At 70.3% G+C, this 57,671-nt stretch carries 52 protein-coding genes (1 of these 52 running past the window's edge); 21 read left to right on the forward strand and 31 right to left on the reverse strand.

The annotated features are described in order from the left end of the window. The 3 genes in view from ligA to VF106_RS15270 are tightly spaced (at most 30 nt apart) and all read right to left on the reverse strand, a layout consistent with a single transcriptional unit that may run on beyond the window. Positions 1–66: the start of an NAD-dependent DNA ligase LigA gene (gene ligA, locus VF106_RS15260; protein ID WP_330840462.1), read on the reverse strand. Its footprint begins 2,046 nt before the window's first position; only the first 66 of its 2,112 coding nucleotides appear in the window; it begins with the start codon at positions 64–66; the stop codon falls past the left edge of the window. A 30-nt stretch (positions 67–96) separates the two neighbouring features. Then, positions 97–753: a hypothetical protein gene (locus tag VF106_RS15265; RefSeq protein ID WP_330840351.1), complete on the reverse strand. Its 657-nt coding sequence runs from the start codon at positions 751–753 to the stop codon at positions 97–99. Then, complete coding sequence (locus VF106_RS15270) at positions 750–1,289, reverse strand: TetR/AcrR family transcriptional regulator (protein ID WP_330840352.1); 540 nt, start codon at positions 1,287–1,289, stop codon at positions 750–752. The genes VF106_RS15265 and VF106_RS15270 overlap by 4 nt, the downstream gene beginning before the upstream one ends. Positions 1,290–1,402: 113 nt before the next feature. On the opposite strand from VF106_RS15270, the gene VF106_RS15275 reads away from it, so the two are divergent. After that, the gene (locus tag VF106_RS15275; RefSeq protein ID WP_330840353.1) at positions 1,403–2,803 is read left to right on the forward strand and encodes an MFS transporter; all 1,401 of its coding nucleotides are present in this window, start codon (positions 1,403–1,405) and stop codon (positions 2,801–2,803) included. 161 nt (positions 2,804–2,964) lie between these two features. Then, a complete protein-coding gene (locus VF106_RS15280) occupies positions 2,965–4,227 on the forward strand; it encodes an ATP-binding protein (protein ID WP_330840354.1) in 1,263 nt (420 codons plus the stop codon). A gap of 1 nt (position 4,228) precedes the next feature. Here the strand turns inward: VF106_RS15280 and VF106_RS15285 are convergent, their stop codons facing one another. The 3 genes from VF106_RS15285 to VF106_RS15295 all read right to left on the reverse strand — a co-directional run bounded on the left by VF106_RS15285 (position 4,229) and on the right by VF106_RS15295 (position 7,111). Then, entirely contained in the window at positions 4,229–5,257 is a 1,029-nt protein-coding gene (locus tag VF106_RS15285) for a methionine synthase (protein ID WP_330840355.1), read from the reverse strand. Positions 5,258–5,267: 10 nt separating this feature from the next. Beyond that, positions 5,268–5,648, reverse strand: a complete 381-nt coding sequence (locus tag VF106_RS15290; protein ID WP_330840356.1) for a hypothetical protein — start codon at positions 5,646–5,648, stop codon at positions 5,268–5,270. 212 nt (positions 5,649–5,860) lie between these two features. Then, entirely contained in the window at positions 5,861–7,111 is a 1,251-nt protein-coding gene (locus VF106_RS15295) for a hypothetical protein (protein ID WP_330840357.1), read from the reverse strand. 32 nt (positions 7,112–7,143) lie between these two features. Here VF106_RS15295 and VF106_RS15300 point away from each other — a divergent pair, with 32 nt between their 5' ends. Then, positions 7,144–8,022, forward strand: coding sequence for a serine/threonine dehydratase (locus VF106_RS15300; protein ID WP_330840358.1), 879 nt, complete (start codon positions 7,144–7,146; stop codon positions 8,020–8,022). 12 nt (positions 8,023–8,034) lie between these two features. On the opposite strand, the gene VF106_RS15305 is transcribed toward VF106_RS15300, so the two are convergent. Further along, positions 8,035–8,940 carry a LysR family transcriptional regulator gene (locus tag VF106_RS15305; protein WP_330840359.1) on the reverse strand — a complete coding sequence of 302 codons (906 nt, stop codon included), beginning with the start codon at positions 8,938–8,940 and terminating at the stop codon, positions 8,035–8,037. 72 nt (positions 8,941–9,012) lie between these two features. Between VF106_RS15305 and VF106_RS15310 the strand changes: the two genes are divergently transcribed. Then, positions 9,013–9,945 carry an EamA family transporter gene (locus VF106_RS15310; protein WP_330840360.1) on the forward strand — a complete coding sequence of 311 codons (933 nt, stop codon included), beginning with the start codon at positions 9,013–9,015 and terminating at the stop codon, positions 9,943–9,945. Here the strand turns inward: VF106_RS15310 and VF106_RS15315 are convergent. From VF106_RS15315 to VF106_RS15325, 3 genes are all read right to left on the reverse strand, one after another. Beyond that, entirely contained in the window at positions 9,854–11,434 is a 1,581-nt protein-coding gene (locus VF106_RS15315; RefSeq protein ID WP_330840361.1) for a BamB-related PQQ repeat family beta-propellar protein, read from the reverse strand. The genes VF106_RS15310 and VF106_RS15315 overlap by 92 nt on opposite strands. Positions 11,435–11,521: 87 nt before the next feature. Then, complete coding sequence (locus VF106_RS15320) at positions 11,522–12,133, reverse strand: response regulator (RefSeq protein ID WP_330840362.1); 612 nt, start codon at positions 12,131–12,133, stop codon at positions 11,522–11,524. Positions 12,134–12,248: 115 nt separating this feature from the next. Beyond that, entirely contained in the window at positions 12,249–13,370 is a 1,122-nt protein-coding gene (locus VF106_RS15325; protein WP_330840363.1) for a GAF domain-containing sensor histidine kinase, read from the reverse strand. A 116-nt stretch (positions 13,371–13,486) separates the two neighbouring features. Here VF106_RS15325 and VF106_RS15330 point away from each other — a divergent pair, with 116 nt between their 5' ends. The 4 genes from VF106_RS15330 (at position 13,487) to VF106_RS15345 (ending at position 16,865) form a co-directional block, all read left to right on the forward strand. Beyond that, a complete protein-coding gene (locus tag VF106_RS15330; RefSeq protein ID WP_330840364.1) occupies positions 13,487–14,167 on the forward strand; it encodes an SDR family NAD(P)-dependent oxidoreductase in 681 nt (226 codons plus the stop codon). Then, a complete protein-coding gene (locus VF106_RS15335) occupies positions 14,164–14,496 on the forward strand; it encodes a VOC family protein (RefSeq protein ID WP_330840365.1) in 333 nt (110 codons plus the stop codon). Before VF106_RS15330 ends, VF106_RS15335 begins: the two co-directional genes overlap by 4 nt. Further along, the gene (locus VF106_RS15340; protein WP_330840366.1) at positions 14,496–15,482 is read left to right on the forward strand and encodes an S-adenosylmethionine:tRNA ribosyltransferase-isomerase; all 987 of its coding nucleotides are present in this window, start codon (positions 14,496–14,498) and stop codon (positions 15,480–15,482) included. Before VF106_RS15335 ends, VF106_RS15340 begins: the two co-directional genes overlap by 1 nt. Positions 15,483–15,743: 261 nt before the next feature. Continuing rightward, positions 15,744–16,865 (forward strand): Cmx/CmrA family chloramphenicol efflux MFS transporter, encoded by a 1,122-nt coding sequence (locus VF106_RS15345; RefSeq protein WP_330840367.1) that lies wholly within the window; start codon positions 15,744–15,746, stop codon positions 16,863–16,865. Here the strand turns inward: VF106_RS15345 and VF106_RS15350 are convergent. The 15 genes from VF106_RS15350 to VF106_RS15420 all read right to left on the reverse strand — a co-directional run bounded on the left by VF106_RS15350 (position 16,800) and on the right by VF106_RS15420 (position 33,391). Further along, complete coding sequence (locus VF106_RS15350; RefSeq protein WP_330840368.1) at positions 16,800–18,332, reverse strand: polyamine aminopropyltransferase; 1,533 nt, start codon at positions 18,330–18,332, stop codon at positions 16,800–16,802. The genes VF106_RS15345 and VF106_RS15350 overlap by 66 nt on opposite strands. Further along, complete coding sequence (locus VF106_RS15355) at positions 18,333–18,758, reverse strand: DUF350 domain-containing protein (protein WP_330840369.1); 426 nt, start codon at positions 18,756–18,758, stop codon at positions 18,333–18,335. A 7-nt stretch (positions 18,759–18,765) separates the two neighbouring features. Continuing rightward, complete coding sequence (locus VF106_RS15360) at positions 18,766–19,686, reverse strand: hypothetical protein (RefSeq protein ID WP_330840370.1); 921 nt, start codon at positions 19,684–19,686, stop codon at positions 18,766–18,768. Next, positions 19,683–20,102 (reverse strand): DUF4247 domain-containing protein, encoded by a 420-nt coding sequence (locus tag VF106_RS15365; protein WP_330840371.1) that lies wholly within the window; start codon positions 20,100–20,102, stop codon positions 19,683–19,685. Before VF106_RS15365 ends, VF106_RS15360 begins: the two co-directional genes overlap by 4 nt. Continuing rightward, entirely contained in the window at positions 20,099–20,584 is a 486-nt protein-coding gene (locus VF106_RS15370; RefSeq protein WP_330840372.1) for a DUF2617 family protein, read from the reverse strand. Before VF106_RS15370 ends, VF106_RS15365 begins: the two co-directional genes overlap by 4 nt. Next, positions 20,581–21,186: a DUF4178 domain-containing protein gene (locus tag VF106_RS15375; RefSeq protein ID WP_330840373.1), complete on the reverse strand. Its 606-nt coding sequence runs from the start codon at positions 21,184–21,186 to the stop codon at positions 20,581–20,583. Before VF106_RS15375 ends, VF106_RS15370 begins: the two co-directional genes overlap by 4 nt. A 439-nt stretch (positions 21,187–21,625) precedes the next feature. After that, complete coding sequence (locus tag VF106_RS15380) at positions 21,626–24,220, reverse strand: CHAT domain-containing protein (protein ID WP_330840374.1); 2,595 nt, start codon at positions 24,218–24,220, stop codon at positions 21,626–21,628. Between the two features lie 45 nt (positions 24,221–24,265). After that, positions 24,266–25,900: a S8 family peptidase gene (locus tag VF106_RS15385; RefSeq protein ID WP_330840375.1), complete on the reverse strand. Its 1,635-nt coding sequence runs from the start codon at positions 25,898–25,900 to the stop codon at positions 24,266–24,268. 91 nt (positions 25,901–25,991) lie between these two features. After that, positions 25,992–27,083 (reverse strand): tRNA 2-thiouridine(34) synthase MnmA, encoded by a 1,092-nt coding sequence (gene mnmA / locus VF106_RS15390; protein WP_330840376.1) that lies wholly within the window; start codon positions 27,081–27,083, stop codon positions 25,992–25,994. A gap of 124 nt (positions 27,084–27,207) precedes the next feature. Further along, complete coding sequence (locus tag VF106_RS15395) at positions 27,208–28,440, reverse strand: cysteine desulfurase family protein (protein ID WP_330840377.1); 1,233 nt, start codon at positions 28,438–28,440, stop codon at positions 27,208–27,210. 36 nt (positions 28,441–28,476) lie between these two features. Further along, positions 28,477–29,841 (reverse strand): MFS transporter, encoded by a 1,365-nt coding sequence (locus tag VF106_RS15400; protein ID WP_330840378.1) that lies wholly within the window; start codon positions 29,839–29,841, stop codon positions 28,477–28,479. A 4-nt stretch (positions 29,842–29,845) separates the two neighbouring features. Further along, positions 29,846–30,694, reverse strand: a complete 849-nt coding sequence (locus tag VF106_RS15405) for a lysophospholipid acyltransferase family protein (protein WP_330840380.1) — start codon at positions 30,692–30,694, stop codon at positions 29,846–29,848. After that, positions 30,691–31,458, reverse strand: coding sequence for a GNAT family N-acetyltransferase (locus VF106_RS15410; RefSeq protein WP_330840381.1), 768 nt, complete (start codon positions 31,456–31,458; stop codon positions 30,691–30,693). Before VF106_RS15410 ends, VF106_RS15405 begins: the two co-directional genes overlap by 4 nt. Positions 31,459–31,641: 183 nt before the next feature. Continuing rightward, on the reverse strand, positions 31,642–32,598 hold the full coding sequence (locus VF106_RS15415) for an electron transfer flavoprotein subunit alpha/FixB family protein (RefSeq protein ID WP_330840382.1): 957 nt from the start codon (positions 32,596–32,598) through the stop codon (positions 31,642–31,644). A gap of 13 nt (positions 32,599–32,611) precedes the next feature. Then, on the reverse strand, positions 32,612–33,391 hold the full coding sequence (locus VF106_RS15420) for an electron transfer flavoprotein subunit beta/FixA family protein (protein WP_330840383.1): 780 nt from the start codon (positions 33,389–33,391) through the stop codon (positions 32,612–32,614). A gap of 251 nt (positions 33,392–33,642) precedes the next feature. Here VF106_RS15420 and VF106_RS15425 point away from each other — a divergent pair, with 251 nt between their 5' ends. The 4 genes from VF106_RS15425 to VF106_RS15440 are packed head-to-tail and all read left to right on the forward strand — an operon-like array spanning position 33,643 to position 37,982. After that, entirely contained in the window at positions 33,643–34,431 is a 789-nt protein-coding gene (locus tag VF106_RS15425; RefSeq protein WP_414638972.1) for a DegV family protein, read from the forward strand. Positions 34,432–34,462: 31 nt separating this feature from the next. After that, positions 34,463–35,221 (forward strand): class I SAM-dependent methyltransferase, encoded by a 759-nt coding sequence (locus tag VF106_RS15430; protein WP_330840385.1) that lies wholly within the window; start codon positions 34,463–34,465, stop codon positions 35,219–35,221. Continuing rightward, positions 35,218–36,735 carry a 1,4-alpha-glucan branching protein domain-containing protein gene (locus tag VF106_RS15435; RefSeq protein ID WP_330840386.1) on the forward strand — a complete coding sequence of 506 codons (1,518 nt, stop codon included), beginning with the start codon at positions 35,218–35,220 and terminating at the stop codon, positions 36,733–36,735. Before VF106_RS15430 ends, VF106_RS15435 begins: the two co-directional genes overlap by 4 nt. Next, positions 36,735–37,982, forward strand: a complete 1,248-nt coding sequence (locus tag VF106_RS15440; RefSeq protein ID WP_330840387.1) for a glycosyltransferase family 4 protein — start codon at positions 36,735–36,737, stop codon at positions 37,980–37,982. Before VF106_RS15435 ends, VF106_RS15440 begins: the two co-directional genes overlap by 1 nt. Positions 37,983–38,202: 220 nt before the next feature. Here VF106_RS15440 and VF106_RS15445 read toward each other — a convergent pair whose 3' ends face one another. After that, positions 38,203–39,147: a nucleoside hydrolase gene (locus tag VF106_RS15445; RefSeq protein WP_330840388.1), complete on the reverse strand. Its 945-nt coding sequence runs from the start codon at positions 39,145–39,147 to the stop codon at positions 38,203–38,205. Between the two features lie 103 nt (positions 39,148–39,250). Between VF106_RS15445 and VF106_RS15450 the strand changes: the two genes are divergently transcribed. Continuing rightward, positions 39,251–40,009: an acyltransferase gene (locus VF106_RS15450; RefSeq protein ID WP_330840389.1), complete on the forward strand. Its 759-nt coding sequence runs from the start codon at positions 39,251–39,253 to the stop codon at positions 40,007–40,009. 27 nt (positions 40,010–40,036) lie between these two features. On the opposite strand, the gene VF106_RS15455 is transcribed toward VF106_RS15450, so the two are convergent. The 4 genes from VF106_RS15455 to VF106_RS15470 are packed head-to-tail and all read right to left on the reverse strand — an operon-like array spanning position 40,037 to position 43,714. Then, a complete protein-coding gene (locus VF106_RS15455) occupies positions 40,037–41,185 on the reverse strand; it encodes a THUMP-like domain-containing protein (protein ID WP_330840463.1) in 1,149 nt (382 codons plus the stop codon). Beyond that, a complete protein-coding gene (locus VF106_RS15460) occupies positions 41,182–42,138 on the reverse strand; it encodes a class I SAM-dependent methyltransferase (RefSeq protein ID WP_330840390.1) in 957 nt (318 codons plus the stop codon). Before VF106_RS15460 ends, VF106_RS15455 begins: the two co-directional genes overlap by 4 nt. Beyond that, entirely contained in the window at positions 42,128–42,907 is a 780-nt protein-coding gene (locus VF106_RS15465) for an enoyl-CoA hydratase/isomerase family protein (RefSeq protein WP_330840391.1), read from the reverse strand. The genes VF106_RS15460 and VF106_RS15465 overlap by 11 nt, the downstream gene beginning before the upstream one ends. A gap of 33 nt (positions 42,908–42,940) precedes the next feature. Continuing rightward, positions 42,941–43,714 (reverse strand): ABC transporter ATP-binding protein, encoded by a 774-nt coding sequence (locus VF106_RS15470; protein ID WP_330840464.1) that lies wholly within the window; start codon positions 43,712–43,714, stop codon positions 42,941–42,943. 124 nt (positions 43,715–43,838) lie between these two features. Between VF106_RS15470 and glgX the strand changes: the two genes are divergently transcribed. From glgX to VF106_RS15490, 4 genes are all read left to right on the forward strand, one after another. After that, positions 43,839–45,953, forward strand: coding sequence for a glycogen debranching protein GlgX (glgX, locus tag VF106_RS15475; RefSeq protein WP_330840392.1), 2,115 nt, complete (start codon positions 43,839–43,841; stop codon positions 45,951–45,953). A gap of 166 nt (positions 45,954–46,119) precedes the next feature. Further along, positions 46,120–46,662: a cysteine dioxygenase gene (locus tag VF106_RS15480; RefSeq protein WP_330840393.1), complete on the forward strand. Its 543-nt coding sequence runs from the start codon at positions 46,120–46,122 to the stop codon at positions 46,660–46,662. Between the two features lie 73 nt (positions 46,663–46,735). After that, a complete protein-coding gene (locus VF106_RS15485) occupies positions 46,736–47,128 on the forward strand; it encodes a rhodanese-like domain-containing protein (protein ID WP_330840394.1) in 393 nt (130 codons plus the stop codon). A gap of 149 nt (positions 47,129–47,277) precedes the next feature. After that, a complete protein-coding gene (locus VF106_RS15490; RefSeq protein WP_330840395.1) occupies positions 47,278–48,381 on the forward strand; it encodes a tetratricopeptide repeat protein in 1,104 nt (367 codons plus the stop codon). Positions 48,382–48,529: 148 nt separating this feature from the next. Here the strand turns inward: VF106_RS15490 and glgP are convergent, their stop codons facing one another. After that, positions 48,530–51,028 carry an alpha-glucan family phosphorylase gene (gene glgP, locus VF106_RS15495; RefSeq protein ID WP_330840396.1) on the reverse strand — a complete coding sequence of 833 codons (2,499 nt, stop codon included), beginning with the start codon at positions 51,026–51,028 and terminating at the stop codon, positions 48,530–48,532. Between the two features lie 123 nt (positions 51,029–51,151). Here glgP and VF106_RS15500 point away from each other — a divergent pair, with 123 nt between their 5' ends. The 4 genes from VF106_RS15500 (at position 51,152) to VF106_RS15515 (ending at position 57,553) form a co-directional block, all read left to right on the forward strand. Continuing rightward, positions 51,152–53,119 (forward strand): alpha-1,4-glucan--maltose-1-phosphate maltosyltransferase, encoded by a 1,968-nt coding sequence (locus VF106_RS15500; RefSeq protein WP_330840397.1) that lies wholly within the window; start codon positions 51,152–51,154, stop codon positions 53,117–53,119. Positions 53,120–53,257: 138 nt separating this feature from the next. Continuing rightward, complete coding sequence (locus tag VF106_RS15505; protein WP_330840398.1) at positions 53,258–54,217, forward strand: zinc metalloprotease; 960 nt, start codon at positions 53,258–53,260, stop codon at positions 54,215–54,217. 181 nt (positions 54,218–54,398) lie between these two features. After that, positions 54,399–56,219 carry a maltose alpha-D-glucosyltransferase gene (gene treS, locus VF106_RS15510; protein ID WP_330840465.1) on the forward strand — a complete coding sequence of 607 codons (1,821 nt, stop codon included), beginning with the start codon at positions 54,399–54,401 and terminating at the stop codon, positions 56,217–56,219. Further along, entirely contained in the window at positions 56,216–57,553 is a 1,338-nt protein-coding gene (locus VF106_RS15515) for a maltokinase N-terminal cap-like domain-containing protein (protein WP_330840399.1), read from the forward strand. The genes treS and VF106_RS15515 overlap by 4 nt, the downstream gene beginning before the upstream one ends. Positions 57,554–57,671 lie beyond the last annotated feature (118 nt).

Below are 57,671 nucleotides of genomic sequence, written 5' to 3' on the forward strand. Positions count from 1 at the left end.
CTCGGACAGCTTCCCGTGCCGCTCCCGCACGCCGGCCGGCACGTCCTCGACACCTTCTACCGCCATGTCACGGTCTGCACTGGTCACGGGCCCAGGCTAGTCGCTACCACCGACATTTCCGGGCTTCGCGAGGCCCTCGACGAGGGCTCGCAGCTCCAGCAACCCGATGGTGCCCTCCGGCTCGGAGTCGGCGGTCTCCACGCGCCGCAGGTGCTCGGCCGCGAGCCGCTCCCCCAGTGCCGCGTCGAGCGGCAGGTAGGTCATCGCGTCGCGGGCCGCGGGGTCCAGTTCGGACATCTTCGGGTGGTAGACGGCGACGTCGACGGCGTCCCCGTCGACCTGCGCCACGACCCGGACGTCCTCGAGCGGGATCCGGTGCGCGCCGAGGTTGACGGTCACGAGCGTCGGGTCGGGCACCGGCGGCACGGAGTCGTGGTACTCCCAGATCGCGTCGTCGGCCGGCGCCGCGGCCCGCCACGCGTCGGTGTACGGGCGCAGCTTCGGGTCCTCCTGGCCGGTGACCACCAGCGCGTAGACGGCCCGCTGGCCCCGCTCGAGCGAGAAGTGCAGCTCGGGGTGCAGGGTGGCGACGAGGTCGCACAGCTGGTTCTCCACCCGTTGCGGTTCGCGGTCGCCGAGCGCGGCGGCCACCTCGGGCAGCAGGTCGTACCAGCCCCGCCAGAAAAGCTCGGCCCGTGTGGCGTGATCGGGCCGTGCCGGAGCCGGCTTGTCCTTGCGGCGAAAGAACCTCATGGCTTCAACCCCTCCAGCACCACCGACAGCATCCGCTGCTGGCCGGCCTCGTCGGCGAACTTGGCGCTGGCCCCGATGCCGTGCGAGAGCCGCATCAGGTCGACCGCCTCCAGGTCCGCCCGGACCACGCCGACGGCCTGCGCCGGCTCGAGCAGCGACCCGGCCGCCTCCCGCAGCTTCTCCTTGCAGTACTGGAAGGTCTCCGACTCCTCGTCGATCGCCGCCTTCAACGCCCTTGCCAGGTCGGACCGTTCGATGTGGAACCGGATCAGCTCACGGAACCACTCGCGGATAGCGTCCTCCGGCGCCGACACCTTGGCGATCTCGTAGGCGAGCTCCGCGATTTCCAGGATCTCCTGGCGGTAGACCGCCTCGATCAGCACGTCGCGGGTCGGGAAGTGCCGGTAGAGCGTGCCCGCTCCGACACCGGCGCGCTTGACGACGTCGTCGAGCGGGGCGTCGATCCCGTCTGTGAAGAACACGTCGCGGGCGGTGGCCACGATCCGCTCGTAGTTGCGGCGGGCGTCCGCGCGCATCGATGCACCCCTTCCAACCGGAGAGTTTCTCCGGATAGGCTTGCGTAGCCGGAGATACTCTCCATATGCTAACCCGGTCCAAACGGAGAGTATCTCCACTTAGGGGTGTTAGCTTGTCGACTCAAACACTGGCCAGGCCCGTCGCGGCCCGGCCCGGTTTCGCGCTGGCGTTGATCCTGACGTGCCAGCTCATGTTGATGCTCGACGCGACCGTGATGAACGTGGCGCTCCCCCGCATCCGCACCGACCTTGGCTTCACCCCCGCAGGCCTGTCATGGGTGATGAACGCGTACACGCTGGTGTTCGGCGGGTTGCTGCTACTCGGCGGCCGCATGGGTGACCTGTTCGGCCGGCGGCGGATGTTCCTGATCGGCATCGCGGTGTTCACCGTCGCGTCGCTGGCCGGCGGGCTGGCCGACTCGGCCGGCCTGCTCATCGGGGCACGGATCCTCCAGGGGATCGGGGCCGCGGCCGCGGGCCCGAGCACGCTCGCGCTGATCACCAGCACGATCACCGACCAGCAGGCCAGGATGCGGGCGCTGGCGCTGTTCTCCGCGATGGCCAGCTCCGGGTTCGCCATCGGGCTGATCCTCGGCGGGTTTCTGACGGAGTGGCTGACCTGGCGGTCGGTGATGTTCATCAACGTGCCGCTCGGCCTGGTGGTCCTGGCGTGCGGTTCCCGGTACATCAGCGAGCCGGCCCGCAACCGCGCGCCACTCGACCTGGTGGGCGCGGCCCTGGCGACGACCGGCGTTGCCTCGCTCGTGTTCGGGTTCATCAGAGCGGCGGAAGCGGGCTGGGGGACGGCGACCGCCATGTGGCCGCTCGCCTCAGGCGCGGTGCTGGTGGTCGCGTTCGTGGTGTCCCAGACCCGGATCGCGAACCCCATGCTGCCGCTGCGCCTGTTCGCGGACCGCAACCGGGCGGCCGGTTACGCGAACTTCTTCCTCGGCCCGCTGTCGATGATGGCGGCGTTCTTCTTCATGACCCAGTTCCTGCAGGAGGTCAGCGGCTACGGAGCGCTGACCACGGGCTTCGCGTTCCTGCCGATGGCCGTTGGCATCTTCGCGCTGTCCCGCCTCGTGCCGCGACTGTTGCCCCGCACCGGCCCGAAACCGCTGGCGGTGACGGGAACACTGATGATGGCGGTCGGGCTGTGGTGGCTGTCGTCGCTGTCGGCCGACTCCGGGTACGTCCCCGCGATCCTCGGCCCGATGGTCCTGCTCGGCGTCGGCGCCGGGCTGGGGTTCTCACCGCTGAACGTACTGATCATGAGCACGGTGCCGCCCTCGGACGCCGGCGCCGCGGGCGGCGTGCTGCAGACGATGCAACAGATCGGCTCCACGCTGGGCCTCGCCCTCCTGGTGACGGTGGCGGGCTCGGGATCACGGGGCCTCACGGGCACGGACGCGGTGGTCGCGGGCGCGACGTCCGCGTTCGCCTTCGCGGCCGGCATCGTGCTGCTGACCTTCCTGGTGGCACTCACGTTCCGAAAGCCGGCCACGACGCAGTGATCATGTGCGGCCTCACGCCCGGCTGGCGGGCGTGAGGCCACAGGAATGTCGATGCAAACCTCTGCCAAATGTCGGTCGGAGGGCCTGTGGAATGTCGGTCCAGAGTGCTGCGAGATGTACACTCTGCAGGTCCACCAGCCTCGATGACCTGCGGAGGTGTCGTGTTCGAGTCCGATCTGACACGCGCGTGCTGCGAACTCGTCGATGAGTATCTCTCCACCTTCCGTGTCGTGATACTCAACGGCCCTCGACAAGCCGGCAAGACGACGCTGCTCAGGCACGTACAGGCTCGACATGGCGGGACGCTGTTCAACCTCGACGACGAGCAACTGCTGCAGGCAGCGATCAGCGACCCGCTCGGGTTCGTCGCGAGCGGCACCGAGCCAAGGCTCATCGACGAGGTCCAAAGAGCCGGCAATCCCCTGGTCAGGGCGATCAAGGCCGAGGTCGACGCGGTCCGGAAACCGGGCCAGTACGTCCTCGCCGGTTCGACCCGCTTTCTGTCCACCCCCAGCTTGTCCGAGTCACTTGCCGGTCGCGGCGCCGTGGTCGATGTCTGGCCGTTCTCGCAAGGCGAGTTCGAGGGCAGGTTCGAAAAGTTCGTCGACATGGCGTTCGACGAACCAGACGCATTGCGTGCGTTCACACCGTCGCAGTTAGACCGCACCGACTACTTCGCCCGTATCTGCCGAGGCGGGTTCCCCGAGCCGGCCCTCATGCACAGTGCTCGATCTCGCCGTACCTGGTTCCGCAGCTACGTGCGGGCGATCGCGGAACGGGACATCCGCGAGATGACAAAGATCAACGAACCGAGTGCGATCACCACGCTCTTGTCCTACCTCGCTTCCATCACCGCACAGGAGCACAACAGCGTCCAGACCTCGAACAAGACCGGCCTGCACCGCGCGACCGTGAACCGCTATCTCGAACTGCTGGAGGCGGTGTTCCTGGTACACCGGCTTTCGGCCTGGTCCCGGAACCCGACCGCCAGGGTGGTGAAGCACGCCAAGGTGCATCTCACCGACACGGGCCTCGCGGCCTCACTGCTGGGTATCTCCCCTGACTCACTGGCAAATCCCGTGGCCCCCCTGCGTGGGGCGCTTGTCGAGACGTTCATCGTCAACGAACTCGCGAAGCAGGTCACCTGGAGCGAGTCCGAGGTCCGCCTCCATCACTGGCGAATCAGCGGGGGCCCGGAGGTGGACGTCGTCCTCGAACGAGATGACGGCCGGATCGTCGGCATCGAGTCCAAGGCGAGAGACACGGTCACCGCCGAGGACTTTCGCGGCCTGACCGCGCTGCGTGACCATGTCGGCGATCAGTTCAGCCAGGGCATCGTGTTCCACACGGGCAAACGAGGGAGCGTCAACTTCGGCGAACGACTCTTGTCGCTGCCCATCGCGGCCCTGTGGGAGGCCACCTGACCTACCAGGACTCCGGAGGTTCCACGAAGGCCTTGCCCAGGTCCCTGGTCAGCTCCAGCGCGCGCCTGGCCCACGACGTGGTCGCGCCGGCCAGGCCGCACGTCGGGGTCGGGAGTGCGCGTTCGGCCAGGATCGAGCGGGGGAAGCCCAGCCGGTCCACCAGTTCCAGTGCGGGGCGGGCCACGTCGTGCAGGGTCGGTGGGCGGCTCGGGTCGGTGCTCGGGACCAGACCGAGCAGCAGCACACACCCGTCGTCCCATGCCTCGCCCAGCTGGTCGGCGAACGCCGCGGGCGTCCCCTCCAGCAGGGTCGCGTCCAGGGCCACCGCGTCGGCGCCCGCGGCGCGCAACAGCGCGACCGGTGGGCGCGGCGTGCAGCAGTGCACGATCACCGGCTGGCCCGTCGCCGCGCGGGCCGCGTCGATCACGCCGGCCAGCAGGTCCCGGGCCTCCGGCTCCGCGACCGCCGGGACCGTGCTCAGCCCGGACGGTGTCGACAGGGCACCGGCCAGGACGGCCGGCAGTGACGGCTCGTCCAGCTGCACCACCACGTCGGCGCCCGTGCGCTTGTGGATCTCCGCGACGTGGCTGGTCAGGCCCTCCGCGAGCGACTCGGCGAAGTCCCGCAGCGCGCCGGGGTCGGTCATGACGCGATGACCACGATGCAGCTCGATCTCGGACGTCAGCGTCCACGGACCGGCCAGCTGCACCTTGACCAGGCCAGGAGCCGCGCTCTCGACGGCCTGCTCGAAGGCGTCCAGGTCGCGGCGCAGGTGGTCGACCGCCGTGCGGTGGTCCGCCCCCGGCCGTGCGGCGACCCGGTAGGCCGACGGCACCACCTCCACCGCCAGGTCGACCAGCAACGCGGCGGTGCGGCCGACAAGGTCCGCGCCCAGCCCGCGTTTCGGCAGCTCCGGCAGGTGTGGCAGGTCGGGCAGCTCGCCCACGACGACGGCCGCCGCCTCGACCGGATCGGTTCCAGGCATGGAACCGATGGCGGTCGCGGCGGCGGTCGGAAACTGTTGCGGCACGTGGCCCAATCTATCGGCGTACCGCGAACAGCTGCAGCGCGCCGATCCCCGCGACCGCGACCGACAGGGCCAGCAGCGCGACCGTGCCGAGCGTCGTCAGGCCGGCGAACTCGGCGACGAGCACGCCGTCCACCGCGCACACCACGTTCACAACCCCGACGGCGGTCGCCGCGCGACGGTTGATCGCGGGCCGGGTGCCCAGGTACAGCACGCCGGCGCCCCACACGATGAAGAACAGGCCGGCGCCGACCAGCACCCCCGTCGGGATGCCGAGCGGCTCGGCCAGTACGCCGGCCAGCGCGGCCACGAGCACCCCGCTCGGCAGCGTCGCGAACCCGTCGAACCTGAGCGCTTCACGCAGCAGGGCGGGGGTGCGGGCAATGGTGGTCATTTCGAACTCCTTCCGTGGTTCTGACGCCACCGAAGGTCGCCCAACTCGCACTGCCAGTACCACGCCAAAGGCTGCCAAACAGTGCCAATTGGCTCGCTCCGCTCGCTGGTGAGCGGCCCCGAGGAGGCGGCGTCTTCCCACCCTGCGCTGCTCGGCGGGTCGCTTCGCTCCCGGCCTCCGCTGCTCGCTCAGTCCAGACGCCGCCGGGCCGCTCACGGCCAAGCGCTGGTCAGACGCAGTTCAGTCGCCACGATCTTCGCCGCGGCGGCCTGCCAGTTGTGCAGTGTCCGCTCCGGCACGTGGTCGGCGAACCACGCCAGCGCGCGGCGGGCGACCGGGTCCAGCTCGGTCACCTTCGTCCGCACGCTGTACGGGCGGACACCGACCACGTAGTAGAAGAACAGCGCGTTGTAGTGCCGCCACTCCTCGGACGTACCGAACTCGCCATCGGCCGGTTTGAGCCGGGTGATCGTCTCCAGGAGCAGTGCCTTCAGCTCCGTCGCGCGGGCCAGGGGCGCGTCCGGCACGCCACGTTCCGCGAGCCGCGCGGCGATCACCGGCAGCGAGGTCAGCGGGCTGGACGCCAGCTTGCCGAGATCGCCGTAGTGGGACAGCGCCCGACGGGTGAGCCGGACGAACTCGGTCTCGTCGAACTCGGACAGTGGGACCTCCGCGCGACGCGGCAGCGCGGCGGCCACCTCACGCAGCTCATCGCGCTCCCGCCGTAGGTCCGGCGCGTCACGGAAAGCGAACCGGTCGGCCAGCGCGTTGATGGGCCTGGCCAGCACCTGCATCGCGATCGCGGCGCCGACCACCCCGTACGCCAACAGGTCGAGCGGCCGGTCCACCAGCCACGCGGCGAGCGCCACCTGGCTACCGAACAGCACCGCGGTGCCGCCCGCGACGAGCAGCGACCACAGCATGTCCCGGCGGATCGCCTCCCCCTCGTCGAACGCGTCGAGCACCGCCACGCTCCCGCCCAGCAGCACCAGGTCGACGCCGATGCCGGCAAGCAGTAACGTCCGCGCCTCCCCGGACAGGAAGCTCAGCAGTACGAGCGACACGGCGAGACCGAACATGAGCAATGCGACGAGCCGCGGCCGTCCACCGTGCCGGAGGAACAGGCCGAGCGCCCAGAACAGCGGCAGCACCACGACCACCGTGCTCCAGGCACCGACGAACGGGCTGGCGGCGGCGAGCACGAGGCTGCCCGGCAGCACACCCCACCGCCAGGCCGCCTCGGCGCGGCCCGCGATGAGCACCCCGGTCCAGAACACCGACGGCAACGACAGGAAGACCGCGTGGACGGCGGCGAGCAGCGGGTGGTCCGTTGTCCCGGCCGTCGCGAGTGCCATGGCATAGCCGAGGAGGCCGATGCCGGCGCGCCGGAGCGCCGGTTTGGTCACGTCGCGGGCGAGCAGATAGAGGCCCAGCCACCAGGCGAACCCGAACACCGCGACCACGTGCTGACCCCTCGCTCCATTACCGTGGTCTCATGCTGTCAGACGTGGCCGCCGCGGCCGAACGCATCGGACCGTACGTGCGCCGCACACCGATCATGCGCGTCGAGGTCGACGGGAAGCCGTTGGTGCTGAAGCTGGAGCAGCTCCAGCTGACGGGTTCGTTCAAGGTGCGGGGCGCGTTGAACGCGTTGCTGGGTGTCGACTCGCGACCGTCGCGAGTGGTCACGGCATCGGGCGGCAACCACGGACTCGCGGTGGCGACGGCCGCGTCGCTGTTGGGCATCCCAGCGACGGTGTACACACCGGAGTCCGTGCCGGAGGCGAAGGCCCGCCGCATCGAGGCAGCCGGCGCGAAACTGATCCGCCACGGCACCCGCTACGCCGAGGCGGCGGCCGCGGCCATGGAGGTGCCGGACGCGCTGTACGTGCCGGCCTACGACCACCCGCTGGTAGTGGCGGGTCAGGGCACGTGCGCGGCGGAGGCGGTGGCCGACGCGCCGTCGGTGGACACCCTGGTGGTCGCCGTCGGCGGCGGCGGGCTCGCGGCGGGCACCATGCTGGGCGCCGGCGGCCGACACGTTGTCGCGGTCGAACCACACGGCTGCCAGGCCCTCCACGACGCACTGGCAGCAGGCCGCCCGGTCGACTCCGAGGTGAGCGGGATAACCGCATCCGCCCTGGGCGCGACCCGCGTCGGTGAGGTCCCGTTCGCAATCCTCCGCGCGGCGACGTCGGTCCTGGTATCCGACCAGGAAATCCTCGCGGCACGGGACCGTCTGTGGGAGGACTTCCGCCTGGCAGTGGAACCCGCGGGTGCGGTGCCGTTCGCGGCATGGCTGGCAGGCCTGGTACCAGGAGACCTGCCGTGCCTCGTCCTGTGCGGCGCGAACACCGAATTCCACTTCGGATGATGTCCGCCTCGGTTATCCCCGAGGCTGCGCAAACGTTTCCGTCAGTGCCACCACGACAGCGCGGATGGCGGGGCGGCGAGAGGCCTCTTCGCGCCACACCGCGAAAACCCGGCGCTCCAGCGCGGGCCGGACGGGCACCAGACGGACACCCGCCGGCACCGAGTCCGCGGCAAGACGGGGGATCACCGCCACCCCCAACCCCGCCGCCACCAGCGCCAGTTGCGTAGGGAACTCGGCGGCCTGGTGCACGATCAGCGGCTCGTGACCGTCGCGGCGGAAGGTGTTCGTCAGCCAGTCGTGGCAGATCGTGCCCACAGTGGACGTGATCCACGGGTCGGTGGCCAGTTCGAACAGGGCCAGGCTTTCCCGGTCAGCCAAGGGATGTCCCGGCGGGAGCGCCACGTCCGCGGGGTCCAGGCCAAGGTCCGCGCTGGCCATTCGGGTCGGCAGCGCCACGGGCAGGTTCATCCAGTCCTGGGACACCGCCATGTCCAGGACGCCGGCGGTCAGTAGGCCCATTGCCTGGTACGGCTCCACCTCGCGCACGCCGATCCGCAGGTCCGGGTGTTGGGCCGCGCAGGCTCGCAGCACCGCGGGCATCAGGCCACGGGCCGCTGTGGGAAAGGCGCCAACAGTGACGGTGCCCAGTACGCGGCCCCGGCGTTCGTCCAGGTCAGCGGAGGCCTCCTCCACCGCGGCCAGGATGCGTTCAGCGTGGGTGGCGAGTGCTTTGCCCTCGTCCGTCAGTCGGAGGTGGCGGCCCCTTCGTTCGGCCAGTACACAGCCTGCCTCGCGTTCCAGTTTGGCCATCTGCTGCGAGACGGCGGACGGGGTCAGGTGCAGTGCCCGCGCAGCCGCGGCGAGGCTGCCGTGACCAGCGACGGCGTGCAGCACGCGCAGCCGCGTCAGATCGAACATGCAGCAACTCTAACGTCTCGGGCCAAGAACTATTAACTTGTGCTTCATCAAGCACGCCAAGAGGCTACTGGCATGTCTCCCCGTCACCTGCTGCTCGCTCTGGGACTCACGGCCGTGTGGGGCGTGAACTTCGTCGTCATCGACGTCGGGCTCGCGCATTTTCCGCCGCTGCTGTTCTCGGCCCTGCGGTTCCTCGTCGCGGCCGTGCCGGCGATCTTCTTCCTTCGCTCCCCCGGCGTGCCGTGGCGATGGGTGGCGCTGGTGACGCTCACGCTCGCCATCCTCCAGTTCGGACTGCTGTTCATCGGCATGACCGCAGGAATGCCGCCCGGGCTCTCCTCGCTCGTGATGCAGGCACAGGCGCCGTTCACGTTGCTGTTCGCCGTGCTGCTGCTCAAGGAACGGCTGACGAGGCAACAGATACTCGGCATGGTCATGGCACTGGGCGGGATCGCGTTGATCGCGCTCGATCTCGGGGCCACCAGTCCGATCGGCGCGTTCCTGCTGCTCATTGGCGCCGCGGCGGCCTGGGGCATCAGCAACGTGGTGACGAGGCACGCCGCGCCGCCGGACACGCTGCGGTTCATGGTCTGGGTCAGCGCCCTCGCCGCGCCGCCGTTGTTCGTGTTGTCCGCGATTTTCGAAGGTCCGCAGCGCGGCTGGGACGCGCTGCGGACCGTCACGTGGCCGGCGGCCGGCGCCGTCTTCTTCGTCGGGCTGGTGGCCACCGTCGCCGGTTTCGGGGTGTGGGGCTATCTCATCCGGACGTACTCCGCGTCCGTGATCGCCCCGTTCTCGTTGCTGGTACCGGTTTTCGGGATGGCCGCCGCCGCGCTGTTCACCGGCGAGCGGCTCACCCCGCTCGTGCTGCTGGCCGCCGTGCTGGTCATCGCCGGCGTCCTCTGTGGATTGATCAGAGGCCGAACGCCAGCAGTACGTGCCCCTTCTCCGTCGAGTACTCCGGCCAGTACCCCGACTGCACGTACACCATCCCGTCTGAGATGACCACGCCGCCGCCGGTGCCGGTGATCGCGCTGCCCATGCCCTCGATGCCGTTGACGCCGGTGAACGTGCGCACCGTGTCGTAGGTCCACAGGATCCGGCCGTCCGCGGCGTCGTAGGCCCGCAGCTTGCCGTCGACGCCACCAACCCACGCGAGGCCGGGGCTGCTCGTCGCGGGCGCCCCGTGTGCCGGCGCGCACAACGGGTTCGGGAACTGACCCGCGCCACCGGTTGTGCAGCCGTCCGCCGGGGCCTCGGTCTGCCACTTCACGTCGCCGTTGGCCGGGTCCACCGCGAACAGCGTGCCGGGATCGGCGTAGTACGTGGGGATGTAGAGCCACCGGCCGTCGTAGCTGGCACCCCACTGGATGCCGCCGATGCCGCCGGACGGCCACGGCTCGCCGAGCTGGCGACGCCACACGACCTCGCCGGTCCGCGCGTCGAACACGTGGTAGACGCCAACCTTCTGGCCGACGCCGACGAGCGTGCGGTCGCCGACCCGGAAGATGTTCGGTGTGGCGCCGATGTCGTAGTCGAGCGCGGTGCCGTCCGCGAGCCCCGGGCAGTAGCCGGTGGGATCCGGGTCGTTGCACAGCACCCGCCACGTGTCGGCCTCGGTGACCTGGTTCTTCCACCGCACGCCGCCGGTCCGCGCGTCCAGCGCCAGCAGGGTGTCGAAGTCGCCGGCGCTGCCGGTGTAGTTCTGGCCGGTGCCGACGAAGACGGTGCCGGTACGCGGGTCGATCACCGGCGAGCTCCACACGCCGGCACCGGACGGCTCGAACCTGGCCGCGCCACTGGGCCACGTACCGACCTGCTGAGGCTCGGGCACCGTGTAGTGACGCCACTTCAGCTCGCCGGTGTTCGCGTCGAGCGAGTCGAGGTGCCCCCGGAACGTGCAGCACGGGTAGTTCCTGTCGCCGCCGTTCTCGTCGCTGGACACGCCGACGTACACACGTCCTTTGTAGACGATTGGCGAGCTCGTGACGGTGGCGGACGGATGCGCGTCGACGCGGGTCGACCACCTCAGCGCCCCACTGCGGGCATCGAGCGCGTACAGGTAGCCACGCGCGTCGCCGAAGAAGACCTTACCGCCGGACACCGCCGGGCCGTCGTGGACGAGCGCGCGGCCATCCGGGTCGACCGACGTCAGGTCGAACTCCCATTTCGCGGCACCGTTCCGTGCGTCGCGGGCGTAGAACTTCCCGTCGGAGCCGCCGAAGTAGATCGTGTTCCCGACCACGGCCGGTGCGCTGCGCACGGTCGTGCTCGCGGTCTTCGGGTAGGCGAACGCCCACTTCAGCTTCAGGTTCTTGACGTTGCGCGCGTTGACGCGGTGCTCGGCCACGGCGTACCGGGACCCCACGAGGTCCTTCTGCCACGAACCCCAGTCACTGTCTCTTGTGGACCGGTCGGCGGATCCACTGCCGACCAGGCTCGCGGACAGGACCACCGCCGCGCCAACCGTGAACAGCTTTCTTCCCCAGGACAAGATGTCTCACCCCCATGTTGAGAGAACGGGACCCACCTTGCCACCGTGAAGGAGTTCTCGGATCAACCAAGTGGTTGATATGTGGCTCTACCGTTCGACCAGGCCGGCGCGGACCGCGTGCAGTGCCGCCTGGGTCCGGTCCTGGACGCCCAGCTTGCCGAGAATGGCGCTGACGTGGGTTTTCACCGTCTTCTCCGACAGCGTCAGCGCACGGGCGATCTCCCGGTTGGAACGGCCGTTGGCGAGTTCGGCGAGCACGTCCCGCTCGCGGGCGGTCAGCTCGGCCGGGCGGGTGTCCTCTGCCGCGAGCAGGCGCACGACGTCCGGGTGAAGTAGCACGTGACCGGCGTGCACGGAGCGGATCGCCGCGGCGAGCGCGGGCGGGTCGATGTCCTTGTACACATAGCCGGCCGCGCCGGCCCGGACCGCCGGGAGCACCGCGCTCGGCTCGGTGTAGCTGGTGACCACCAGTACGCGCGCCGGGTTGTCACGCAGGCCGTGCAAGGCGGCCACGCCGTCCCCGCCCGGCATGCGGAGGTCGAGCAGGATCACGTCCGGTCGCAGGCGTTCGGCGTCCGTCACGCACGACTCGCCGTCGGCGGACTCCCCCACGACCGTGATGTCGTCCTGCAGGTCGAGAAAGGTCCGCAACCCCTGCCGCACAACGGGATGGTCGTCCACGACCAGCACCTTGATCATGACGCCGCCGTTCCCGCTCCGTGGCGCCGGAACGCTCCGCAGGCTCCGCTACACCGGCGCCCTCCGCGGGCTCGGCGGCGTCCTGGTTGTTGATGATTCGCTCCGCAAGCTCCGCTCATGCCGGCACCGCCAAGCACACGGTCGTTCCACCGCCCGGTTCGGACGTCACCGTGAGCGTGCCGCCGGCCTGGCTCGCGCGTTCCCGCATCGAGGCCAGCCCGAGACGGCGGCCGGCGACCGTGCTCGCCGGGGCGAAGCCGACGCCGTCGTCGGTCACCCGCAGGACCGTGCCCTCGTCGTCGACCGACAGGACCACCTCGATCCGGGTCGCGTCGGCGTGCCGCAACGCGTTGTGCATGGCCTCCTGGGCGATCCGGTACACCGCCTGCTGCCCCAGCTCGGAAAGCCTTGGCACACAGCCGCTTCCGGTGAAGTGCATGGCCGGCTCGTGCACGCGGTCCAGCAGTTCCACCTGCTTGCGCAGCGCCCGGTCGAGCCCGTCGCCGGCCAGGTCCGCCGGCCGGTGCCCGACGACGATCTCCCGCAGCTCACTGCTCGCCTCGGCCGCGAGCCGGCGGACGGTCGCCAACTCTGCCCGTGCCCGTTCCGGGTCGCGGTCCAGCAGCGCGGACGCCGCGTCCGCGGTGAGCCGCAGGCTGAACAGCTTCTGCGACACGGCGTCGTGCAGCTCGCGGGCGATCCGGTTCCGTTCCTCCACAATGGACAGCTCGCGGCTGTGCTCGTACAGGCGCGCGTTCACCAGTGCGATGGCCGCGTGCGCGGCGAGGAGGCGGACCAGTTCCTCGTCCTCCGCGGTGAAGCCGCCCGGTTTGCGGCTGTTGGCGAGGAACACCTCGCCGATGATCTCTTCGCCGTCGCTGATCGGCATGCCGAGGAAGTCGGTGAGCGCCGGGTGCGCCCTCGGCCACCAGCCGAAATGCGGGTGGTCCCTGATGTTGGCGAGCCGCACCGGGTTGGGGTCGCAGAGCATGAGCCCCAGCACGCCGTGCTGCTGGGGCAGCGGACCGATGGCGGCCCACTCCTCGTCGGTCAGGCCGTCGGCGAGGAACTCCGCGAAGCCGCCGTGCGAGTCCGGGACGCCGAGCGCGGCGTATCGGGCGCCCACGAGCTTGCGTGCGGACGAGAGGATCGTGGTGAGCACGTCGCGGACCGAGAGGTGCGCGGTCACGGCCAGCACCGCCGCGCTGACGTCCCGCAGTTCGTTCCGGACGTTCACGCCGTCAACGGTACCCATCCGGGGCGGCCTCCGAGCCGGACCTAGGTCCAAAGACCGAGGTCCCGGCGGTCCGGCGACCGATGGCACGGCCAGTTTTCGTTCGTAGCTTCGAGTACATGAAACGAGTCGCGATCGTCACCGGAGCGTCCCGCGGGCTGGGGCTCGCACTGGCCACCGGGCTGTCGGAGGCTGGCTGGCGGCTGGTCGTGGACGCCCGCACACAGTCCGACCTGGCGGACGCCGCGGAGTGGATCGGCGGTGACGTCGTCGCGGTGGCGGGTGACATCCGCGACCCCGCCCACCGGGAGGCGCTGATCGACGCCGCCGGCACGGCGGATCTGCTGGTCAACAACGCCGGCATCCTCGGCCCGAGCCCGCAGCCGCCCCTGGCGTCCTACCCGCTGGAGGCGCTGCGGGAGGTGTTCGAGGTGAACGTGCTGGCGCCGCTCGCGCTGACGCAGCGGGTACTGCCGGCGCTGCGTGCCCGGGAGGGCGCGCTGGTGAACATCACCTCGGACGCGGCGGTCGAGGCGTACGAGGGGTGGGGCGGCTACGCGTCGGCGAAGGCCGCGATCGAGCAGGCCAGCGCCGTGCTGGCGGCCGAGGAGCCGGCGCTGCGGGTGTGGTGGGTGGACCCCGGCGACCTGCGGACGCGGATGCACCAGGAGGCGTTCCCCGGCGAGGACATCAGCGACCGGCCACTGCCCGAGACCGTGGTCCCGGCGTTCGTGCGCCTGGTGACCACCCGACCACCCTCGGGTCGCGTCCGCCTCGCGGACGTCACGGTGCCGGCGTGACCAGGCTGTGGCTGCCCTTCACGGTGACGGACCTGCCGGCGGCGGTGAGGTTCTACCGGGACCGCCTCGGGCTGCCGGTGGTGGACGGTTGGCGCCGTGACGGGGAGGAGGGGGTGGTGCTGGGCGCGGAAACGGCGTTCATAGAACTTGTCACGCCGGAGGACCCGCGGCCAGCGCCCCTCGCCTTCGAGGTGCCTGACGTGGATGCCGTCTTCGCGCGGATGTCGGGCGACGAGCTTGTCGCGGCCCCGCACCGGTATCCGCGCGGTCACCACGGCTTCGAGGTCCGCGGCCCCGCCGGCGCCACCGTGATGGTGTGGAGCGAGTGATGACGATCGAGTTCTCGTTGCCCGCCACGCTGGAGGCACACGAACCGCCCGAGGCCAGGGGGCTTGGGCGGGACGGCGTGCGGTTGCTGGTCGGCGAGCGTGGTGCCGGGCGGGTCGGCCACCACCGGTTCACGGACCTGCCGTCGTTGCTGCGGCCGGGAGACGTGCTGGTTGTCAACACGTCGGCGACCATGCCGGCGGCGGTGCCCGTGCCGGACAGCGCGCTCGTCGTGCACTTCTCCACCGAGCAGCTGGACGGCACGTGGCTGGTCGAGCTGCGGCAGGCACGCGAGCCTTTCCGTGATGGCCGCGCCGGCACGCGGTACCCGCTGTTCGGCGGCGGCTCGGTGACACTGCGGCGCCCCTTCTCCACCGGCCGGCTCTGGGAGTCCGATGTAGACACCGGGGGTCGGGGTGTGCCCGGGTACCTGGCGGCGTTCGGGGCGCCGATCCGGTACTCCTACGTCGGCCGGCGGTGGCCGCTGTCCTACTACCAGACGGTGTTCGGGGTGACGCCGGGCAGCGCGGAGATGCCGAGCGCGTCCCGGCCGTTCACGTCGGATCTCGTGGCTCAGCTGGTCGCACGGGGCGTGCAGTTCGCGCCGGTGCTCCTGCACACCGGGGTCGCGTCCCTGGAGGCACACGAACGCCCGTACCCGGAACGGTTCCTCGTCCCCCGCCCGAGCCGAGCCCTCGTCGCGCACGCCCGCGCGGAAGGCCGCCGGGTGATCGCCGTCGGTACCACCGCCGTGCGTGCCATCGAGAGCGACGGTGACGACGGCTGGACCGACGTGATCGTGACCCCGTCCCGCGGGGTCCGCCACGTCGACGGCCTGCTGACGGGACTCCACGAACCGCGAGCATCCCATCTGGACATGTTGGCCGCCATCGCCGGGCCGGAGTTGCTGTGCGAGATCTACCGGGAGGCCCTCGCCGAGCAGTACCTGTGGCACGAGTTCGGCGACCTCAACCTGATACTTCCCTGACGTCGGGGAACACCGGCGCGTACGGGGCCAGGTCGCGAAGCTCCGGGCCGCCTGCCGGCCGTCGTGGACGTCGAACCGCGCCCGTACGAAGACCCTCATGCCCTCCATATTGGCTTGGTGCGCCACCCGCCTGCCGGTAGTGTGCCGCCCGTGACGAGTCCCGAGTCGGACAGAGCCGAGCCGCCAGTCGTCTGGCGGCGCTGAGTCACGCCCCCAGCGACTGGACATCACTCGTGTCCTCTTCCGACGCTGGGAGTTCTCTTGCCCTTGTTCGTCTATGTCCTCAGCCTTGCCGTTTTCGCGCAGGGCACGTCCGAGTTCATGTTGTCCGGTCTCGTTCCGGGCATCGCGGACGACCTGTCCGTCAGCGTGGCCGCCGCCGCGAGCCTCACCTCCGCGTACGCGATCGGGATGGTCGCCGGAGCGCCCGTGATGGCCGGGCTCAGCGCACGGTGGCCACGCCGGCGGGCGCTGGCCGTGTTCCTCACCGCGTTCGTCGTCGCGCACGTGGTTGGCGCGGTGACCCATGACTTCGCCGTGCTGTTCGGCACGCGGGTCGTCGCCGCGGTCGCCAACGCCGGGTTCCTGGCCGTCGCGATGTCGGCGGCGGCCACGGTGGCCGGCCCTGGCAGGCAGGCCAGGGCCACGGCCGTTCTGATCGCCGGGGTGACACTGTCCTGTGTGGCCGGTGTGCCCGCTGGAGCCTTGCTGGGCCAGCTGTCCGGCTGGCGGTCCGCGTTCTGGGCGGTGGCCGGGCTGTCGTTGCCGGCGCTGTTCCTGGTGTTCCGGTCCGCGCCGGTCGAGCCGGCTGGCCATGTGTTGGTGCGCAAGGAGTTCCGCGTTCTGCTGCGCTGGCCGGTGTGGCATGCGCTCGTACTGGCGGCGCTCGTCAACGGCGCCACGTTCGCGACGTTCGCCTACCTCGCGGTCGTAGCGACGGCGATCCCGTCGGGTGCGGTGCCGGCCCTGCTTGCCGCGTTCGGCGCAGGCGCGTTCGTCGGGGTCACGGTGATCGGTCCCAGCCGACACCTGGTACCCGTGTTGTTCGCGTTGCCGGTCGGCTGGCTCCTCCTGGCCGTGGCCAGCCCGCACCCGGTCACGCTGTTCGCGATGACCGTCGTGCAGGGAGCGCTGTCGTTCGGCGCGGGCTCCGCGCTCGTCAACCGGGTGCTCTCCGCCGCGCCGGAGGCGCCGACGCTCGGCGGGTCGTTCGCGACGGTCGCGTTGAACATCGGCGCCGTCCTCGGGCCGTTGCTCACGGGTGCCATCGACCACCGGCACGCGATGTGGCTCTCCTCGGCCCTGAGCGCGGTGGCGTTAGTACTGCTGCCACTCCGCGGTCGTGAGCCGGACGATCTTCGGATTGTCCAGAGTGGACGGTGACTCGGCGCCGGTGGGTCTCCGGTCGACCGGGAAGACGGCCGCGGCGGCCAGGTTCGCCTCGTCGAGGAAACGCAGTGGCACCGGCGGGTCCAACGTCAGGGCTGGTTTTTGGCTCTGTTCGGCCAGGATGAAGCCCCAGTCGCCGAAGCTCGGGACGTTCACGTGGTACGGCGTGGTTTTCAGGCCGGCCGCGCGCACGGTCGCGTCGATGCAGTCGAACGTGCGGGGCGCGAAGTACGGCGAGCCGGCCTGCACGACCAGCCGCGCGCCGGGGGCCATCACCCGCCGGGCCAGCGAGTAGAACTCCACCGAGTACAGCTTGGCGGTGGCCGTCGAGTCTGGGTCCGGCATGTCGATGATCACCGCGTCGAAGCGTTCACCGGCGTCACGCAGCCAGGTGAACGCGTCGGCGGTGACGACCCGCACGCGTGGGTCGGCCAGCGAGTGGTCGTTGAGCGCGGTGAGGTCCGGGTTGTCCCTGGCGAGGTTCAGCACGGCCGGGTCCAACTCGACCTCGACGGCCTCGCGCACGTCCGGGTACTTCAGTACCTCACGCAGCGCGAGGCCGTCGCCGCCGCCGAGGATCAGCACCCGGTCCCGCTTGCCGGCGAGGGCCGGGTGTACGAGCGACTCGTGGTAGCGGTACTCGTCGACCGACGAGAACTGCAGGTCACCGTTGAGGAACAGGCGCACGTCCGATGGGCCGGGCACCACCGGCGACGACTCGGTGAGCACGATGTCCTGGTACTGCGTGGTTTCCGCGTAGACGACCGGGTCGTCGTACAGCTCGTCGCGGGCGTAGCGGAGGAACGCGTCGCTCTGGGCGAACGCGAACACCAGCAGCGCCAGCACGGCGGCCGTCCCGCCGGCGAGCGCGGTCTTGCGGGTCGCGTTGGTACGAAAGAGGAACAGCGCGACCGCGGCGCCGGCGACCGCGTTGACCATGCCGACCAGCAGTGCGCCTCTGGTCTGCCCGAGCAGCGGCAGCAGTAGGAACGGGAACGCGAGCCCGCCGACGAGCGCGCCGATGTAGTCGGCGGCGAACAGGTCGGCCGTGGCGGAACCCGCGTCCTGGCGGCGGATCCGCTGGAGGAGCGTCATCAGCAGCGGGATCTCGGCGCCGATCAACGCACCGACCACGAGCGCGATGCCGATCAGCGCCGGCCAGTACAGGTCGAGCCAGGTGAAGGCGGCGTGCAGCCCGAGCACGGACAGCCCGCCGGTGACCGCCAGCAACGCCTCGACGACCACGAAGCTCACCAAGGGCCTGCGCTGCAACGGTTTCGCCGTGAGCGACCCGATCCCCATGGCGAACACCATGGTCGCGAGCACCACGGACGCCTGCGTGATCGAATCGCCGAGCAGGTAGGAACCCTGCGCCACCAGTGCGAGCTCGTACACGAGCCCGCACGCCGCGCAGACGAACGTGGCGAATAACAGCCCTGCGCGGGCAACCCTGGTGGACACTCAGAAAATGGCGACGGCCACGATCGCGGAGACCGAGATGTGGGACGCGGCGCTGACGTAGACGGCGGGGTGCGACTCCTCCTCCATGAGGATCTCGCCAAGCTTGCCCGGCGTGAAGAGATCGATCACGATGAACGAGACACCCATCAGGACGAGCCCGAGCAACCCGTAGGCAGCGGTGGAGAGCAGGCCCTCAGCCCAGTTGCCCTGGCTGGCGGCGATGGCCGTGGCCACGATGATGCCGACGCCGAGCAGGTTGCTGGCAAGCAGAATCGCCGCGTTCCGGTGGCGCTGCACCCAGACCTGATCGCGGAGGTTGCCGGGCGTGAGCACGTCGACCAGCGCGAAGCCGACGGCCATCAACACCAGGCCGACGAGCCCATAGGTGGCGGCGATGCCGACCTCACCAAAGACGTCGGAAACCATGCTGGGGTTACTCCTTATCCTTCTGGACAGATGGCTTGGTGTCCTCTTCGGACGGTGACGCGGCCGGCTCTTCCTCCGCGGTGGGCTCCTCGCCGGCTTGTTCCTCGGGCACGGCGGGCTCGCCCGTCGACAGTGGACTGGTCTGCGCCGGGACCGGCTGTGTCGGCGGGGTCAGGTCCGGCGGGGCGGACTCTCGCGCTGCCGGACGACCGCGTCGTCCCCGCTGGCGCCGCTTCTGTTCGGCCTCCCGCTCCGCCCGCTCGAGCGCGGCCTGCTCGGCCGCCACGCGCCTGCGGTTGATCATCACGATCCACCAGGCGAACAAGGCACCCGCCACCATCAGGGCGAGGCCCCACAGCACCATCCCGCCGCTCTGGCGCCACCAGTCCGAGCCGGGGTCGTCGGTCAACTGCGCGTCGGCCGGCGCGGTGCCGGTTTCCGGGCTCGCCGCGATCGGCTGGGCCAGGCCCGTGTCGGCGGCGAGCAGCGGCAGGGCGGTCACCGCGTTGCCGATCACCACGTCGGGGTCCTCGCCGGTGAGGCCGTCCATGTCGATGCCGAGTGCGTCGAAGTCGGTGCGGTCGGGGCCGCCCGGCGAACTGATCACGTCGTAGGTCGCCGAGTCCTCCGACTCCGACGACTCGCTCGTGTAGATGATGGACGCGGTGAACTCGACCGTCTCCGCGCAGTCGTTGCTGATCGGCCTGCCGGCGCCGACGTTCGAGCCGATGCTCTCGCTGGGGCCGGCCACCGGGTCGCTCACGGTGACGTTCCAGCCGTAGCAGACGCCCTGCGCCTCGGTCGCCTCCGCGAGCGTGGCGGCCAGGTCGTCGGCGTCGGCCTGGTCGAAGATCACGTCCGCGGACGCCGCCGCGGGCGCCGCGAACAGCAGCGCGGTGGCCAGCGCGAGCGGCACGAATGCTCTCACTTGCCGCCTCCCGGGCCTCCGCCGCGGAAGTTCTCGCCAGAGCCGCCGGAACCCCACACGCCGCCGACGAACGGCAGCCAGTGGACGTAGCCGCGGCGCTCGTCGTCCACGTAGATCCGGGAGCCGCTGCCGTCGGCCGTGATCGCGACGATGTCGTCGGAGTAGCGCAGGAAGTAGCCGCTCGGGTCGAACCTCGTGTCGGCTGGTGGGCGGGCGGAGCGGATCTGCTCGTACACCGCCTTCGGCTTCGCCGACGACGTGTAGACGATCGAGTCACCGCTCGCGGACTGCCGGCGGTAGTTGTCGTCCAGATAGGACCGGACGCCACCGCCGCCGAAGATCGCGAACAGCAGCACGATCAGGCCGACGCCGCCGATCGCACCGGCGACGAGAAGCTTGGTGCGTAAGCGCATCATCGCGGACTCACCACGCTGGAGGTCCAGACCAACTCGCCGACCTGCGGGTAGGCGTGCCACGTCTGCCAGGACACGCCGCCCTCTGCCTCCCACGCGGACAACGCGGTCACCGCCAGCGGCGAACCGGGGAACTCGGCCACCAGCGCGTGCGGGTCGGCCTCGCACTCGGCGACGATGCGGGCCACTGTTGACGCGAAGTCGGCGGGACGGTCACACGACGCCGCGAACCGCACGACGTGGTCGCCCACGGTCCGCTCCTCCCGCGCCGGCAGGTCACCGGGCCGGTCGGGCAGGCACGCCACCGTCTCCGACCAGTCCCCCAACAGGACCTGGTGTGACGCGCCGAGCACGCGAAGCTCCAATGTCATTCCCCCAAGCGTCACCCGATGGGTGCCAAGCGCGGGTAACGGTCGCAGCCCGTAGGCCAGACTGAGGTCCGCGGCACGAGAGTCGGCGAACCGGGTGTCGATACGAGCCCTCACGTGCGATCACTACCGGCCGGGTACACCCGCAACGCGGGCAGCGCGACGGACTCCCCGAGCCCGGCCTCCCACTTGCCGCCGTCGAAACGCTCGAAACTGAGTGCCTTGCCTTCGGGGCCCTCGTAGTCCACGTACTCGACGCGCCCGCGCTCGGCGAGGGTGGTCGTGCCCTCGGACGTGTAGCTGGCGGTGCCGTCCTCTTCCCTGCGGTAGGTGACGCCGCCGAGCTCCATGGTCTTGCCGCCGGGCTCGGTGACCTCGTCGGTCTCCCGCCACAACACCACTTCCAGATCCGGGTCCTCCTCGACGGACACCCAGACCCGGCTGCCGCGCGCGTCGTCGAGGAAGTGCTCCGACCAGGAGTAGCCACCCTCGGTGAGCCGAAGCGAACCACGCACGAAGTACAGCTGGTCGCCATAGTCGATCATGTCGCCGGCCCGGACCGTCCGGATGTCGGTGACACCCTGGTGGTCGGCCAACGGGTCGACCGGCTTCCCCGGCCCCGCGTCGACCGGCGTCCTACGCTGGCGCGAGCGAAGGTACAGCACCACCCCGACCGCGACCACGGCGAGCAGGATCAGCACCAACAACAGCTCGGTCATGCGGGGAGCATAGTGGCTGGCCAGCCCGCGTTAAGGCCAGATAGGCAAAGATCAGGGTACGTTTTGCCCGCCTCCACCGATGATCTTGCTGCGAGGTTTTCGCCCGCGCGATCGGCGCGCCTTACGGTGCGGCTCGGGTGGCCCCGCCGCGCGGGCCGGGCCCGTTCCCGGATGACCTGAAGGGCACCCTCGGGACGTTCAGCCTCGATCAGCCGCGATCCACCGATGATCTTGTCGGGTGTCGTACCTCGCGGGAGGAGCGGGCCTGGTCAGGCCCGCTTCGCGGGCGCCGCGAAGGACGCTTTTGGGACTTGGCCGGTGTCATGAAAGACGCGGTGGGGACGTTCAACGACACGAGCGCGTCTTTCATGACATCACCCGCAGCGTGAACACGCCAGGGCACCTTCGAGACGTCGGCCACCACCGGGCGGCGAGCCGGTCAACCCGCCCCCAGGCAGATGAACGGGCGGCGTAAGGGATCCGTCGCCACCGCTGCTGCCAGGGCCGCTGCCGGGCGTTCCCCCGCGGCGACGCGCTGGTGGTACTCCACCATCGTGGCGGCGGCTGACGCGTCGCCCACTCGGCTGTTCGCGGCCACCACGGTGCGTACCCCGCTCGCCAGGAGGGCGCCTGCGAAGCCCAGGGCCTCGTCGCCCGGGCGGATGTGGTGCATGGCCAGTTCGCAGGCCGCCAGCACGACGTGCCGGGGTGGGTGTGCGAGGCGGGCCAGCTCGTAGGCGAACAGCGGCCCGTCCGCCAGTTCCAGCCGGGAGAACATGGCGTTCGTCGGCTCGTGTTCGCCGTGTGCGGCCAGGTGGGCGACGGACGCGCCGTCGAGGGCCGCGAGTACCTCGTTGACCGACGCCGCCGGCAGGAGCGTCGCGGACGGGTAGGTCCGGGTCAGCGTCTGCTCCTCCGCGATCGTCTCCCGTAGGCGGGGGCCGCGGGCCAGCACGACGTGGCCGGACGAGTCGTCGGCCAGGTCCGCGGTCAGCCACGCCGTGGCCGACGGGGCCACCACCACCGGACGGCCGCGCAGCGACGGGAGGCTTCCCCACGGCACGGCGTACAGCGGGCCGGTCGGCACGATCACCAGCTCGCGGTCACCGATGACCGGCGCGAGCGGCGTGACCAGCCGCTCGTCGACGACGTCCGCGCTGCGCCGGGCCGAGCCGCCGACCACGGTGGCGATGGGCGGCGGCAACCCGTTCGGCGCGTACGTGTCGAGGTCGGCGTGCAGGCGCTTCACCCATTCGAACGTCTCCGTCGCCGACTCGAGTCGGACCAGGCGTGCGCGAGCGTCCACCACGACCACCGCCACCAGCTCGTCGCCGGACACCGCGAACGTGACCAGCGCGCGACGGCCCAACGCGGTACCCACGGCCGCCAGCGACGCGACCGGCCGGGGTCGTCCCCACGGGGTGGCGTACCAGCCCTGTCGCAGCACTTCCCGTTCCAGCGCGACGATCTGTTTCTCCTCGCGGCGCGGCACCCGGCCGGCGAGCCGTGCCTGCTGTGCCGCGCGCCGCAGCGACCGCAGTGACGAGACGTGCTCGGCGAGGACCGGGTCGTCGATCGTCGGCAGCGGCTCGTACCGGTACACCTGCGCACGCGTGCGTTCCAGCCAGCCGAACAGCCGCCGTGCGTCGCGGTGCGGGCCGTCCAGCACCAGGCGCACCGCCAGGTCGCCGAGTTGCTGGCCGTGGATCGCGGTGCCACACACCAGCTCCAGCCCACCCATCCGGTCCCGCGCCCTCCCCAGCTCCACCAGGCCGGAGCGTGCCTCGGTGAGCGCGCGCCGCCGGTCGCCGCGGGCCACGGCCAGTTCGGCGCGGCACAGGCGCAGCAGCATCCGGTGGTCCAGCGGAGTCGTCGAGCGTTGCCGGGGCAGCTGGTCGAGCAGTAACTCCGCGGCGGCCGGGTCACCACGGCGCAGCTCCAGCCGCACGGCCAGCATCAGCGCCAGCCCGGTCTCGTCCTCCAGCAACAGCGCACGGAGCATGTCGGCGAGCTTCACCGCGTGCTCCGGCAAGCGGCGCGGGATGCGGGGTGCCGCCAGCGCGGCCGCGGTCTCCGCACGCAGGGCGGCCAGCGCGGCGACCGCCGCCCACCGGGTGTTGCCGCGTTGTGTGAACCTGCGTTCCGCGGACCGGGCGAGGCGGCGGGCCTCGGTGACCCGGCCGTCCAGCAGTGCGGCGGCCGCCCGTGTCACCTCGGCCTCGGCCAGGTCCTGGCCCGCCCGCTGCGCCCGCAGCCGCGGGATCACGTCGTCCAGGTGCCGTGCCGCGTCCGTCGCGAGGCCGGCGGACAGCAGCGCACGGGCCTGGTCCAGCCGTAACGCGGGCAGCAACCCCGGCGTGCTGACCTGGTAGCTGCGTTCCACCTGCGTGTAGTGCCGCAGCGCGGTCGGCAGGTCGCCCGTCAGGTACGCCACGTACCCCAGGTTGTGCCGGGCCTTGTCGGCGACCAGGTCCATGCCGTGTTCGGCGCACAGTTCCAGGCACCGCTCGAAGTCCCGCGCGGAGCGCACGACCTGGGACAGGTCGATGTAGGCGTGGCCTCGGTTGAGATGAATGCCGGCCAGCAACGCAGGGTCGGCGATGCGGTCCTGCTCGGTGAGCCGCTCGACCGCCGCGTCGAACAGCTCGATGCCCTCGACGATCTGGCCGGCACGGTGCAGCAACAGCCCACGGTTGTTCAGCACCAGCGCGTCGAGCTCCGCCCGGCGCGGGCCGGGCGGCAGCGCGTCCAGGTGCGTGGCGGCCTCGTCGAGCCGGGCGAGCCCGTCGGCGAGCGACCCCGACTCGGCCTGCGTGTAACCAAGGCTGACGAGGATGCGGATCCGCAGGACCACGGCCTGCCGCGACTCCGGCAACGCGGTGTCCAGTAGCCGCAACGCCTTGCCCAGCAGGACGACCGCTCGCCCGAACCGGTAGGCCCACCCGGCCTCACGCGCACGCTGGTGTAACTCGGTGACTTTCGCGAGAACCTCGGCATGGCGGGCTCGCCGAGAACCGCTAGGCAAGCTCGCCATGCCGCAACACTAGAAGACTGGACCGGGCGTGTCGTCCGGAACCACTCATTGCCAGTAACGACGCGCCAATTCGGCGTCCGTCGCGATCAACGCCCGTTTGGCCCGGCCGACCATGTCGGTCTTGGCCGTCGTGTCCTCGGCCAACGCCTGCGCGAGCAGACCGGACACCACAGGCGTCGCGAACGACGTGCCCGCCCAGACGGCGAATCCCGACCGGAGGTCGTCGGGATCGGGTGCGCTGCGCATCCACGGTCCGAGACCGCCCCCGTCCGGGTACCGAATTCCACCGAGCGCCGCGCCGTCCCACACCGGCACGGTGCTGACGAGTGCGTCACCCGGCGCCCACCGGCTGATCCACTCCCCCCAGTTGCTGAACGCGGCGGTGGTGTGGCCGGGCGCGTTGCGGGCGCCCACACCACTCAGCAGTTCGACGCCACTCGCCGCGCTGCCGGTGCCGTGACCGAACGCGGCCGGCATGAAGGGCCGGGTGGTGGCGTCGTTGCCGGCGGCGGCCACCACCAGCACACCCAGGCTGGTCAGCCGTTCGATGGCGGCCTTCACCTGCAGGACCTTCTCCGGGTCGGTGGTCTCCGGGTAGAACCCCAGCGACAGCGACACGATGTCGACCATCTCGTCGGGGTCGCCGGACTCGACCCGCTTCGCCAGCCAGTGCAGGGCGAGCAGCAGCGAGCCCTCGGTGGAGAACCCGTCGGTGTGCAGCACCCGCAGCGAAAGGATCTTCGCGGCCGGGCACATCTGGTGCACCAGCCCGGCGACGAAGGTGCCGTGGCCGGCGTGCGAGTCGATCAGACCCAGCAGCGGCTGGATCTCGTTCGGCACGTCCTCCGGATGGTTGAGCGGGCCCAGCTCGGTCGGGTTCTGCTGCTGGCCTTCCTGCGCGGCGAGCAGGTCCTGGAACTCCTGCGACACCTCGATGATCGGGTCGCCCGGCCGGTGCTTCGACCACCACGGGTGCGGGCCGATGCCGGTGTCGAGCACGGCGACGACGGGACGCCGGCCTGCGGGAACCTTCGCTGGGCGGGGCGGCTGGGGCATGAGCAGGGCGACCGGGTTACGGCTGCCGGTGTGCAGGGCGACGGTGCCACCGCCGACGCTGCCGCCGTGCGACACCGGAGTGCCGCCCACCATGCCGCCGTGGCTCACGGGTGCGCCCTCGACCGCCACCGACGCCGACAACACCAGGTGGTCGAGGCCGAAGTGCTTGACCCGGTCGCCGAAGGCGTCACGGAGGGCCACCAGCGCCGTCCACGGGTCGGGTGCCCGGTCAGCCGGCGCGTCCTCCAGGCGCACCAGCGGCACCGAAACGCCGAGCTCCGGCGGCGCACCGTCGATCACTTCCTGTTCGGGGCGGGGCCGGAGCTGGAGGCCGATCTTGGCGAGCTCGTTGTTGATCTCGCTTCGGCTCACCTGGCCCGGGCGAGGCACGAGCGACTGGACCTCGCGTAACGGGATGAGCATGGAGTCGGCACGGTACACGGTGGAGATCGGTCTGTTCCCGCGCTTCGTCCTGGCGGCCGTCGCGGGGTCGAGCACGAGGGCGCGGTGGCGCGCGAGCACCTCGGGCGGAATGGCGATCGCGTCGGGGAACAGGCTCTGCTTAGGCTGGCTGACATCCTGGCTGTCCCGGGCGCTGTCGCCGTTCGGGTACGCGCTGGTCATGAATCAACTCCTGACGAGTGGCTGTTTCGCGCACCCCATTAGTCGATGATCCATACCGTGGCGTAACGGTCAGGCAGCGATGGAACCCGGTTCAGCTACCTGTCGACACGATGGTGGCGCTCCCGAGCACCACATCACCGTCCGGGTCCTCGCGGTAGAGCACAACGGCCTGTCCTGGTGCCACGCCGCGCAGCTCGTCGTCGAGGCGGACCATCAGCTGTCCGTCCACAGTGGACGCAACAGCCGGTGCGGTGCCGCCGTGGGCACGGACCTGCGCCACGCAGCGCACACCGTCGGCAGGCGCGGCGCCAGAAGGCCAGGTCGGCGCGGCACCCACGATCTCGCGTACGGCCAGCCTCTCCGCACTGCCCACCCGCACGTTTCCGCTCACCGGCTCCAGTGACAGCACGTAGCGTGGGCGGCCGTCGGCGGCCGGAACCCGCAGGCCAAGCCCGTGTCGCTGCCCGACCGTGAAGCCGTGCACGCCCGCGTGGGCACCGAGCACGGCGCCCGTCTCGGCGTCGACGAGCGCACCAGGGCGCTCACCGAGGTGCTTGGTGAGGAATCCCCGCGTGTCACCGTCGGGGATGAAGCAGATGTCGTGACTGTCCGGTTTGTCGGCCACGGCCAGACCACGCTCGGTCGCCTCGGCACGCACCGCGGACTTCACCGAACCGCCGAGCGGGAACATGGCGTGCCGCAGCTGGTCCTCGCGCAGCGACGCCAGCACGTACGACTGGTCCTTGCCGTCGTCGGCGCTGCGCCGCAGCTCCGGCCGTCCATCCACAAGAGACAATCGGGCGTAGTGCCCGGTGGCCACGGCGTCGAAGCCGAGCGCGACGGCCTTGTCGAGCAACGCCGCGAACTTGATGCGCTCGTTGCACTTCAGGCACGGGTTGGGGGTGCGGCCCGCGGCGTACTCGGCGACGAAGTCGTCGACCACGTCCTCGGTGAACCGCTCCGCGAAGTCCCAGACGTAGAAGGGGATGCCGAGGATGTCGGCGACGCGGCGGGCGTCGTGCGCGTCCTCGACCGTGCAGCAGCCACGGGCGCCGGTGCGCAGCGTGCCCGGCTTGGCCGAGAGCGCGAGATGCACGCCGGTAACGTCGTGACCAGCGTCGACCGCCCGTGCCGCGGCCACGGCGGAGTCGACGCCACCGGACATGGCGGCCAAAACCCTCACAGTTCCGCCTCCCCGGAATTAACCCTGTTGGTCACCTTGGGCAGCGAGCGTTCGGCTCGGTCACGTACTTGTGGCTGGCTTGCGTCACGTTCCCCTGAGGTGACGGTTCCGGAGGTTGGGTGTCTCACGAAATTTCCACCTTCGCTGCCCTACGCATGTTCACCAGGCCGGCCCTGCGCGCGCGTTCGACGACAGGCCCGATGGCCTCGGCCAGCGCCCGCACGTCCGCGTCGGTCGACGTGTGGCCGAGTGAGAACCGCAGCGAGCTGCGTGCCTGGTCCGGCTCGACGTCCATGGCCAGCAGCACGTGGCTCGGCTGCGCCACCCCGGCCGTGCACGCGGAACCCGTCGAGCACTCGATGCCCTTCGCGTCCAGCAGCATCAGCAGGCTGTCGCCCGCGCAGCCGGGGAACGTGAAGTGCGCGTTGCCGGGCAGGCGCGACGGCCCGCCGTCCATATCGGACTGACCGGGATCGCCGTTCAGCACGGCGTTCGGCACGACCTCCGTGACCACCGCCACCAGCTCGTCCCGCAGCGCCGCGACCCGCTCGGCCTCGGTTGGCTGCGCGGCGACGGCCTCACGGACCGCGGCCGCCAGGGCCACGATCGCCGCCACGTCGAGCGTGCCGGACCGGACCTCGCGTTCCTGCCCGCCGCCGTGCAGGACCGGCGTGCAGGCGACGTCGCGGCCGAGCAGCAACGCGCCGGCGCCGAACGGGCCGCCGAGCTTGTGTCCGGTCAGGGTGAGCGCGGACGCCCGCGAGGCGGCGAAGTCGACCGGCAGCGTGCCGACCGCCTGGACGGCGTCGGTGTGGAACGGGATGCCCTGCTCGGCACACGTCGTGGCGAGCTCGCGGATCGGGTTGACCGTGCCGACCTCGTTGTTCGCCCACATCACGCTGACCATCGCGACGCTCGCCGGGTCCTCCGCGATCGCGGCCCGCAGCGTGTCGTCGTGCACCCGGCCGAACGCGTCGACCTCGAGCAACGTCAGCTCGGCTCCCTCGTGCTCCACCAGCCACTCGGCGGCGTCCAGCACCGCGTGGTGCTCGACGCTCGACACCAGCAAACGCTTGCGGGCCGGGTCAGCGGCTCGCCGCGCCCAGTAGATGCCCTTGACGGCGAGGTTGTCGCTCTCGGTGCCACCGGCGGTGAAAATCACCTCGGACGGTCTCGCGCCGAGCGCGGCGGCGATGGCCTCGCGTGCCTCCTCGACCCGGCGACGGGCGCGCCGGCCCGAGGTGTGCAGCGACGACGCGTTGCCGCGAGCGGCCCGCGCGTCGGTCAGCATCGCGGTCATCGCCGCTGCCGATTCCGGCAGCATCGGTGTCGTGGCCGCGTGGTCGAGGTACGTCATCAAAAGACAAGAGTAGTCCGGTCAGGTGATTTTCGGTCACGTGGCTTGCGATGACCCCCTGTACACCAGCGCGCCGAACAACGCCAGGCCTGCCAGCAGCAGGTTCAGCGGCACGATCGCGGCCGACGGCGCGGCGGCGGACGCCAACGTGGCCAGCATCACTCCCCCGAGCCCGACCGAGAGCGCCGCGAAGGTCATGTCGTTGACCTGGAGCGCCGAGGAGACGAACCCTCGGTCCCGTGGTGTGGCGTAGTCCAGGCCGAGCAGGTTGGTCGACGGGTACGACAGGCCCATTGCGGCGCCGGCGACCAGCCACAACGGCATGGTCAGCCACGCGAGCCCCCAGTCGGCGCCGACGAGCGCCATGCCGGCGAGCGCGGCGGACAGCGTGACCAGTCCCACCCTGATGAGCCGGACGCGGTCGATGTCCGGGTGGCGGCCCTGCCAGTGCGAGGCGGCCGCCCAGCCGCACGCACCGACGGTCAGCGGCACCCCCGCCATGGCCGGTGAGAACCCGTGCACCGCGGTGAGCGTGAGCGGCATGAACGCCTCGACGCCGAAGAACGCGCCGGCGAACACCCCACGCATCAACACGGTCGCCGGCAGACCGGGCCGGGCGGTGAACGTGCCGCGCGGCATGAGGATCCGCATCGCGGGCACCAGCGCGGCGACTCCCGCGAGCCCGAGCCAGAGGTTGAGGAACGACGGGTGCTGCGCGGCCCAGGTGAGCGCGGAGATGCCGAACGCCGTGGCGACGGCCGCCAGCGGGAGCCCTCGGCGCGTGCTCGACGCCGGTTCGGCCGGCGGCAGGTTCCGGATGACGGGCACCAGGAGCAGCACACCGAGCACCGCGAACGGCGCGATGCCGAGGAACACCCAACGCCAGCCGACGTGCTCGGTGATGAGCCCCGCCGCGGTCGGTCCGACGAGCGACGGCACCACCCACGCTGCGGCGAGCAACCCGAACACGACCGGTCTGGCGCGGTGCGGGTAGATGAGCGCGACGAGCACGTAGACCGCCACACCCTGCGTGCCGAGCCCGAGCCCCTGCAGGACACGCCCGGCGATCACCGTGGCCATGTTCCCGGCCACACCGGAGGTGATCAGCCCGACGAGGAACAACGCGGGCCCGACAACGGCGGCGGGACCGGGCCCGAGGCGGTCACAGAACCGTCCGGAGAGGACAGTGGCCATCACGCTGGCCGCGAGGAACGCCGTGAACGGCCAGGCGTAGAGCGCCTCGCCCCCCAGTTCGGCCACCATCGTCGGCATCGCCGTGCTGACCCCGAGGTGTTCGAACGCGGCAATGGTGATCAGCATCAGCAGGCCGACCGTGGTCGCCCGGTACTCACCGGACCAGACCGACGGCGCCTTCTCCTCTTGGGCGGTTTCGAGAATCACCCAGTCATCGTGCAACCTCTACCGCGCTGGAGGTCCAGTGCTTTTCCGCTGGCACGAGCACTTCGTCGACGGCCCGCTCGGCGAGTGCCGCCAGCGCACGGCGATCGGCCGCACGTCCCGGCGCGATCTCGTTCCGCACGTGCACCTCGAGCACGAGCCCGCGGAGGCGCGCGGTCCGGCGGACGGAGTCGATGATCGTCTCGTCACCGATGAAGGCCGGCGCGGTGGTGCGGCCACCGTTCTTCGTGCGGAACCGCAGCGCCACCGGCAGAACGGGCACGCCACCGTCGATCGCGGCCTGGAACAGCGCGGGCCGGAAACGCCCGTGGGTGAGTCCGCACCAGGTGGTGCCTTCTGGCGTGACGTTGACCATCGAGCCGGTGCGCAGGGTGTCGGCGAGCGCGGCGACCGTGCCGGGAAGGGACCTGATGTTCTCCCGGTCGACATAGACCGACCGCGCGGCCGACACGAGCCACCCGAGCACCGGCCACGACGCGATGTCCTTCTTGGCCACCGCCCGCATGGGCCGCACCGCGTTGACCGCGACGATGTCCAGCCAGGACATGTGGTTGTTGACGACGAGCATGCCGCGCCCGGGTCCCGGAATCGCGCCGTGAGCGACCAGCTTCACACCCATCGCGAGCAACACGCCCCGGAAGATGGCTCTGGTGAGCCAGTTCCGGCCCCGGCGCCCGGCGAGGGGAAGGAAGACAACGCACAGCAGGCTGAGCAGCACGACCGCCACGAGCGCGGCCATCCGCAGCGCCGCCCTGAGCCACCCGACGGTCGGCTCCTGCCCGGTGATGCACCCCGGCCCGCACGGAGAACTGGGCCACCAGGCGTGCTTCGTCATTGCTGGCCCAAGAAGTAGTTGAGGTAGCGCCGGTCGACCCGGTCCAGTCCCAACAGGACGAACAGGTCGGCGACCCCGAAGTCGGCGTCGATGGCCGGCGGCCCGCACACCCAGGCGCCGAGCCGGAGATATCCCTTGAGCAGAGCGGGAATCACGGTCCGCCGAGGCACGTCGACGCTCGTGGTGTCCCACGGCCGCAAGGGCCGCACCCGGTACTCCTCGGGCGCGTAGTGCTTGCGCCGCACGGTGTCCCACACTCCCGCGGCGAGACTTCCCCCGTCGTGCAGGGGAACCGAGGCACACCCGGCGAGCCACGAGTGCCCGGAGAGGAGCATGTACCGGGCGATCCCGGCCCAGACAAGGCTGACGACGGCGCCGGTCCGGTGGTCGGGGTGGACACACGAACGTCCGGTCTCCACCAGGCTCGCCTTCATCGCGGCGAGGTTGCGGAGGTCGAACTCGGTCTCGGAGTAGAGCATGCCGGCCTCGACCGCGCGTTCCGGTGGGAGCATGCGGTAGCAGCCGACGATGTCGCCGGAGACGTCCTCACGCACCACGAGGTGGTCGCAGTACGCGTCGAAGTCGTCGACGTCCAGGCCGGGTGTCGAGGTGTGGAGGGTGGCCCCCATCTCACCGGCGAAGACCTCATGACGGAGCCGTTGTGCGGCAAGGACTTCGTCGCCGTCGCGGGCGACGAGCAGCGAGTAGCGGGGCGGCGTGGCCCCTTCACCTGTTGTGCTGACGAGAAGCTGTGCCTGCGTCATGCCTCAGGTGTACGCGCCGACCGGCAACCAGCACGTGCCTGTTCCGATGACACGTGTATGGCTGCCCGGTGAACAATCCTGAGAACTCACTGAGAGAGCTGTGAACGCCGGCCGAAAGCGATGAAGGACGCCTTCCTCACGGCTGACGTGAGGAAGGCGTCCTTCATCGCACAACTCCAGCGGCTACTTGCGCTTCTGGATCTCCTCGGTGAGCTGCGGCGCGACCTTGAACAGGTCGCCGACCACGCCGTAGTCCGCGATCTCGAAGATCGGGGCCTCCGGGTCCTTGTTCACCGCCACGATCGTCTTGGACGTCTGCATGCCCGCGCGGTGCTGGATGGCGCCGGAGATACCGAGCGCGATGTACAGCTGCGGCGAAACGGTCTTGCCGGTCTGCCCCACCTGGAACTGCGCCGGGTAGTAGCCCGAGTCGACCGCCGCGCGGGACGCGCCAACGGCGGCACCGAGCACGTCGGCCAGCTTCTCCACGACCTCGAAGCTCTCCGCGCTGCCGACACCGCGGCCACCGGACACGACGACCGACGCCTCGGTCAGCTCCGGGCGGTCACCGCCGACGACCGGCTCGCGGCCGGTGATGCGGGCGGCCTTGGCCGTGTCGACGGCCGGGACCTCGACCGGGGTCTCGGCGGCGGCACCCTGTGCCGGCACGGCCTCCAGCCCGCCCGGGCGCACGGCGATCACCGGCACGCCCTGCGTGGACTTGGCCTTCACCACGAACGCGCCACCGAAGATGGACTTCGTGACCGTCCCCTCGGCGTCCACCTCGATCACGTCGCTCAGCAGGCCGCCACCGACGCGCAGCGCCAGCCGGCCCGAGATCTCCCTGCCGTCGGCGGTCGAGGCGACCAGCACGGCGGCCGGGGACACCGACCCGACGAGCGACTCCAGGACGTCGACCTGCGGGGTGACCAGGTAGTTCGCGGCGTCCTCCGACTCCGCGACGTACACCTTCTCCGCGCCGTACGCGCCAAGCTGCTCGATCAGCTTCGCCGCGGTGCCGGGGGCGCCGACGACGACGGCGGACGGCGACCCGAGAGCGCGGGCCGCGGTCAACAGCTCGAACGTAACCTTCTTGACCTCGCCGTCAGAGTGATCGACGAGGACGAGAACCTCAGCCATTGGTGAATCCTCCTCAGATCAGCTTCTGCGAGACCAGGTACTCGGCGGCCTTCACGCCACCGTCGCCCTCGTCCTCCACCCGCTGGCCGGCGGCACGAGGCGGCTTGGGCGCGGCCTCGACGACCGTGGACCACGCGGTGGCGAGCCCGACGTTCTCGACGCCGAGATCGCCGACGGACAGCGTCTCGACCGGCTTCTTCTTGGCGGCCATGATGCCCTTGAACGACGGGTACCGCGGCTCGTTGATCTTCTCGCCGACGCTGATGACGGCGGGCAGCGAGGCCTCGAGGTGCGTCAGCCCGTCGTCGGTCTCGCGGGTCACCTTCACGGTGGCGCCGTCGATCTCCACCTTGCGGGCGTGCGTGAGCTGCGGGTAGCCGAGGATCTCGGCGACGACCGCCGGCACCGCGCCACCCTGGCCGTCCGACGCCTCGTTGCCGGCGATGACGAGATCGACGTCACCCACGGTCTTGATGGCGGCGGCGAGCACGCGCGCGGTCTGGATCAGGTCGGAGCCGTGCAACGCGTCGTCGACGACGTGCACCGCCTTGTCGGCGCCCATGGACAGCGCCTTGCGGATCGCGTCGGTCGCCCGGTCGGGCCCGACGGTCAGCACCGTGACCTCGCCGTCGTGGGCTTCCTTGATCACGAGCGCCTCCTCGACGGCGCGCTCGTTGATCTCGTCGAGCACCGCGTCGGCCGACTCCCGGTCAAGCGTGTGGTCGGCCGCGGAGAGTTTCCGCTCCGAATAGGTGTCCGGCACTTGCTTGACCAGCACGACGATGTTAGGCATGGGTCTGCTCCGACCTCCTGGTTTTAAGCGGCGAGCGCAGAATACGACGAACACCCGCATCTGTCCGGTGTGCTCGATGTTACTCACCAGTAGCCCAAGGGCAATCCGACCGGCCCACGAGATGCCGTGACAGTGCACACACTGATCCAGTTACCGTTCGGGCACGCCCACATGGAGTCTTTGGTTAGCCTCTTTGCATGCAGGGCCGTGTTGGGTTGGTTACTGACTCCACCTCGAGCATCCCCGCGGCGATGGCTGCCCAGTGGGGGGTCACGGTGGTGCCCACGAAGATCAAGATCGGCCAGCACATCGCCGCGGAGCCGAACGTGCCGATGGATTACCTGGTCAGGGCGCTCGAGGGGGACATGGACGTGTCCACGGCCCCGCCGGATCCGGCGGGGTTCCAGTGGGCCTACAAGCAGGCGGCCGCGGTCGGGGCCGACGAGGTGGTGTCCGTGCACATCTCGGGCAAGCAGTCCGAGACGTGCGAGATCGCGCGGAAGGCGGCCGTCCACAGCCCGGTCCCGGTGCACGTCATCGACTCCGGCACCACGGGCATGAGCCTGGGGTTCGCGGTGCTGGCCGCCGCCAGGGTCGCCGGCGCCGGTGGCGGGCCCCGGCGGGTGATGGACGCGCTCACCCGCCGGCTCGAGGGCAGTGTCGAGCTGATCTACGTGGACACGCTGGAGTTCCTGCGCAAAGGCGGCCGCATCGGCGCGGCGGCGGCGCTCCTCGGCAGCGCGTTGTCGCTGAAGCCGCTGCTCACCATGAAGGACGGCCAGGTGACGCCGCTGGAACGGGTGCTGGGCACCGAGCGGGCCCTGCGCAGGCTCGTCGACCAGGCGGTCCGCAGGGCGAGCGGCAGGAAGGTCGACATCGCGATCGAGCACTTCGGTGCCCCCGAGCGGGCCGACAAGCTGGCCTCGCGGCTGCGGTCCCGGGTGTCCGACGTCCGGGACATCACGTTCACCGAGGTCAGCTCCACGATCGGCGTGCACTTGGGACCGGGAGCGGTAGGGATCACGGTCTCGCCAACCTGAGTTCTTCCTACTATGCAGTAGCCTCGCGCGAATGGAGACCGAGCCGGCAGTGTCGCAGCTCCCGTTGACCGGGGAGCGCACCGTGCCCGGAATCGCCGAGGAGAACTACTGGTTCCGCCGCCACGAAGCGGCCTATCTCGCGCTGCGGTCGTACTGCGTGGACGCTTTCGTGCTCGAGACCGGCTGCGGTGAGGGCTACGGCGCCGACCTCCTCGCCCAGGACGCGGTCGGCGTGCTCGGGCTCGACTACGACGCGCTGACGCTGCGGCACGTCGCGCGGACCTACCCTCGGGTCTCCCCGGCGAGGGCCAACCTCGCGGCGTTGCCGGTCCGTACGTCCATGGTGGACGTCGTGGTGAACTTCCAGGTGATCGAGCATCTCTGGGACCAGGAAGGCTTTCTGCGCGAGTGCCTGCGCGTGCTGCGACCGGGCAGCCGCCTGCTCGTCACCACCCCGAACCGGATCACCTTCTCCCCCGGCCGCGACACGCCGCTGAACCCGTTCCACACCAGGGAACTCGCCCCTACCGAGCTGGCCACCCTGTTGCGGGACACCGGTTTCGAGGTCGAGTACCTCGCCGGGTTACGTCACGGCCCACGGCTGTGCGCGCTGGACACCGAGTTCGGCGGCTCGCTCATCGACGCGCAGGTGGCAGTCGCGCTGTCCGGCGCGCCGTGGCCGGCCGAACTGCGCGACGCGGTGACGTCGGTGACCGCGGCGGACTTCACCATCACGACGCGCGACCTGGAGTCCAGCCTGGACATTGTCGCGGTGGCGGTGAGCCCGTGAGCGAACTTGCGAGCGAACCATCCGCACCGAGTGAAGGCTCGTTCGCTCTTGTGTTGCACAGCCACCTCCCCTGGCTCCCCCACCACGGCACATGGCCGGTCGGCGAGGAATGGCTCTACCAGGCGTGGGCGCAGTCCTACCTGCCGATGATCGAGCTGCTGGAGCGGCTCGCCGCCGAGGGGCGGCGGGACGTGCTGACGCTCGGCGTGACGCCCGTGCTGGCCGCGCAGCTCGACGACCCGTACGCGTTGCGGGCCTGCCACGACTGGCTCGGCACCTGGCAGCTGCGGGCGCAGTTCGCGGCCACCCGCTGGCGGGAACCACTGCTGTCCGACCTCGCGGCGGCGGAGTTCCGCGCGGCCGGCAAGGCCATCGAGACGTTCGAGTCCCGCTGGCGGCACGGGTTCTCCCCGCTGCTGCGGCCGCTGGTCGACAATGGCGTGATCGAGTTGCTCGGCGGGCCGCTGACGCACCCTTTTCAACCTTTGCTGCAGCCGGCCGTGCGTGGCTTCGCGCTGCGGGCCGGGCTCGACGACGCCGGGCTGCGTTTCGGCCGGGTGCCCGCCGGGATCTGGGCGCCGGAGTGTGGTTACGCGCCGGGCATGGAGCACGACTACGCGGCGGCCGGGGTGCGGCGTTTCATGGTCGACGGACCGGCGCTGCACGGCGACACGCATGCCGCTCGTCCGGTGGGCGACACGGACGTGATGTGCTTCGGCCGCGATCTGGAGGTCACCTATCGGGTGTGGTCGCCGAAGGCCGGCTACCCCGGTGACCCCGCGTACCGCGACTTCCACACGTTCGACCACCCGAGCGGGCTGAAACCGTCGCGGGTCACCGGAAAACACGTGCCACCGCACGAGAAGCGGCCGTACGACCCGGCGCTGGCCGCCGCGGCGGTGACCCGGCACGCCGAGGACTTCGTGTCCACTGTGGTGTCGCGGCTGCGGTCCTTACGGGCCCGCCACGGGAAGCCAGGCCTTGTCGTGGCGGCGTACGACACCGAACTGTTCGGACACTGGTGGCACGAGGGCCCCGCGTGGTTGTCGGCGGTGCTGCGGGCGCTGCCGGCCGCCGGGGTGCGGGTGACGACGTTGCGGGGCGCGCTCGAGGCGGGGCACGTCGGTCCGCCGGTGTCGCTGCCCGCGTCGTCGTGGGGCTCCGGCAAGGACTGGCGGGTGTGGGACGGCGAGCAGGTGGCGGACCTCGTGTCGGCGGGCGCCGCGCTGCAGTCCGAGCTGCTGGCGGTCCCCGGCGTGCCGTGGCGGGACCCGGTGCGGGACCAGCTGGTGCGGGAGGCGTTGCTGACGCTGTCCAGCGACTGGGCGTTCATGGTGACGAAGGACTCGGCGGCCGACTACGCGCTGCGCCGCGCGAAGGTGCACGGCGATCGGTTCGCCGAGCTGGCCGGCATGCTGCGGGCCGGCAACCCGTCGCGGTTCGCGCGCGCGGAGGCGTTGCGTGCCGAGGACGGCCTGTTCGGGCGACTTGACGCACGGGGGTTGTTGGTCTGATGCGGGTGCTGATGTTGTCGTGGGAGTACCCACCGGTGGTGGTCGGCGGTCTCGGCCGGCACGTACACGCGCTCGCGACGCACCTGACGACGCTGGGGCACGAGGTCGTGGTGCTGTGCCGGCACGACGCCGGGACCGACGCGCTGACCCACCCGACGACCGACACCGTGCACGAGGGCGTGCGGGTGATCCGGGTCGCCGAGGACCCGACACACCTGACGTTCGAGAAGGACCTCGTGGCGTGGACGCTCGCCATGGGGCACGGGATGATCCGCGCCGGCCTCGACGTGCTGGCCGGCTGGCGCCCGGACGTGGTGCACGCCCACGACTGGCTGGTGACGCACCCGGCGATCGCGCTGGCCGACCACCTGTCGGTGCCGCTGGTCGCGACCGTGCACGCCACGGAGGCCGGCCGGCACAGCGGGTGGCTGTCGCAGCCGCTGAACCAGCAGATCCACTCGGTGGAGTGGTGGCTGGCCAACCGCGCGGACGCGCTGATCACCTGCTCGGCCGCGATGCGTGCCGAGGTGGCGCACCTGTTCGAGGTGTCGTCGATCTCGGTGATACACAACGGGATCTCCCCCCGCGGCTGGCGCCCGTCACCCGCGACCGTACGTGCGGCCCGGGCCCGGCACTCGCCGGACGGGGCGCCGGTGGTGGTGTTCTTCGGGCGGCTGGAGTGGGAGAAGGGCGTCCACGACCTGCTGGCCGCGCTGCCGAAGGTGCGGCGTGCGTTCCCCGGGACGCGCCTGGTGGTGGCCGGGCAGGGCCGGCAGGCGGCGGCACTGGTCGAGCAAGCCAAGAAGCTGCGGGTGCGCCGGTCGGTGGACTTCGCGGGTCACCTGTCCGACCGGGCACTGGTGGCCCTGCTCGCGGCGGCCGACGTGGTCGTGCTGCCGTCGCGCTACGAACCGTTCGGCATCGTGGCACTGGAGGCGGCCGCGGCCGGCGCGCCGCTGGTGGCCTCGACGGCCGGCGGCCTGGCGGAACTGGTGGTGGACGGCGAAACCGGCCTGTCCGTGACCCCGGGCGAGGTGGACGAGATCGCCGGTGCGGTCCGCGCGGTGCTGGCCGACCCGGCGGGCGCCGCCCGCCGGGCCCGAGCCGCGAAAGCCCGCCTTGGCACGGAGTTCGACTGGCAACAGATCGCCGAACAAACAGCGGCGATCTACCGCACGACCACGGTCCGTCCACAGGAACCACTGGGCCGCCCCAAAATAGCCACAGGCAACGCCTTCACCGTCTAACCGAGCGTGGCCTCCGGCCCCCGGTTCCACGCTACGGCACAGCACCGACAAAATCCGCGCCGCCGCGGACCCGCCTGTAGACAACCGCGTGTCCAACGCTCCAGACCCGCGAGTCCAACGTTCACGACACGCGAGTTCGACAATGAGAGCGCGCTCCGATTGTCGAACTCACCGGTCCAGAATGTTGGACACGCGGGTCTGTGCGGTTGGACTCGCGGGGTCAGGTGCTCAGGCGGGTTTGTAGGAACTGGCGCACCTCGTCCAGGTCCGCTGTGAGGGCCACGTCGATCTCTCGGGGTGTGTCCTGCATGCGGACCTCCACCGCGCGGCGGTCGCCGATCGTCATGCCGCGGGCCGGGCCCTGGCCACAGTCCACCTCGACGGGCATCGCGGTCGTGTGCAGCAGGCCCGGCCTGATGGCCTCGGCGACCGCGACCGCGTCGTGGATCACGAGCCCGTCGCGGCCGAGGGCGCTGCGGTAGTGCGTCCGGTACGTGGCGGTCAGCCCCACGAGCGCGGCGGCACGCGGGCCGCTCGCCGCCAGCTGGTCCAGCCATGCGCCGTCGACCGAGCACTGCATGGTCATGTCCATCGGCACCAGCGTCGTCGGCACCGACTCCTCCACCAGCACCCGCCGCGCGGCCTCAGGGTCGCTCCAGATGTTGAACTCGGCGGCCGCGGTCATGTTGCCGCCGGACAGGCCGCCACCCATGATCACCAGCCGCTCGATCTTGCTCTGCACGGACGGGTGTGCGGCGAGCAGCAGCGCGATGTTCGTGAGCGGGCCGATGGGCGCGATCGTCACCGGCTCCGGTGACTCGTCCAGCAGTCGCACCATCAGCGACACCGCGTCGGTGCCGGCCACGCCCGTCCTGCGTTCCGGCAGCGAGCCGGACAGGCCGGACAGCCCGTCCTCGCCGTGTACGTGCCGTGACCGGTGCGCGTGCGGGTGCACGAGCGGCCGGTCGGCGCCCGCCGCAACCGGCACGTCCTCCCGCCCGTACAGCGCGAGCAACCGCAACGCGTTCCGCGTGGTGTGGGCGAGCCCGACGTTGCCGAACACCGTCGTCACCCCGATCAGCTCCACCTCGGGGCTCGCGCATGCCAGCGCGATGGCGAACGCGTCGTCGATACCGGGGTCCGTGTCGATGATCAGCCGTGTCACTTGTCAGACCGTATCGTGAAGAACCGCCTGTCGAACCACACGGTGACGACTACCGCGGCCACCCTGTGGGCGAGGAACGCGCTGTCGGATACCGTCAACTGCCATGACATCGATGTGGGGTTCGCCGGTGGCGGACCGGGTCCGGGACTGGCGCAGGTCCCGCCGCGATCCGAACCAGGCACGCTTCCTGACCCTCGACTCGTTGCGCTGGGTGATCCGCAACCGGGCGTGGTCGCCCTGGTACCTGGTGCGGTACTGGCGTCTGCTCAAGTTCCGGCTCGCCAACCCGCACATCGTGCTGCGCGGCATGGTGTTCCTCGGCAAGGACCTGGACGTCCACTGTCGCCCCGGCTACGGCCGCATGGAGATCGGCCGCTGGGTCCACATCGGCGACGGCAACGCGATCCGGTGCCACGAGGGCTCGCTGCGCATCGGGGACAAGGCCGTGTTCGGCCGGCAGAACGTGATCAACTGCTATCTGGACATCGAGCTGGGCGAGGCCGCGCTCGTCGCCGACTGGGTGTACATCTGCGACTTCGACCACGTCACGTCCGACATCAACATGCCGATCAAGGACCAGGGCATCGTGAAGGCCCCGGTCCGCATCGGACCGGACACGTGGATGTGCACGAAGGTCACGGTGACCAAGGGCAGCAGGATCGGCCGAGGCGCCGTGGTCGGCGCACACGCGGTCGTGAAGGGCGACATCCCGGACTACGCCGTGGCGGCGGGCATCCCGGCCAAGGTGGTCCGAGACCGCAAGGCGACCTACGACGCCGAGGCCGAGCGCCGGGCCGCCATCGCGGACATGTCCCGCAAGGCCACCGCCGCACTGAAGAAGACCTTGGAGACTCGCAACTGACAGCCAGCTGAAAAGCGTGGCCTGCCGCTATGTCGAGGTGCAGAGGTAGGCCGTCGGGGTTCTTCCCACTCTCGTCAGCACGACGGTCGCGGACTCGGGGCCTGACAGTTTCAGCCTGGGGCGCAACGTGTTCGGGTCGACGTCCAGGCCACGCACCAGGATCTCCAACCGGCCGACGCCACGACGGCGAAGCGTCTGCCGCAGCGACTTCTCCGAGTAGTGGCCGCCTTCCAGCACCCGGAACGCACGCACGCCTTCCGGCCTGCGGTCACCCGTCAGGTACGCGATGCGCTCGTCCAGCTGGCCGAAGCCGAGCTTGGCCGCGTACTGGCGGACCAGACCCGCCCGCACCACCGCGCCATCCGGGTCCACGAGCCACTCACCCACCTCGCGGACCGGACAGTCGTCGGGATCGTCCGATGTGACCGTCCACGATGGACCATTCGACCTCAGCACGGTGGCGCGGCGGGCCGGTCCGGCGAAGGCACCCGTCCACAGGCACGCCTCCCGCACCTGTCCGTCCAGCGACACCAGCTCCACCTCGCCCTGCCACGGCAGTTCCGCGAAGTCCATGCCCGGCGCGCACTTCACCGCCAGGTCTCGGTTTCGATAAGCGGAAGCCAGCGCGTCGAGCGGGGGCACGAAGTCTTCTCCGTGCCAGCGGCGGCGGCCCGCGGCGTCCCGGCGTGCGGGGTCCACGAAGATCGCCGTGGCCCTGGTGACCGGGCGTAGCGCGTCGGCCCGCACGACCGGCACACCCGTGTTGTGCACGGCCATCGCCAGCCTGACCTCGTCGAGGTCCGAGCCGACGCAACGGTTCGCCACCGCCGCCAGCGCGGCCAGGTCCACCCCTACCGAGCACGTCACGTCGTGCACGTCGCGGCCCGCGAAGCGGTGGGCGCGATGTCGCGCCACTGGCATCGGGGTCGCCTGCTGCAGCGCGGTGTCCGTGAACAGCCAGCGGTCCGGTTGATCCACTTTGGACACCGCGCGGCGGCGCAGCAGCACGGTTTCCAGCACCGGGCCGGCTCGCTCACCGACCAGGCGGCGCGCGGCGGCCACATCGGACAGATAGCTCGCGGACGTCAGCGGCAGTTCGTCGACCGTCGCCACGGCGTCAGCCCCGGCCGACGAGCGGAGGAACCGCACGTCGGCCGGGGTGAACTGGTAGGTCAGGGCTTGGTCCCGGTGATCAGCACGTTGTAGAAGAGGTCACGCGGCGCGACCTTCTGGAGCACGTTCTCGTCCAGCCACGACAGCCGCAGCCACGCCTTGTACGCGAACAGGCGCCAGCCGAGCGTCAGCTTCTCCTGCGGCACCGCGGCCTCGAACGTCCGCACCGGCCAGCCGAACAACGCCGCCGCCAGTTCCTCGGTGTGTGCGTGGACGTTCGCGGCACCGGCCTCGCGGGCGACGCGCTCCAGGTCGGTGGGGTCGAACGTGTGGAGGTCGACGATGGCCTCCAGCGCGGCGGCCCGCGACGACTCGTCCAGTTCGGACTGCGGCCGCCGCCACGCGGACAGCGCCGGCAGCTTCGTGACGTTGGTCGTCAGCCACCACGTCAGTTGACCGAGCTTGCGCGCGTACGTGTCGCCGATCTTGGTCGGCTCACCGGCGAACACGAACCGCCCACCCGGCTTGAGCACCCGCAGCACCTCGCGGAACGCGGCCGGCACGTCCGGGATGTGGTGCAGCACGGCGTGCCCGATGACGAGGTCGAAACTGTCGTCGTCGTACGGGATCCGCTCGGCGTCGGCCACCCGGCCGTCCACGTCCAGGCCCAGGTTCTCCGCGTTGCGCAGCGCGACCTGCACCATGCCGGGTGACAGGTCGGTGACCGAACCCTTCTTGATCACGCCGCCCTGCATGAGGTTCAGCAGGAAGAAGCCGGTGCCACTGCCCAACTCCATGGCGTGTTCGAAAGGCCAGTCCTCGTCACCGGCAACGGCACGGAAACGGCCGGTGGCGTAGTCGATGCAGCGCTCGTCGTAGGAGATCGACCACTTCTCGTCGTAGGTGTCGGCCTCCCAGTCGTGGTACAGCACGTTCGCGAGCTTCGGGTCGGAACGCGCGGCCTCCACTTCGGCCTCTGTGGCGTGCGGGTTCGGTGCCGGGTCGTTACTTGCCACTGAAGGTCGCCTTTCCCGGCCCGTTCTCGATGAACGACCGCATGCCCGTCTTCTGGTCCTCGGTGGCGAACAGCGCCGCGAACACGTTGCTCTCCAGCCGCAGCCCGCTGTTCAGGTCGCCGTCCAGACCGCCGTCGATGGCGGTCTTGGCCGCGGCGAGCGCGACCGCGGCGGCCCCGCTGAACTGCGCCGCCCACTTCTGCGCCGCCTCGTACACCCCGTCCGCCGGCACGACCTCGTCGACGAGTCCGATGTGGAGCGCCTCGTTCGCGTCGACGAACCGTCCGGTGTAGACGATGTCCTTCGCCTTGCTGGGACCGACGAGCCGCGGCAGCCGCTGGGTGCCGCCCGCGCCAGGGATGATGCCGAGCAGGATCTCCGGCTGGCCGACCTTCGCGTTGTCGCCCGCGATCCGCCGATCACAGCACAGGGCCAGCTCCAGCCCGCCGCCGAGCGCGTAGCCGGTGACGGCCGCGACGGTCGGCTTCGGGATGTCGGCTACCGCCGTGAACGACGACGACAGCTCGCGCGCCCGCGCGGACATGTCCGTGTAGGACATGTCGGCCATCTCCTTGATGTCCGCGCCGGCCGCGAAGTGCTTCTCGCCGCCGTAGACGATCACCGCGCGGACGTCGTCACGCCGGCTCGCCTCCTGGGCGGCGGCGCGGATCTCCTCCTGCACCTGCCGGTTGAGCGCGTTCAGCGGCGGCCGGTCCAACCGGATGGTGCCGACGCCACTGTCGACCTCGAGCCTGACGAACTCACCCACTCGGGAGCCTCCCTACTGTTCAGTAGCCACAACCTAGTCGGAGTTGCGGCGGCGTGCGAAGTAGCGGTCGCCGAGCTGGTCCAGCTCCAGGTCCTGACCGAACGTGGCCGACAGGTTCTCGCTGGTCAGCACGTCCTCGATGAGGCCCTGCGCGACGACGGCGCCGTCGGCGACCAGCATCAGGTGCGTGAAGCCCGGCGGGATCTCCTCGACGTGGTGCGTGACCAGGATCGTCGCGGGCGCGTCCGGGTCGTAGGCCAGCTCGGACAGCCGGGCGACCAGGTCCTCCCGGCCGCCCAGGTCCAGCCCGGCGGCTGGCTCGTCGAGCAGCAGCATCTCCGGGTCGGTCATCAGCGCCCGCGCGATGATCGTCCGCTTGCGCTCACCCTCGGACAGGGTGCCGAACTCACGCTCGGTGAGATGCCCGATGCCGAAGCTCTTGCACAGCTCCTGCGCTCGGCCGGTGTCCAGCTGGTCGTAGTCCTCGCGCCAGCGGCCGAGCACGGCGTAGCCGGCGCTCACCACGACGTCGATGACCTTCTCCTGCGGCGGCACGCGGGTGATCACCGCGGCGGAGCAGAAGCCGATCCGTGGCCGCAGCTCGAACACGTCGACCCGGCCCAGCTTCTCGCCGAGGACGTGCACCTCGCCGGTCGTGGGATGCAGCTCGGCGGCCGCGAGCCTGAGCAGGGTCGTCTTACCGGCCCCGTTGGCACCGAGGATGACCCAGCGTTCGTCGAGCTCGACGCTCCAGTTCACCTCCGAGAGCAGGGTGTTCTTCCCGCGCCGGACACCGACGCCGGACATGTGCACGACAAGGTCGTCAAGAGCTACTCCCGTCACGGTGCCCTATTCAACAGGAGGCCGGCTCCCGCGAGAATCACACCTGTCGGCTCTGATCAGGGGCGTGCCCCCAGGGCAAGATGGAGGAATGCTCGACGACCACGTGCTGCCAGGACACCCGTTCCCGTTGGGGGCGCATCCCGAAGCGGGTGGGGTCCGGTTCGCGGTCGCCTCCTCGGTCGCTGACGCGGTCGAGCTGTGCCTGATCAGCGAGGACGGCAGCGAGCGGCGCCTCGAGCTCACCGAGCACACGTTCGGCATCTGGCACGGTCAGGTCCCCGCCGTCACTCCTGGTCAACGCTATGGCTACCGCGTGCAGGGCCCCTACGACCCGTCCAGGGGGCTGTGGTGCAACCCGGCGAAGCTGCTGGTCGACCCGTACGCCCGGCGCATCACCGGCACGGTCGGTGACATCAAGACAACACTCGGCTACCACGGTGACCCGATGGCCGGTAAGCCGTCCATGGTCGACTCGCTCGGCCACGTGCCGCTGTCGGTCGTCACCTCACTCGGCGGCGTCGACACCGGCACCAAACCCGAGACACCGTTCGAGGAGACGGTGATCTACGAGCTGCACGTGCGCGGGTTCACCAAGCTCCACCCGGAGGTGCCGCCGCACCAGCGCGGCACGTACCTCGGGTTGGCCCACCCGGCGGTCATCGACTACCTGGTGCGGCTCGGCGTGACCGCGGTCGAGCTGCTGCCGGTGCACACGTTCGCCGACGAGCCGTCGCTGCGCAGGCGCGGCAAGCCCAACTACTGGGGCTACTCGACGCTCGGCTTCCACGCACCCCACGAGGCGTACGCGAGCGAGCCGGGGCAGGAGGTGGCCGAGTTCCGCACCATGGTGGCGGCACTGCACCGCGCCGGCATCGAGGTGATCCTCGACGTGGTGTTCAACCACACGTGCGAGGGCGGGGTGGACGGGCCGACGCTGTCGCTGCGCGGGTTCGACGCGCCCGCGTACTACCTGCACGACCGCCATGGGGCCACTGTGGACCTGACCGGGTGCGGCAACACGCTGAACCCCGGCTCCCGCAGCGTGGTGCGACTCGTCACGGACTCGTTGCGGTACTTCGCGAACGAGCTCGGCGTCGACGGGTTCCGGTTCGACCTCGCGAGCGCGCTGGGCCGGCCGAGGGGCGGCTGGTTCGACCAGGACTCCGCGCTGATGACGGCCATCATGGTCGACCCGTCGCTGGCGCGCTGCAAGTTGATCGCGGAGCCGTGGGACGCCACCGCGGACGGCTACCGGGTCGGCGGCTTCGCTCCACAGTGGACAGAATGGAACGACCGGTTCCGTGACGGGGTAAGGGACTTCTGGCGCGGCGCCACGAACGTGCGGGACCTCGCCTACCGGCTGTCCGGGTCGGAGGACCTGTACGCCGCCAACACGCGCCGGCCGTGGGCGTCGATCAACTTCATCACCGCGCACGACGGGTTCACGCTGCGGGACCTGGTGTCCTACAACGAGAAGCACAACGAGGAGAACGGCGAGGACGGCCGCGACGGCGCGGACTTCAACCGGTCGTGGAACTGCGGCGTCGAGGGTGAGACGTCCGACCCGACCGTGCTGGCGCTGCGTGACCGGCAGGCCCGCAACCTGCTGGCGACGCTCCTGCTGTCGACCGGCACGCCGATGCTCACCGCGGGCGACGAGCGGTGGCGTACCCAGGGCGGCAACAACAACCCGTACTGCCTGGACAACGAGGTCTCGTGGCTGTCGTGGACCCCGTCACCGCGGGCCGAGGACCTACTTGCCTTCGCCCGCAAGGTGATCGCGTTGCGTGCCGACTCGCCGGCGTTGCGGCAGCCGGCGTTCTTCGACGGCCGCCCCACGCGCTCCGGCACACCGGACCTCGTGTGGTTCTCCCCCGCCGGCGAGCCGATGGTCGACGACGACTGGTTCGACGACGGCCGCCGCACGCTCGGCATGTGGCTCGACGGGTCGACGAGCCTGTCCCGCGACCGCTCCGGCGAGCTGATCCCGGACGACAACTGGCTGGTGCTGCTGCACGCCGGTGACGAGCCGATCGAGATGGCGCTGCCCGGCGCCACCTTCGGCGACGAGTTCGTACCGGTCCTGGACACCGGGACGCCGCGTGGCGTGCCCGCCGACACCGAACCGCTCGAAGCCGGAAAGACGGTAACAGTGCCGGCAAGAACACTGCTGGTGTTCCGGACGCCGCGTACCACAGCTTGAGACGGGTGGCCGGGGCCGTGTCGCCCGTGCCACGATCCTGGGTGTGTTCCGGTCGCTGTTGAGCTGGCGTGACCGCACGGTGGACCTGTTGCTGGTCGCCTCGTGCGGCTGTACCGCCGCGTGACCTCGCTCGACACCTCATCGCGACCTCTTCCATGGAGCACTCATGTCCACGGCAATCGCACCCCTGTCCATCGACACGCTCGTCCGGTCCCGAGGCCCGCTCTGGACGCCCGCCGAGCTGCGTGACCTGGTCTCCGACATCGGCACGACGCACGGCTCCGCGCTGCTCGACCAGGTCCGGTTCGCCAGCCCGCAGCGATGGTGGGCGAGGCTCGCGCTGACCGAGGAGGTGGAGGTGTGGCTGCTGTCGTGGCTGCCAGGCCAGCACACGGCACCACACGACCACGGCGGCGCGTCCGGCGCGTTCTCGGTGGTACTGGGCACGCTGTCGGAGACCTACCGGTACCCGGGCGGCGACATCCAGCAACGCACACACAAACTCGGCTCGTCGATCGGCTTCGGCGCCGGCCGAGCCCACCAGGTGTGGAACACAAGCCGCGAGAAGACGGCGACCGTGCACGCCTACTCCCCGCCACTTGTCCCGACACGCGAGTACGACTCACTGTGGGACATCCCGGCGGTCATCCCTCCGCTGCCGCCCCGGCGCTCGCTGGAGGAACTGATGAAGGAGCCGGTGGAGCCGTGAGCGGAGCTTGCGGAGCGAACCATCAGACACAGGGCGACCGCGAGCGGCCGGTCGGAGCCTGCGAGGAGCGGTCGTGAGTGGCATTGATGACGTGCTGGCACGGGCACGCGCGCGCCTCACCCGGGTGTCCCCCGCGGAGCTGGCGTCCCTACCGGAGGACCACCTGCTGGTGGACATCCGCCCGTTGCACAACCGTGTGGCCGATGGCGAGATCCCGGACGCCGTCCCGATCGAGCGAATAGTCCTCGAGTGGCGCCTGGACCCGAACGGCACCCACCGCATCAAGGGCTTCACACAGGACACGACAGTGGTCGTCTTCTGCAACGAGGGCTACTCGTCAAGCCTGGCGGCCCGAGACCTACAGGACGTAGGCCTCCCGAACGCCACGGACCTGGCTGGCGGCTTCCGCGCCTACAAGGAAGCAGGCCTCCCAACAAACCCAGGCGGCACCCAAGCCATCACCTGACCGGGCATGTCCACCATGACGGGCGGACGTTCCCGGAGTGGAGAGCCTGCCCTTTTGGCTGTCCGCTGGGCGGTGGGATTCGGGGGGCGGGCGCGTAGCGTCTGGTGGTTGTGCGGGTTGTTCGCGTTCTGCTGAAGCCCGGTTGCCTCGTGACCATGGTGACCGTCGCCGCCGTCGTGGTGGCCGAGCGGTCGGTGGCGGGGGTCGTGGTCGGGTTGCTCGGCGCGGGAGCCGGTACGTTGGCGGCTGTCGTGGCGAGTCAGGTCGGGCTGCTGGCGAGCGTGCTGGTGTCCGGTGTCACCGTGCGGCGGGTCGTGGTCGGTATCGGGCCGAGGGTGGCTGACTGGTCGACGCCGCAGCGGGTCGTGGCGTTACGGGCCGTGCCGATCATGGTGTCGGTCTCGGTGCGGGCCACGCGGACGCCCGTGCGGGTGCGGATCTGGGTGTCGGCGCTCTGCGCGTGTGCGTTCGAGGTGACGTTGGCCGTGTTCGCGGTCGTGCTGGCCAGCGGGCCGTTCACCAGGGGTTTCGCGATCGCCGCTGTGGCCTCGCTCGTGTTGTCGCTCGTGCCGAAGCGGACCGCGACCACCATGTCCACGGGCTGGCTGCTGTTCCGCCTGCCCTGGGCCGGCGCCGACGTCGCCCGGCAGATGGACGCCGCGCCGGCGATCGGCAGAGCCATCGAGGCGGCACAGGCCGGCGATCTCGTCACGGCCGAGCGCATGGCCGCTCACCTGCGGGAAACCTATCCGGACCTGCGGACGGCACTCGCTGCCCGGATCTCCGTGCTGGAGGCTCAGGGCCGGTACGCGGAGGCGATGATCCTCGCGGTCAAGCTGACCACGGACGCCCCGGCACGGGAGTCGGCGACGGCGTTCGCGGCACTGGCGGGGCTCGCGTGCGCCACCGTCGAGGCCGGCCAGGTGGACGCCGAGGTGGGCCTGTCCACGGCGAGCCAGGCCATCGAGAACGCGACGACCCTCGGCTACCCGAGCTACCAGCTCAACGGCACCCGCGCCATGGTCGAACTCCTGCGCGGCAACCTGAAGGAGGCCATCACCCTGGCCCGCCAGGCCGCCGGCACCTGCGACGACCTCCTCTCACGCGCCGACGACCTCGCCACACTGGCCCGCGCACACATGGCCGCCGGCGACAACCGCACCGCCCGCGAAGTACTCCACGAGGCAGAGAAGCTGGCGAAGTGGCGCCCCCGAGTAGCGAACACCCGCACCCGCCTGGAAGTAGCCAGCTAACTCGCGTGTCCAACACACCAGACCCGCGTGTCCAACACTCGAGACACGCGAGTTCGACAAACCTGCTTACCGCTCGGTCAGCGGATTCGTCGAACTCAGCGGTCCCGAATGTTGGACACGCGGGTCGTGGGCGTTGGACTCGCGAGTTTTAGGCCAGGACTACTCGGCCTAGTTCCACCGGGGTTGCCAGTAGTTCGTGGTTCGGGAGGACCCGTGCCGTTACGCCCAGTGAGCCCGCGTGCGGGAGGGACACCTCGGCCGTGTACTGGCCGTCAGCCGATGGGGTCATTGGCACGGTGACCACGTCGTACAGTTCGTCGCTGTCGGCGACTCGGCCGATCACGGCCTGGACCTGTACGTCCGAGGTGGACAGTCCGGCCAGTTCGACCGAGGCGCGGACCGCGACCCGTTCGCCCAGGACCGGGGTCTCCGACCCGTTCAGTGCCAGCTCGCACGATGTCACCCGGATGTGTGGCCACGCACCCGACAACCGCTCGCGGTAGGAGGCCAGTGCCCGTGCCACGCGGAAGCCCTCCGCGTCCGCCAGTTCCACCGCCGTCGCCGCCGGCGTGTACTGCGTCTCCACGTACTCCTGCACCATCCGGGACGCCTGGACCCGTGGCCCGAGCGTGGACAGCGTGTGCCGCACCATCGCGAGCCACTGGCGGGGCGCCCCATCAGAGCGGTCGTAGAACAGCGGCGCCACCTGCGAGCCGAGCAGCTCGTACAGCGCCGCCGCCTCCAGGTCGTCGCGGCGTAGCGGGTCGGACACGCCATCGGCCGTCGGGATGGCCCAGCCGTTGGAGCCGTCGTAGAACTCGTCCCACCAACCGTCCCGGATGGACAGGTTCAGGCCGCCGTTCAGCGCCGCCTTCATGCCGGACGTGCCGCACGCCTCCAGTGGCCTGGTCGGGTTGTTCAGCCAGACGTCACAGCCCCAGTACAGGTACCGCGCCATCGACATGTCGTAGTCGGGTAGGAACACGATGCGATGCCGCACGTCGTGCTCGTCGGCGAACCGCACCACCTGCTGGATCAGTGCCTTGCCGCCGTCGTCGGCCGGGTGCGACTTGCCGGCCACCACCATCTGGACGGGACGGTCCGGGTCGAGCAGCAGCGCACGCAGCCGGGCGTGGTCACGCAGCATCAGCGTCAGCCGCTTGTAGGTCGGCACACGGCGGGCGAAACCGACGGTCAGGACATCCGGGTCGAACACTGTGTCGGTCCACGCCAGCTCCAGCGGCGACGCGCCACGCTGCAGCCACGCCTCTCGCACCCGCCGCCGCACCTCGGTCACCAGACGCTTGCGCAGCTCGCAGCGCAGCTCCCACAGGCCGTGGTCGTCCAGCTCGGTGCCGACCGACGCCATCTCGCGCGCGGTCCACGTCGGCCCGTGCACGCCGTTGGTGACCGACGTGATCGGCACCTCCCGCGTGTCGAAGCCCGGCCACAACCCGCCGAACATGTCGCGGCTGACCTCGCCGTGCAGCTGGGACACGCCGTTGGCGCGCTGCGCGAGCCGCAGGCCCATGTGCGCCATGTTGAACATGCCGGGGTTGTCCTCGGCGCCAAGCGCGAGGATCCGGTTCAGCGCCACGTCCGGCAGCAGCGTGCCGTCGCCGAAGTAGTGCTGCACCAGGTCCACGGGGAAGCGGTCGATGCCCGCCGGGACCGGGGTGTGCGTGGTGAACACGGTGCCGGCGCGAACCGCGGACAGCGCCTCGTCGAACGTCAGCTGGTGCGCGGACATCAGCTCACGCAGCCGCTCCAGGCCGAGGAAGCCGGCGTGTCCCTCGTTCGTGTGAAAAATCTCGGGCTGTGGATGGCCGGTGAGCTCGCAGTACGTCCGCACGGCACGCACACCGCCGATGCCGGCCAGGATCTCCTGCCGGATGCGGTGGTTCTGGTCACCGCCGTACAGCCGGTCCGTGACACCGCGCAGGTCGTCGTCGTTGCCGTCCACATCGGAGTCGAGCAGCAGCAGCGGCACCCGGCCGACCTGGGCCTTCCAGATCCGGGCCCGCAGCACCCGCCCGCCGGGCATCGCGACGTGCACGAGGATCGGCGAGCCGGACGGCTCGACCAGCGGCGACAGCGGCAGCGCGTTCGGGTCGAGCACCGGATAGTGCTCGATCTGCCACCCATCGAGTGACAGCGACTGCCGGAAGTAGCCGGATCGATACAGCAGGCCGACCGCGATGATCGGCACGCCGAGATCGGACGCCGCCTTCAGGTGGTCGCCGGCGAGCACGCCGAGGCCGCCGGAGTAGTTCGGCAGTGCCTCGGTGACCCCGAACTCCATCGAGAAGTACGCGATCGAGTCGGCCATCCGACCGCCATCGAGGTGCGTCTTGCGCTCCTGGTACCAGCGCGGCTCCGTCAGGTAGCGGCGCAGGTCCTCGGACAGCTCCGCCAGCCTGGCGCGGAACCCGTCGTCGCCGGCCAGCTCGTTGAGTCTGCTGGCGGGCGCTTCGGCGAGGAGACGCAGCGGGTCGCCGAGGCGATCCCAGATGCCGGCGTCGATGGCGGCGAACAGGTCCTGCGTGCGTGGATGCCAGGTCCACCGCAGGTTGGTCGCGAGCGTCTCCAGCTCGGCCAGGGGCTCTGGCAGCCCGGCGCGCACGGTAAAGCGACGTACAGCTTTCACGTCGATCGACCCTACTGGGCACCACCGACTTGACTTCACGTGCGGGGCGGGGGTGTGGTCCGGGAGCAGACGGGGCACACTTTGGTCATCAACTTTAAGCGCGTGCGGGAGGGCTTCGCCGGCATGAGTGGCCGCCTAGGCATCGACGACGTTTCCCCGGTGATCAGCTGTGGTCGCTATCCGTCGAAGGCGGTGGTTGGCGAGCACATCCCCGTCCGGGCCACGGTCTGGAGAGAAGGTCACGACGCGGTCGGCGCGACCGTGGTGTGGCGAGGGCCGAACGACAAGAGCGAGCGGCAGACCCGCATGAAGGTCGACGACCCCTACGCCGACACGTGGATCGCCGACCTCCGTCCCGACTCGACGGGCATGTGGACGTACCGCGTGGACGCCTGGAGCGACCCGTGGGCGACGTGGAAACACGCGGTCGAGGCGAAGGTGGGCGCCGCCCAGACGGCCGAGGAACTGGCCAACGACCTGGAGAACGGCGCGCTGCTGCTCGACCGCGCCGCCCGGCGGTTCCCGCACAACGGCGAGAAGGCCATGCTCGTGTCCGCCGCGGCCGCGCTGCGGGACACCAAGCGCCCGCTCCCCGGCCGTATCGCCGAGGCACTGGACGAGCCGATCCAGCGGTACATGTGGGACTACCCCTTACGTGACCTGGTGACCCGTGGCCGCAAGTTCCAGATCTGGGTGGACCGCTCCAAGGCGCTGTACGGCTCCTGGTACGAGCTGTTCCCCCGGTCGACCGGCGGGCTCGACGAGTCGGGCAAGCCGGTGCACGGCACGTTCGACACCGCGATCAAGGAGCTGGACCGCGTCGCGCGGATGGGCTTCGACGTCGTCTACCTGCCGCCAATTCACCCGATCGGGCGGATGAATCGCAAGGGCCCGAACAACAGCGTCATCTCCGTTCCGGAGGACGTCGGCTCGACGTGGGCCATCGGCTCGGAAGAGGGCGGCCACGACGCGATCCACCCCGAGCTCGGCACCATCGAGGACTTCGACCGGTTCGTGGCGCGGTCCAACGAGCTGGGCATGGAGGTCGCGCTGGACCTGGCGCTGCAGTGCGCGCCGGACCACCCGTGGGTCACCTCGCACCCGGAGTGGTTCACCACGCGGCCGGACGGGTCGATCGCCTACGCGGAGAACCCGCCGAAGAAGTACCAGGACATCTTCCCGCTGAACTTCGACAACGACCCCGAGGGCATCTACGCCGAGGTGCTGCGGGTCGTCATGCACTGGGTGAACCACGGGGTCCGAATCTTCCGGGTCGACAACCCGCACACCAAGCCGCCGAACTTCTGGCACTGGCTGATCCACCAGGTGAAGGCGCTCGAACCGGACGTGCTGTTCCTGTCGGAGGCCTTCACCAGGCGCGCGCGGCTGTACGGGCTCGCCAGGCTGGGCTTCACCCAGTCGTACACGTACTTCACGTGGCGGACCTACAAGCAGGAGCTGATCGAGTTCGGCGAGGAGATCGTCGCGCGGGCCGACGAGGCGCGGCCGAACCTGTTCGTGAACACCCCGGACATCCTGCACGCCTCGCTGCAGGTCGGCGGCCCGGCGATGTTCGCGCTGCGTGCGGTGCTGGCAGCGACGTACTCGCCGAGCTGGGGCGTGTACTCGGGCTACGAGCTGTACGAGCACGAGCCGGTCCGGGAGGGCTCCGAGGAGTACCTCAACTCGGAGAAGTACGAGCTGCGGCCGCGTGACTTCGAGCAGGCGCTCGCGGAGGGCCGCTCGCTGGAGCCGTGGATCACCCGGCTGAACACCATCCGCGCCACGCACCCCGCCCTGCAGCAGCTGCGCACGCTGCACTTCCACAACGTGGACAACGACGCGCTGCTGGCGTACTCGAAGCAGGATCCCGCCACGGGCGACACGGTCATCGTCGTGGTCACGCTGGACCCGGACCACCCGCAGGAGGGCACGGTGTGGCTGGACCTGCCGGCCCTCGGCCACGAATGGCAGGACCGCCTGATCGTCCACGACGAGGTCACCGGCGCGACGTGGGAGTGGGGCCAGGCCAACTACGTCCGGCTGGAACCGCAGCAGGCGGTGGCTCACATCCTGTCGGTCGCACGCTGACCGCACACATCCGAAAACGGTAATTGTCACCCTGCACATGGGGGCTGACAAGGGCTTTCTCTGCGGGCACACACCACGTACGGTCCGTCGCACAGCGCGACTCGCATGAGTCGCGTTCCCTGCGTGAGAGGTACGTGCATGTCCCTGCAAAGAAGCGTCAGCCTGCTGGCGTCGTTGGCCACGGCCGCAGCCGTGTTCACCGTCGTGCCGGCCGGCACCGTCACCGCGGCACCCACCCAGTCCGACGTCTCCGGCGTCCTGTGCGAGACCGATGAGGGCTCGGCCGCACGCGTACGTCCCGGCGAGGAGCACGCGGGCGAGCGCAACGAGATGACGGCGAAACAGGCCGCGGCCGCGGAGAAGGACTTCCAGGCACGGCTCGCGGCCAGGAAGGCGTCGGCCGGGCCGGACCTCGGTATTCAGGCCGTCACCACGATCCCGGTCGTGTTCCACGTCGTCTACGCCACCAACGGCACGGGCAACGTGACGAACACCCAGATCAACCAGCAGATCGCCGAGATGAACCAGGACTTCGCCGGCGGAGAGTCGTCCCAGGCCTCGAACACCGAGTTCCAGTTCACCCTCCAGACGGTCCGCCGCTGGCAGAACAACAGCTGGTTCAACGACCCGGACAGCGCCTCCGGCGAGGCCGCGATGAAGTCGGCCACCCACGAGGGTGACGCCGGCGTGCTGAACATCTGGTCCACCAACACCAGCTACCTCGGCTACGCGACCTTCCCGTCCTCGTACGCACAGGACCCCGAGCTCGACGGCGTGGTGATGCAGTACGGCTCCATGCCGGGCGGCTCGATCACCAACTTCAACCTCGGCAAGACCGCGTCGCACGAGACGGGTCACTGGCTCGGGCTGTACCACACCTTCCAGGGCGGCTGCAGCTCCACGAACGACCGGGTCGCCGACACACCGGCACAGCGGACCTCGACCGAGGGCTGCCCGGAGGGCAAGAACACCTGTCCGGCGACCGGTGTGGACCCGATCCACAACTACATGGACTACAGCTACGACAGTTGCTACAACCAGTTCACGCCCGGGCAGACGACCCGCATGAAGAGCCAGTGGGCCGCATACCGCGCATGACCTGACATGAAATGACGAAACGGGCGCCGTCGGGGAATTCGACGGCGCCCGCGCCGTGCGTGATGCGGTCAGAGCAGTGACCATGGAGTGGGGCAGTGGTGATCGACCTGGCACCATGATCACCACTCCCCGACAAAGGCTGTTCGGGAGCGAGCTGAACAAAGGTGCGGGAATGATCGATATGCCGGAAGCAGCAACGGACCCACGTCCGGATGCCGCGCTGGGGCTCGACGGGGTGCCACACACGGGAGAGTCCCTCACCGCCGACGGCCACCTGGTCGAGCCGAACGCCGACGACTTCCGCCATGCGAGATCAGCTCCCAAACAGCAGGACTGGTACAAGACCGCGGTCTTCTACGAGGTGCTCGTCCGCGCCTTCAACGACTTCACCAACGACGGCACCGGCGACCTGCGCGGGCTGGCCGACAAGCTCGACTACCTGCAGTGGCTCGGCGTCGACTGCCTCTGGCTGCCCCCGTTCTACGCGTCGCCACTGCGCGACGGCGGCTACGACATCTCCGACTTCCGCGCGGTGTTACCTGAGTTCGGCACCGTCGAGGACTTCGTCTACCTGCTGGACCAGGCGCACCGGCGCGGTCTGCGGGTGATCACCGATCTGGTGCTCAACCACACCTCCGACGCGCACCCGTGGTTCCAGGAGTCGCGGACGCACCCGGACGGGCCCTACGGCGACTACTACGTCTGGTCGGACACCGACGACCGGTACCCGGACGCCAGAATCATCTTCGTGGACACCGAGACGTCCAACTGGACCTACGACCCGGTCCGCGGCCAGTTCTACTGGCACCGGTTCTTCTCCCACCAGCCGGACCTCAACTACGAGAACCCCGAGGTCCAGGACGCGATGATCGACGTCCTGCGGTTCTGGCTCGACCTCGGCATCGACGGCTTCCGGCTCGACGCGGTCCCCTACCTCTTCGAGGAGGAGGGCACGAACTGCGAGAACCTGCCCCGCACGCACGAGTTCCTGAAGCGTTGCCGCAAGGTCGTCGACGACGAGTACCCCGGCCGGGTACTTCTCGCGGAGGCCAACCAGTGGCCCGCGGACGTGGTCCAGTACTTCGGCGACGCGGCCAGCGGCGGCGACGAGTGCCACATGGCGTTCCACTTCCCGTTGATGCCACGGATCTTCATGGCCGTGCGACGTGAGTCCCGGTTCCCCATCTCCGAGATCCTCGCGCAGACACCCGCGATCCCCGCCGGCGCGCAGTGGGGCATCTTCCTGCGCAACCATGACGAGCTGACGCTCGAGATGGTGACCGACGAGGAACGCGACTACATGTACGCCGAGTACGCGAAAGACCCGAGGATGAAGGCGAACATCGGCATCCGCCGCCGCCTCGCGCCGCTGCTCGACAACGACGACAACCAGATGGAGCTGTTCACCGCGCTCCTGCTGTCGCTGCCCGGCTCCCCCGTCCTGTACTACGGCGACGAGATCGGCATGGGCGACAACATCTGGCTCGGCGACCGCGACGCCGTCCGCACCCCCATGCAGTGGTCCCCGGACCGCAACGCAGGCTTCTCCCGCTGCGACCCTGGCCGGCTGTACCTGCCGGTGATCGCCGACCCGGTGTACGGCTACCAGGCGGTGAACGTGGAGGCGCAGCTCAACAACTCCTCGTCGCTGCTGCACTGGACGCGCCGGATGCTGCAGGTGCGTCGTGAGCACCCGGCGTTCGGGCTCGGCGAGTTCAACGAGCTGGGCTCGTCGAACCCCAGTGTGCTGGCCTACCTGCGCCATCTGCCGGCCTCGGACGGGCAGCCGGACGACCTGGTCATCTGCGTGAACAACCTGTCCCGCTTCCCGCAGCCGGTGGAGCTGAACCTGTCCGAGCTCGTCGGGCGGGTGCCGGTGGAGCTGACCGGCGGGGTGCGGTTCCCGCCGATCGGTGAGCTGCCGTACCTGCTCACCTTGCCGGGCCACGGTTTCTACTGGTTCCAGATCACTTCCGAGTTGGACGAAGGCGAGACCCCGTGACGGTGATCCGACCAACCAAACTGGCCGAGGAGCTCGGGGGCACGTTGGTGCGATGGCTCGTCGGGCAGCGGTTCTTCCGCACCAAGGGCCAGGCGGCGACCTCGGTGTCAACTGTACGGTCGTCCGTATTGTTGGAGGGCGACCCCGCGCTCGTGCACGCCATGGTGTCGGTCGACGGCGGCGATCCCTACCAGCTGCTGTTCGGGATCCGCGGACATCTGCCCGACCACCTGGCGCACGCGGCGATCGGCGAGTTCGGCGGCGCGGTCGTGTACGACGCGCCGCACGACCCGGACCTGATGGCGGCGCTGATGGACCGGCTGTTGTCCGGGGAGTCCGTCGGCGGACTGCGGTTCGAGGCGGACCGGCCGATCGCGCCCGGGATCCGGCCCCGGCCGGTCGGGGTGGAGCAGAGCAACACCTCGCTCGTGTTCGGGTCGAGCATCCTGAAGCTGTACCGGCAGCCGGCCGAAGGCCCCAACCGCGACGTCGACCTGCACCGGGCGCTCGCCGGCAGCCCGCACATCGCGGCGCCGCTGGGCGTGCTGACCGACGAGCGCGGCCCCGCACCTGTGGTGCTCGCGTTCCTCCAGCAGTTCCTGCCGGACGCGGTGGAGGGCTGGGCGATGGCGACCGCCAGCGTGCGTGACCTGCTGGCGGAAGGCGACCTGCACGCCGACGAGGTGGGCGGCGACTTCGCCGGCGAGGCGGGCCGCCTTGGCACGGCCGTCGCGGAGGTCCACGCCGCGCTGGCGAAGGCGACGGGCCGGCGGATGGTGAGCGCGGCGGACCTGGGCGCGGAGGTCGACGCCATGCACGCCCGGCTCGACGTCGTGCTCAAGGAGGTGCCGGCACTCGCGCCGGAGGAGGCGACGCTGCGCGCGGCGTTCGACGACGTCCGCGGCCTCACCACCCCGGCGCCGATCCACCAGATCCACGGCGACCTGCACCTCGGCCAGGTCCTGCGGACCACGGCGGGCTGGATCCTGATCGACTTCGAGGGCGAGCCGGGCGCGACCCCTGAGCAGCGCGTGGTGCCCCGCTCGCCGCTGCGGGACGTGGCCGGCATGCTCAGATCGTTCGACTACGCCGCGTTCCACCTGCTCCCCATCGACGACGACCGTCAACTCGCGGCACGGGCCACGGAATGGGCGGACCGCAACAGGGACGCGTTCTGCGCCGGCTACGCGGAGGTGGGCGAGGACCCGCGCCAGCAGTCGGTACTGCTGCGCGCACTGGAACTGGACAAGGCGGTGTACGAGGTCCGCTACGAACACAACAACCGCCCGGACTGGCTCGCGATCCCGCTGGCAGCGATCCAGCGTCGCGGCTGAGCTGTGACATGGCCTCGCTCCGCTCGGCGCTGAGCGGGCCTTAACCCGGCGTCTTCCCTCCTGCGCGCGCAGACCCCCTGGGCTCCTCCGTCGCGCAGGAGATCTCCGTGCTCGTCAG

Origin of the sequence: Actinophytocola sp., assembly GCF_036378875.1 — a bacterium.
Taxonomy (GTDB): Bacteria; Actinomycetota; Actinomycetes; order Mycobacteriales; family Pseudonocardiaceae; genus Actinophytocola.

Coding starts and splice junctions, on each gene's coding strand:
- VF106_RS15320 (WP_330840362.1), bottom strand. CDS start 12,133: ATGATCAAGGTGCTGGTCGTGGACGACCATCCCGTTGTGCGGCAGGGG.
- treS (WP_330840465.1), top strand. CDS start 54,399: ATGCCGGAAGCAGCAACGGACCCACGTCCGGATGCCGCGCTGGGGCTC.
- VF106_RS15420 (WP_330840383.1), bottom strand. CDS start 33,391: ATGCCTAACATCGTCGTGCTGGTCAAGCAAGTGCCGGACACCTATTCG.
- VF106_RS15270 (WP_330840352.1), bottom strand. CDS start 1,289: ATGCGCGCGGACGCCCGCCGCAACTACGAGCGGATCGTGGCCACCGCC.
- VF106_RS15265 (WP_330840351.1), bottom strand. CDS start 753: ATGAGGTTCTTTCGCCGCAAGGACAAGCCGGCTCCGGCACGGCCCGAT.
- VF106_RS15450 (WP_330840389.1), top strand. CDS start 39,251: ATGACATCGATGTGGGGTTCGCCGGTGGCGGACCGGGTCCGGGACTGG.
- VF106_RS15330 (WP_330840364.1), top strand. CDS start 13,487: ATGAAACGAGTCGCGATCGTCACCGGAGCGTCCCGCGGGCTGGGGCTC.
- VF106_RS15430 (WP_330840385.1), top strand. CDS start 34,463: ATGGAGACCGAGCCGGCAGTGTCGCAGCTCCCGTTGACCGGGGAGCGC.
- VF106_RS15340 (WP_330840366.1), top strand. CDS start 14,496: ATGACGATCGAGTTCTCGTTGCCCGCCACGCTGGAGGCACACGAACCG.
- VF106_RS15505 (WP_330840398.1), top strand. CDS start 53,258: ATGTCCCTGCAAAGAAGCGTCAGCCTGCTGGCGTCGTTGGCCACGGCC.
- VF106_RS15300 (WP_330840358.1), top strand. CDS start 7,144: ATGCTGTCAGACGTGGCCGCCGCGGCCGAACGCATCGGACCGTACGTG.
- VF106_RS15425 (WP_414638972.1), top strand. CDS start 33,643: ATGGCTGCCCAGTGGGGGGTCACGGTGGTGCCCACGAAGATCAAGATC.
- VF106_RS15375 (WP_330840373.1), bottom strand. CDS start 21,186: ATGACCGAGCTGTTGTTGGTGCTGATCCTGCTCGCCGTGGTCGCGGTC.
- VF106_RS15290 (WP_330840356.1), bottom strand. CDS start 5,648: ATGACCACCATTGCCCGCACCCCCGCCCTGCTGCGTGAAGCGCTCAGG.
- VF106_RS15385 (WP_330840375.1), bottom strand. CDS start 25,900: ATGACCAGCGCGTACCCGAACGGCGACAGCGCCCGGGACAGCCAGGAT.
- VF106_RS15355 (WP_330840369.1), bottom strand. CDS start 18,758: ATGGTTTCCGACGTCTTTGGTGAGGTCGGCATCGCCGCCACCTATGGG.
- VF106_RS15500 (WP_330840397.1), top strand. CDS start 51,152: ATGAGTGGCCGCCTAGGCATCGACGACGTTTCCCCGGTGATCAGCTGT.
- VF106_RS15365 (WP_330840371.1), bottom strand. CDS start 20,102: ATGATGCGCTTACGCACCAAGCTTCTCGTCGCCGGTGCGATCGGCGGC.
- VF106_RS15470 (WP_330840464.1), bottom strand. CDS start 43,714: ATGTCCGGCGTCGGTGTCCGGCGCGGGAAGAACACCCTGCTCTCGGAG.
- VF106_RS15480 (WP_330840393.1), top strand. CDS start 46,120: ATGTCCACGGCAATCGCACCCCTGTCCATCGACACGCTCGTCCGGTCC.
- VF106_RS15405 (WP_330840380.1), bottom strand. CDS start 30,694: ATGACGAAGCACGCCTGGTGGCCCAGTTCTCCGTGCGGGCCGGGGTGC.
- VF106_RS15410 (WP_330840381.1), bottom strand. CDS start 31,458: ATGACGCAGGCACAGCTTCTCGTCAGCACAACAGGTGAAGGGGCCACG.
- VF106_RS15415 (WP_330840382.1), bottom strand. CDS start 32,598: ATGGCTGAGGTTCTCGTCCTCGTCGATCACTCTGACGGCGAGGTCAAG.
- glgX (WP_330840392.1), top strand. CDS start 43,839: ATGCTCGACGACCACGTGCTGCCAGGACACCCGTTCCCGTTGGGGGCG.
- VF106_RS15380 (WP_330840374.1), bottom strand. CDS start 24,220: ATGGCGAGCTTGCCTAGCGGTTCTCGGCGAGCCCGCCATGCCGAGGTT.
- VF106_RS15305 (WP_330840359.1), bottom strand. CDS start 8,940: ATGTTCGATCTGACGCGGCTGCGCGTGCTGCACGCCGTCGCTGGTCAC.
- VF106_RS15310 (WP_330840360.1), top strand. CDS start 9,013: ATGTCTCCCCGTCACCTGCTGCTCGCTCTGGGACTCACGGCCGTGTGG.
- VF106_RS15395 (WP_330840377.1), bottom strand. CDS start 28,440: ATGACGTACCTCGACCACGCGGCCACGACACCGATGCTGCCGGAATCG.
- VF106_RS15440 (WP_330840387.1), top strand. CDS start 36,735: ATGCGGGTGCTGATGTTGTCGTGGGAGTACCCACCGGTGGTGGTCGGC.